The sequence below is a fragment of the Gottfriedia acidiceleris genome (assembly GCF_036421055.1).
Lineage (GTDB): Bacteria > Bacillota > Bacilli > Bacillales > Bacillaceae_G > Gottfriedia > Gottfriedia acidiceleris_C.
Window position 1 is genome coordinate 57,672 of sequence record NZ_JAZGQS010000013.1, and the last position, 57,671, is coordinate 115,342.

General features: G+C 32.9%; 47 protein-coding genes and 1 pseudogene (2 of these 48 cut by a window edge). 15 read left to right on the plus strand and 33 right to left on the minus strand.

The window, feature by feature from the left end; all coding sequences use genetic code 11:
* On the minus strand, window positions 1–3,371 hold the 5' portion of the coding sequence (locus RAH41_RS18155) for a S8 family serine peptidase (RefSeq protein ID WP_331224482.1). The gene continues 136 nt to the left of window position 1, outside the view; 3,371 of the gene's 3,507 nt are visible here — the first part of the coding sequence; it begins with the start codon at window positions 3,369–3,371; the stop codon falls past the left edge of the window.
* Between the two features lie 865 nt (window positions 3,372–4,236).
* Here RAH41_RS18155 and RAH41_RS18160 point away from each other — a divergent pair.
* The 4 genes from RAH41_RS18160 to RAH41_RS18175 all read left to right on the plus strand — a co-directional run bounded on the left by RAH41_RS18160 (window position 4,237) and on the right by RAH41_RS18175 (window position 8,582).
* The gene (locus tag RAH41_RS18160) at window positions 4,237–4,659 is read left to right on the plus strand and encodes a VOC family protein (protein WP_331224485.1); all 423 of its coding nucleotides are present in this window, start codon (window positions 4,237–4,239) and stop codon (window positions 4,657–4,659) included.
* Window positions 4,660–4,848: 189 nt separating this feature from the next.
* Entirely contained in the window at window positions 4,849–5,619 is a 771-nt protein-coding gene (locus RAH41_RS18165; protein ID WP_331224487.1) for a MurR/RpiR family transcriptional regulator, read from the plus strand.
* Window positions 5,620–5,808: 189 nt separating this feature from the next.
* Window positions 5,809–7,371 carry a maltose/glucose-specific PTS transporter subunit IIBC gene (malX, locus tag RAH41_RS18170; protein ID WP_331224489.1) on the plus strand — a complete coding sequence of 521 codons (1,563 nt, stop codon included), beginning with the start codon at window positions 5,809–5,811 and terminating at the stop codon, window positions 7,369–7,371.
* A gap of 20 nt (window positions 7,372–7,391) precedes the next feature.
* Window positions 7,392–8,582, plus strand: coding sequence for a MalY/PatB family protein (locus RAH41_RS18175; protein ID WP_331224490.1), 1,191 nt, complete (start codon window positions 7,392–7,394; stop codon window positions 8,580–8,582).
* Window positions 8,583–8,794: 212 nt separating this feature from the next.
* On the opposite strand, the gene truA is transcribed toward RAH41_RS18175, so the two are convergent.
* The gene (truA, locus tag RAH41_RS18180; protein WP_331224492.1) at window positions 8,795–9,538 is read right to left on the minus strand and encodes a tRNA pseudouridine(38-40) synthase TruA; all 744 of its coding nucleotides are present in this window, start codon (window positions 9,536–9,538) and stop codon (window positions 8,795–8,797) included.
* A 218-nt stretch (window positions 9,539–9,756) separates the two neighbouring features.
* On the opposite strand from truA, the gene RAH41_RS18185 reads away from it, so the two are divergent.
* The 3 genes from RAH41_RS18185 to RAH41_RS18195 all read left to right on the plus strand — a co-directional run bounded on the left by RAH41_RS18185 (window position 9,757) and on the right by RAH41_RS18195 (window position 13,705).
* Entirely contained in the window at window positions 9,757–10,875 is a 1,119-nt protein-coding gene (locus tag RAH41_RS18185) for a CdaR family transcriptional regulator (RefSeq protein WP_331224493.1), read from the plus strand.
* 86 nt (window positions 10,876–10,961) lie between these two features.
* Window positions 10,962–12,374 (plus strand): glycolate oxidase subunit GlcD, encoded by a 1,413-nt coding sequence (gene glcD / locus RAH41_RS18190; protein ID WP_331224494.1) that lies wholly within the window; start codon window positions 10,962–10,964, stop codon window positions 12,372–12,374.
* On the plus strand, window positions 12,371–13,705 hold the full coding sequence (locus RAH41_RS18195; RefSeq protein ID WP_331224496.1) for a (Fe-S)-binding protein: 1,335 nt from the start codon (window positions 12,371–12,373) through the stop codon (window positions 13,703–13,705). The genes glcD and RAH41_RS18195 overlap by 4 nt, the downstream gene beginning before the upstream one ends.
* A 138-nt stretch (window positions 13,706–13,843) precedes the next feature.
* Here the strand turns inward: RAH41_RS18195 and RAH41_RS18200 are convergent, their stop codons facing one another.
* From RAH41_RS18200 to anmK, 11 genes are all read right to left on the minus strand, one after another.
* Entirely contained in the window at window positions 13,844–15,442 is a 1,599-nt protein-coding gene (locus RAH41_RS18200; protein ID WP_331224499.1) for an Ig-like domain-containing protein, read from the minus strand.
* Between the two features lie 584 nt (window positions 15,443–16,026).
* Window positions 16,027–16,401, minus strand: coding sequence for a cysteine-rich CWC family protein (locus RAH41_RS18205; RefSeq protein WP_331224500.1), 375 nt, complete (start codon window positions 16,399–16,401; stop codon window positions 16,027–16,029).
* A gap of 209 nt (window positions 16,402–16,610) precedes the next feature.
* The gene (locus RAH41_RS18210; protein WP_331224502.1) at window positions 16,611–17,465 is read right to left on the minus strand and encodes a MurR/RpiR family transcriptional regulator; all 855 of its coding nucleotides are present in this window, start codon (window positions 17,463–17,465) and stop codon (window positions 16,611–16,613) included.
* A gap of 195 nt (window positions 17,466–17,660) precedes the next feature.
* Entirely contained in the window at window positions 17,661–18,551 is an 891-nt protein-coding gene (murQ, locus tag RAH41_RS18215) for an N-acetylmuramic acid 6-phosphate etherase (RefSeq protein ID WP_331224504.1), read from the minus strand.
* A 74-nt stretch (window positions 18,552–18,625) separates the two neighbouring features.
* A complete protein-coding gene (locus RAH41_RS18220; protein ID WP_331224506.1) occupies window positions 18,626–19,534 on the minus strand; it encodes an N-acetylglucosamine kinase in 909 nt (302 codons plus the stop codon).
* Between the two features lie 50 nt (window positions 19,535–19,584).
* Window positions 19,585–19,902, minus strand: a complete 318-nt coding sequence (locus tag RAH41_RS18225; RefSeq protein ID WP_056468190.1) for a PTS lactose/cellobiose transporter subunit IIA — start codon at window positions 19,900–19,902, stop codon at window positions 19,585–19,587.
* Window positions 19,903–19,937: 35 nt separating this feature from the next.
* Window positions 19,938–21,275 carry a 6-phospho-beta-glucosidase gene (locus RAH41_RS18230; RefSeq protein ID WP_331224508.1) on the minus strand — a complete coding sequence of 446 codons (1,338 nt, stop codon included), beginning with the start codon at window positions 21,273–21,275 and terminating at the stop codon, window positions 19,938–19,940.
* A 407-nt stretch (window positions 21,276–21,682) separates the two neighbouring features.
* Window positions 21,683–22,972, minus strand: coding sequence for a PTS sugar transporter subunit IIC (locus RAH41_RS18235; protein ID WP_331224510.1), 1,290 nt, complete (start codon window positions 22,970–22,972; stop codon window positions 21,683–21,685).
* 37 nt (window positions 22,973–23,009) lie between these two features.
* Entirely contained in the window at window positions 23,010–23,318 is a 309-nt protein-coding gene (locus RAH41_RS18240) for a PTS sugar transporter subunit IIB (RefSeq protein ID WP_331224512.1), read from the minus strand.
* Window positions 23,319–23,496: 178 nt separating this feature from the next.
* A complete protein-coding gene (locus tag RAH41_RS18245) occupies window positions 23,497–24,591 on the minus strand; it encodes a DUF871 domain-containing protein (protein ID WP_331224514.1) in 1,095 nt (364 codons plus the stop codon).
* A gap of 11 nt (window positions 24,592–24,602) precedes the next feature.
* On the minus strand, window positions 24,603–25,751 hold the full coding sequence (gene anmK / locus RAH41_RS18250; protein WP_331224515.1) for an anhydro-N-acetylmuramic acid kinase AnmK: 1,149 nt from the start codon (window positions 25,749–25,751) through the stop codon (window positions 24,603–24,605).
* Window positions 25,752–26,176: 425 nt separating this feature from the next.
* Here anmK and RAH41_RS18255 point away from each other — a divergent pair, with 425 nt between their 5' ends.
* Both RAH41_RS18255 and RAH41_RS18260 read left to right on the plus strand, forming a co-directional pair.
* Window positions 26,177–27,370 carry an amidohydrolase gene (locus tag RAH41_RS18255; RefSeq protein WP_331224517.1) on the plus strand — a complete coding sequence of 398 codons (1,194 nt, stop codon included), beginning with the start codon at window positions 26,177–26,179 and terminating at the stop codon, window positions 27,368–27,370.
* A 494-nt stretch (window positions 27,371–27,864) separates the two neighbouring features.
* Window positions 27,865–28,629, plus strand: a complete 765-nt coding sequence (locus RAH41_RS18260; protein ID WP_331224519.1) for a DUF2935 domain-containing protein — start codon at window positions 27,865–27,867, stop codon at window positions 28,627–28,629.
* Between the two features lie 76 nt (window positions 28,630–28,705).
* On the opposite strand, the gene RAH41_RS18265 is transcribed toward RAH41_RS18260, so the two are convergent.
* Entirely contained in the window at window positions 28,706–29,392 is a 687-nt protein-coding gene (locus RAH41_RS18265) for a response regulator transcription factor (RefSeq protein ID WP_331224521.1), read from the minus strand.
* A 528-nt stretch (window positions 29,393–29,920) separates the two neighbouring features.
* On the opposite strand from RAH41_RS18265, the gene RAH41_RS18270 reads away from it, so the two are divergent.
* The 3 genes from RAH41_RS18270 to RAH41_RS18280 all read left to right on the plus strand — a co-directional run bounded on the left by RAH41_RS18270 (window position 29,921) and on the right by RAH41_RS18280 (window position 32,178).
* On the plus strand, window positions 29,921–30,823 hold the full coding sequence (locus tag RAH41_RS18270) for a LysR family transcriptional regulator (protein WP_331224523.1): 903 nt from the start codon (window positions 29,921–29,923) through the stop codon (window positions 30,821–30,823).
* A gap of 305 nt (window positions 30,824–31,128) precedes the next feature.
* Complete coding sequence (locus RAH41_RS18275; protein WP_331224525.1) at window positions 31,129–31,392, plus strand: CD3324 family protein; 264 nt, start codon at window positions 31,129–31,131, stop codon at window positions 31,390–31,392.
* Window positions 31,393–31,542: 150 nt separating this feature from the next.
* Window positions 31,543–32,178: a FusB/FusC family EF-G-binding protein gene (locus tag RAH41_RS18280; protein ID WP_331224526.1), complete on the plus strand. Its 636-nt coding sequence runs from the start codon at window positions 31,543–31,545 to the stop codon at window positions 32,176–32,178.
* Between the two features lie 55 nt (window positions 32,179–32,233).
* On the opposite strand, the gene RAH41_RS18285 is transcribed toward RAH41_RS18280, so the two are convergent.
* The gene (locus RAH41_RS18285) at window positions 32,234–32,980 is read right to left on the minus strand and encodes a TerC family protein (protein WP_331224527.1); all 747 of its coding nucleotides are present in this window, start codon (window positions 32,978–32,980) and stop codon (window positions 32,234–32,236) included.
* 213 nt (window positions 32,981–33,193) lie between these two features.
* Here RAH41_RS18285 and RAH41_RS18290 point away from each other — a divergent pair, with 213 nt between their 5' ends.
* Entirely contained in the window at window positions 33,194–34,105 is a 912-nt protein-coding gene (locus tag RAH41_RS18290; RefSeq protein ID WP_331224529.1) for a helix-turn-helix domain-containing GNAT family N-acetyltransferase, read from the plus strand.
* Window positions 34,106–34,166: 61 nt separating this feature from the next.
* Window positions 34,167–34,565: a hypothetical protein gene (locus RAH41_RS18295; RefSeq protein ID WP_331224531.1), complete on the plus strand. Its 399-nt coding sequence runs from the start codon at window positions 34,167–34,169 to the stop codon at window positions 34,563–34,565.
* 336 nt (window positions 34,566–34,901) lie between these two features.
* Here the strand turns inward: RAH41_RS18295 and RAH41_RS18300 are convergent, their stop codons facing one another.
* Window positions 34,902–36,614 carry an ABC transporter ATP-binding protein gene (locus tag RAH41_RS18300; RefSeq protein ID WP_331224532.1) on the minus strand — a complete coding sequence of 571 codons (1,713 nt, stop codon included), beginning with the start codon at window positions 36,612–36,614 and terminating at the stop codon, window positions 34,902–34,904.
* A gap of 327 nt (window positions 36,615–36,941) precedes the next feature.
* On the opposite strand from RAH41_RS18300, the gene RAH41_RS18305 reads away from it, so the two are divergent.
* Complete coding sequence (locus tag RAH41_RS18305; protein WP_331224533.1) at window positions 36,942–39,968, plus strand: efflux RND transporter permease subunit; 3,027 nt, start codon at window positions 36,942–36,944, stop codon at window positions 39,966–39,968.
* A gap of 46 nt (window positions 39,969–40,014) precedes the next feature.
* On the opposite strand, the gene RAH41_RS18310 is transcribed toward RAH41_RS18305, so the two are convergent.
* The 17 genes and pseudogenes from RAH41_RS18310 to RAH41_RS18390 form a co-directional block, all read right to left on the minus strand.
* Window positions 40,015–40,167 (minus strand): hypothetical protein, encoded by a 153-nt coding sequence (locus RAH41_RS18310; RefSeq protein WP_331224535.1) that lies wholly within the window; start codon window positions 40,165–40,167, stop codon window positions 40,015–40,017.
* The gene (locus RAH41_RS18315; protein WP_331224537.1) at window positions 40,164–41,423 is read right to left on the minus strand and encodes a helix-turn-helix domain-containing protein; all 1,260 of its coding nucleotides are present in this window, start codon (window positions 41,421–41,423) and stop codon (window positions 40,164–40,166) included. Before RAH41_RS18315 ends, RAH41_RS18310 begins: the two co-directional genes overlap by 4 nt.
* 236 nt (window positions 41,424–41,659) lie before the next feature.
* Window positions 41,660–42,367 carry a chitin disaccharide deacetylase gene (gene chbG, locus RAH41_RS18320; protein ID WP_331224539.1) on the minus strand — a complete coding sequence of 236 codons (708 nt, stop codon included), beginning with the start codon at window positions 42,365–42,367 and terminating at the stop codon, window positions 41,660–41,662.
* Window positions 42,364–43,695 (minus strand): 6-phospho-beta-glucosidase, encoded by a 1,332-nt coding sequence (locus RAH41_RS18325; protein ID WP_331224540.1) that lies wholly within the window; start codon window positions 43,693–43,695, stop codon window positions 42,364–42,366. Before RAH41_RS18325 ends, chbG begins: the two co-directional genes overlap by 4 nt.
* Before the next feature lie 15 nt (window positions 43,696–43,710).
* Window positions 43,711–44,031 (minus strand): PTS lactose/cellobiose transporter subunit IIA, encoded by a 321-nt coding sequence (locus tag RAH41_RS18330; RefSeq protein ID WP_331224541.1) that lies wholly within the window; start codon window positions 44,029–44,031, stop codon window positions 43,711–43,713.
* 159 nt (window positions 44,032–44,190) lie between these two features.
* Entirely contained in the window at window positions 44,191–45,507 is a 1,317-nt protein-coding gene (gene celB / locus RAH41_RS18335) for a PTS cellobiose transporter subunit IIC (protein WP_331224543.1), read from the minus strand.
* Window positions 45,508–45,529: 22 nt separating this feature from the next.
* Window positions 45,530–45,835: a PTS sugar transporter subunit IIB gene (locus RAH41_RS18340; protein ID WP_331224544.1), complete on the minus strand. Its 306-nt coding sequence runs from the start codon at window positions 45,833–45,835 to the stop codon at window positions 45,530–45,532.
* Between the two features lie 457 nt (window positions 45,836–46,292).
* The gene (gene ypeB, locus RAH41_RS18345) at window positions 46,293–47,633 is read right to left on the minus strand and encodes a germination protein YpeB (protein ID WP_331224545.1); all 1,341 of its coding nucleotides are present in this window, start codon (window positions 47,631–47,633) and stop codon (window positions 46,293–46,295) included.
* A gap of 16 nt (window positions 47,634–47,649) precedes the next feature.
* Window positions 47,650–48,363 carry a spore cortex-lytic enzyme gene (gene sleB, locus RAH41_RS18350; RefSeq protein ID WP_331224547.1) on the minus strand — a complete coding sequence of 238 codons (714 nt, stop codon included), beginning with the start codon at window positions 48,361–48,363 and terminating at the stop codon, window positions 47,650–47,652.
* Window positions 48,364–48,516: 153 nt separating this feature from the next.
* The gene (locus RAH41_RS18355; RefSeq protein ID WP_331224548.1) at window positions 48,517–50,283 is read right to left on the minus strand and encodes an LTA synthase family protein; all 1,767 of its coding nucleotides are present in this window, start codon (window positions 50,281–50,283) and stop codon (window positions 48,517–48,519) included.
* Window positions 50,284–50,336: 53 nt separating this feature from the next.
* The gene (locus RAH41_RS18360) at window positions 50,337–52,589 is read right to left on the minus strand and encodes a glycosyltransferase (protein ID WP_331224549.1); all 2,253 of its coding nucleotides are present in this window, start codon (window positions 52,587–52,589) and stop codon (window positions 50,337–50,339) included.
* Between the two features lie 7 nt (window positions 52,590–52,596).
* On the minus strand, window positions 52,597–52,935 hold the full coding sequence (locus RAH41_RS18365; RefSeq protein WP_331224551.1) for a hypothetical protein: 339 nt from the start codon (window positions 52,933–52,935) through the stop codon (window positions 52,597–52,599).
* Between the two features lie 157 nt (window positions 52,936–53,092).
* Entirely contained in the window at window positions 53,093–54,013 is a 921-nt protein-coding gene (locus RAH41_RS18370; protein WP_331224552.1) for a DMT family transporter, read from the minus strand.
* Between the two features lie 230 nt (window positions 54,014–54,243).
* Entirely contained in the window at window positions 54,244–55,722 is a 1,479-nt protein-coding gene (locus RAH41_RS18375; protein WP_331224553.1) for a protein adenylyltransferase SelO, read from the minus strand.
* Between the two features lie 257 nt (window positions 55,723–55,979).
* Window positions 55,980–56,531, minus strand: a complete 552-nt coding sequence (locus RAH41_RS18380; RefSeq protein WP_331224555.1) for a VanZ family protein — start codon at window positions 56,529–56,531, stop codon at window positions 55,980–55,982.
* Entirely contained in the window at window positions 56,528–57,442 is a 915-nt protein-coding gene (gene vanY / locus RAH41_RS18385; RefSeq protein ID WP_331224558.1) for a VanY-A/VanY-F/VanY-M family D-Ala-D-Ala carboxypeptidase, read from the minus strand. Before vanY ends, RAH41_RS18380 begins: the two co-directional genes overlap by 4 nt.
* 102 nt (window positions 57,443–57,544) lie before the next feature.
* Window positions 57,545–57,671 (minus strand): annotated as a pseudogene (locus RAH41_RS18390) (sensor histidine kinase) (it continues 987 nt past the right edge of the window).

Below are 57,671 nucleotides of genomic sequence, written 5' to 3' on the forward strand. Positions count from 1 at the left end.
TCTTGAACGTCCATTGAATCAATTACATTACCATTTGAATCTTTAACATAAATTTTCCAATTTACATTGTTATTTGCAAATGCATTGATTCCTGCAGGTGTTTTTGCGTTTACATTTTTATTCGGAGACACACTGAAGTAGCTAACAAGCATTCCTTCGTTAATATAAGAAGGGTCTCCCCAAACCGTATAACTTTGGTTTAATGCATAATCTGCTCCTAATACTACAACACTCTTAGGTTCTTCCTTTACTAGAGTAGATGTTACACCTTGAGCTAATGGCTTATATTTGCCGTTATACCAAACGATCGCACCATTAAAGCCACTTCCAGCATCATCCGCTTTGAACGAGATTTCGTACTGTCCATTCTTAGGTGTTACTTTTATATCTGAAACAACAGGAGCAACTGAGTCAATATGTAATGGAAGTTTTACGATTTGTGGCTTCGCACCATCATAATCAAGTGTTGTTTTGATTACATAGTTATAAACGCCATCCTTCACTACTTGCCCATTTTGATCTTTTAAATCCCAACCATATCCAGTATTCATATAGTCTCTGAAAGACATAATGTTTTTTCGGAATTTCCACGGCTTACCAGTATATTCACTAAAATCACCTAAGTATTGAAGTAATTCACCTTTTTCGTTTTCTACGTACATTTCAGTTTTAGCTAAGTTACGTAGCACTGTAAATGATGGATATACTTCTTTCAATGGCGTATTAGGAGACATTACAATTCGATCCATATTAAAACTTCCTGTTCTTGGATCATAACCTAATGGGAATACCCCTTCTGCTCCTATTTCATCATTCCATAGAGTTGTATAGCCTAAGAATGCATCTTTCTCATATGCTGCTGGATCAATATTTTTTGGTTGATCCCATATGCCATAATACCCCATGTAAGGAACTGATAATGGTACTGCTGAATCGCTATTATTTCCAGAAGGAACTAAACGTACGTAACCTTCGACAAATGAACCATCTTTTAAGCTTGATGGAAGTTGAATCTGAACATCAAGATTTTTTTCTTGTCCTGGTTTAATTTTTAATGTCTTTCCTTCTGTACTTGTAACTGTTTCACCATTTACAGTTGCCGTAGCACCTTGTACACACTCACTTTTTAATGTTAAATATTCTTTTGAATCTAACTTTCCATCATTGTCTAGGTCAAATTCTTTTGTTTCTCTGCCATCTGTATATACATCTACATACACTTGATACTCTAAATCTTTTACATTTAGATTTTGAAGCGCTTCTGCATTTAATTTGAAGTGAATATTATTGTTAACTTCTTTAAGTGCAACTGCTCCTGCTTGCTCAAGTGGCGTTTTCTCTCTTGTCACAAGTACAGGCGTTTTAATTGCGTTTTGAATTTGCATTAGTCCAGAACCTTGTACACGAGGTGAATAGAGTACTTCATTATTTGTACTAGGATCCTGAATTAGTTTAGAAGTATTCATTAAAGCTATTTTTGCTTTTAACGCTGTACTCTCTGAATGTTTTAATCCTTTTTCATATAGTGATTGTAAAACTAATGCTGAACCACCAGCAACATGTGGAGATGCCATTGATGTACCACTCATAACCTCATAGCTATTACCTGGTATCGTTGAGTAAATATTACCTCCTGGTGCAGATATTTCAGGTTTAAAGTCTAATGTATGTGGTGCACCATATGAAGAAAAATAGGACATCTTATTTTTATCTGGGTTATCAACATATAGCCCTTTAGACGGTTTCATTTTTACAACATAACCGCTTTTTAACTTAGTAATTAATTCATTCCCTATCGCTTTACTTGTTGTAGCTGCCTGAACATTGAAATAAGGACTCAAATAAACTAATGGATAGTCGACATCTACATCAGCTGGAACAAGAATGATTGCTTTTGCGTTCTTTTTCTTCGCTTCAGATTGAATATAATTGTAAGTAGCATATCTATCCTTTGGTTTTGCTACAACAATCTTTCCTGTTAAGTCAGGAAGATTTTTGAAGTCAGCTGTTTTGCCTTCTCCAACATATACCATTTCATATGTTTCTAATGGTGATAATACTTTTGATAGGTTAAAGTTATATTGTGATTGGTCTTGGTATGGAAGCTGTATTCCATTTTCTTCTTTTAGTGTATTCATATGTATACTTGTATTTTCATATGAAGCAACCGATAATGCGAATGGACTTACACCAGGTTCTCCTACAGTACCAATATCAGGATTTTCAGCATATGGTTTTAAAGAAGATTGCAGCAAATTATTTCGTGTACTATAAGCAGAGTTTCCACCAGATACTACGACAAGCGTACCTTGCTCAGTCGCTTCACGGATCACTTTTTGAATCGGATCATCAACTTCACTAACAAATCCTGCATCAGTTCCTAAACTCATATTTATGACATCTGCTCCCATTTTTACCGCATGCTCAATTCCTGCAATAATGTCATCTTCATATGCCCCATTACCTGTATCAGAGAATACTTTTTCTGCTAGTAATTGTACGCCTGGAGCAATACCTTCTACCCCATCATTTGCATCATCACCGTTTGCACCAATTGTACCTGCTACGTGCATGCCATGTTCATTACCTGAACCATGTGGAATGACATCTGTATCATGATCTGCCCAGTCATATCCAGTTGGAACTTTGTCACTATACCAAACTTCTCCTACACTTGTTTCAGCTAGTTTACTTTTAATATTTTCTTGATTCCATTTTTCTTTTGCTTTTCCTTTTTCAGTGATTGTCATGTCTTTATGCGTATAATCAATACCAGTATCAACTACCGCTACTAACAATCCCTCACCTTGATATCCATAACTTTGCCAAACTTTTTGAGCTTGTACTAATTCTTTACTTGCTCCCATTGAAGGTTGGAACTTTCTTGCAATATGTACATTCGTTACGCCTGGTGTTTCTTGAATTTCTTTTAAGTTACGATATTCTGTCTCCATACTAAATCCATTAAAACCTTCATAAAAACGTTGATTAATTTTAGGTACGGATCTTTCCTTTGAAATCTTTGAGATGACTTGATCTTGCTTCTCTTTAAAACGTACTTTTTTAGTTTGAGTAGAATCATCCGAAGTTGTAGGCTGTTCAACCTCAACGATTACACGTACTTTTTCATTTGGTTTATAAGCCTGTGCATCTTTTAAATCTTTATAGCCAAATGGGTCTACAGCTTGCTCCCCAGTTTGTTTTTGTTCTTCAGCAAAAATCTTTTGGCCTTGCTTTGCAATCTCATCTAACCTTGGAGCTGGCACTTGATTTTCATTTGTTCCCTCAGCAAACCCAGTTGAAGTAAACAACATTGAAGCTAAAGTTGTCGTTGCAAGAACTTTGTAAGGAAAGCTTTTTCTCTTCTTCATTTCTAATCTCCTCTACAGTAAACTTTAATGTTCTTAATCTATTAAAATACAAATAGATTCAATCCAAACAGATCCAATGAATTGCTAAAACTTTACTAAGAAATTTGATACTATATTAAGTTTAAATACGTTGCTCGTATAATCATATTGGGTTATTCAACCGGACTTTTGGCTTATTCAATTTGGAGACAACTTAAAGAATTCAAATAGAAAAAAAGTGGAATTTGACATATTTAGTCGAGGATGTTCGAAAAAAATTATTAACTCGGGAAAATTGTATTAATTAGGTTGAGACAATTTAAGGTTATATTAGGTTGTATTAAATAAATGAAGCATTTTGCCATTTTCATCTGAGGTCTATTAATTTATGAATAGGTAAAAATATGCTATTAGCAGAAGTCAGAACAATCAGTTTTTACCATCTTTACGACAAACTTCTACTTATTTTCCACCCGAACATTTGCAGTGTTGGTTAGTTAGGCTTTTTTAGCTTATTAATGAAGTAGTTTACAAAAAAACACTTCAATTTGGGAAGTATCTTAATGGCATCTAACAAAATTTGATTGTTTTGATGTATTTATTGGTTATGTTTTGTTTTAAGTGGGGTTTAGCTATTTTAATTGCGATTCCTGCGTTTTTAATTGCCATTTCCCTTTTTTATTTGCGATTCCACGTTTTTAATTGCCATTTCCCTTTTTTATTTGCGTTTTCATGGCTTTAACCTCCACTATTATTTCACCCCACCTAAAAAATCAGATTTTTTTATACAATTCACAATTCTTAGTTTGTTAAATTACCTTTTTTTGGATAGAATGGGTTTGTAGGCTTTTAAAGTCTTAATACATAACATTAGGAGTGAAAAAAAATGCCAATCGATGTTTATTTAAATTTTAATGGTAATACACGTGAAGCAGTTGAATTCTATGCGGCTGTATTTAACACAGAAACACCAAAAATTATGACGTTTGGTGAAGCACCCCCAAATCCAGAATATCCACTACCTGAAGAAGCAAAAAATTTAGTTATGCACACTAGACTGAACATTAGCGGTAGTAATGTTATGTTCTCTGATACTTTCCCTGGCTTCCCTTTTAACCAAGGAAATAATATTTATTTATCTTTTTTAAGTGAGGACATTGAAGAACTTAGATCTGTCTTTTCTAAATTAAGTGATGGCGGTAAAGTAGAAATGGAGCTTCAAGAAACATTTTGGAGTAAAGCTTATGGTAGCCTAACAGATAAATTCGGCATTCATTGGATGTTTAATCACGGTACTGGGGAATTTTAATTTATAAATAAAAAAAGGAAATGAACACTTTATTCATAGGATTCATTTCCTTTTATTTACATATTTCTACTACACTTCCTCACTTGAGATATCTCTCATCTTGCTCTTCAACCTAAATTTCTTTTCATTCAGAATATTTACTATATAATAAGATATATTTCTAGTTCTCTAAAAAGTAGGTGAAATTTTATGCAAATACTATTAAAACGATTATCACAAAATAGAGAAAAATTAAGCCAACTTGAAAAACAAGTATTGGATTATATTCTGCAAAATACGGATTATATTACAAAGCTGAATCTTGATGAATTATCAAAAGAGCTTTATGTCTCTACAGCAACAATTAGTAGAACATGCCAGCAATTAGGCTTTCGTGGGTTTCAAGATTTAAAATATACTCTTTCAATGGAAACAAATAAGGTTCAAAGTCCAGGTTCTTCTACCTCCTATCTCTTTAATACACATATTGAGAGAATGAAAGAAGAAATGGAAAAGACATTGGAATATATTGATGAAGAAAAAATTAAGCTAGCTGCTAGTTATCTAAACGAAAGTACACATGTTGAAATATTCGGGGTTGGTAACTCACTTCCTGCTTGTGTCGACGCTTCTAGAAAGCTAATGTTTGCAGGAAAGTTATGTAATGCTCGAACTGATTGGGACGAGCTACGAAGTGCTGCAAATAGTTTAACAGAAAATGATTTAGCCATACTAGTTTCATATAGTGGTGAGACTTTACATATGTTAGAATTTGCCCATATTTTAAAGAATAGGAACGTTAAAACGATTGCCATAACTGGAAGCCACTCAAATCGGTTACAAAAAGAAGTGACTTTATCTCTTCAAGCTTATATTACAAACACATACTTTGGTGAGCTTGATATGACTTCAAGATTTCCATTAAGTATGGTACTAGATTTTATTATTATTGCTTATTTAAACGAAATGAAAATATGTTAGATAATCAAAAGAGACAGAAGTCGTCTATTTCGGACCACTAATGACTCTTTTTATTTATGTTCTTATTAATCTATTTAAAGTAAGCAGTATACAAAAAATGTACACGCTTACATAAATACCTCAAACGGTTGTTAAACGATTATGCCGTGAGTATTCTTAAGACATAATAAAAACGAAGGAGCTAAAAACATGGCAAAGAAGAAGTCCGTTAAATCACAACTTTGGGAATTTTTCCAAGGGCTAGGTAAGACCTTTATGGTGCCTGTAGCATTATTAGCCTTTATGGGTCTTATATTAGGGATCGGAAGCTCATTTACTAGTCCGACAACAATTGAGACTTTCCCATTCTTAGGAAACTCTGTACTTCAAGTTATTTTTAGCTTTATGTCCACTATTGGTGGATTCGCCTTTTCATACTTACCCGTATTATTTGCAATGGCAATTCCATTTGGACTTGTACGATATGAAAAAGGTGTTGCTGCTTTCTCCGGATTTGTTGGCTACGTCATCATGCACTTATCAATTAATTTTTATTTAACAGAAACAAATCAATTAGTAGCGGCAGATAAAATGCGCCAAACTGGTCAAGGTATGGTTATGGGGATACAAACAATTGAAATGGGTGTATTGGGTGGAATCATCGCCGGGATAGTTGTTTATTTGCTACACAACCGCTTTTATAGTATTAAACTTCCAGATGCATTTGCATTTTTTGGTGGTGCCCGTTTTGTTCCAATCATAACGACACTTGCATTATCAGTTGTTGGGATCATCATTCCGATGATCTGGCCAATTTTCGCAATTGCCATTACAGGTATCGGAAGTTTAATTCAAAAATCTGGCGTTTTCGGACCATTTTTATTTGGTGCTGGTGAGCGTTTACTATTACCATTCGGTCTTCACCATATTTTAGTTGCAATGATTCGTTTCACGGAAGCTGGTGGTACAGAAGTTGTTAACGGTCAAACGGTTTCTGGAGCTCTAAATATTTTCTATGCACAATTAAAAGCTGGTGCCCCAATCAGTCCATCAGCGACAGCTTTCTTATCTCAAGGAAAAATGCCTACATTCATGTTTGGTTTACCTGCAGTTGCGCTTGCGATTTATCATACTGCCCGACCAGAAAATCGCAATAAAATTAAGGGGCTATTAATTTCTGGCGTGATTGCAACTTTTGTAACCGGTATCACTGAGCCAATTGAATTCTTATTCTTATTCGTTTCTCCACCTTTGTATTTCATTCACGTTATTTTAACGGGACTAGGTTTTATGGTTATGGCTCTATTACATTTAACAATTGGTAATACAGATGGTGGAATATTAGACTTTATTATCTTTGGCGTTTTACAAGGAGTAAAAACAAAATGGTATCTTGTACCTGTAATAGGAGCAATTTGGTTTACCGTATACTATTCAGTTTTCAGATATGCAATCTTGAAATATAATTTAAAAACTCCTGGTAGAGAAGAAAAAATTGATGATCAACAAAGTGAGGCACCATTGGTAAAAGGCACAAATGCCCAAGCATTAAAAATTCTTACTGCTTTAGGTGGCAAAGAAAACATTCAATCACTAGATAACTGCATTACAAGATTAAGACTTGTTGTAGATAATATGAATATCGTTAATGAAAAAGTTCTAAAGGATTGTGGTGCACTCGGTGTTGTAAAATTAGACGAACACAATTTACAAGTCGTTATTGGTCCACAAGTTGGTATTCTTAAAACACAATTAGAAAAATTATCATCTTAAATAAATTGGGGTTGTACGAAATGAAATACAAATTTGATCAGATCGTTGATCGGACCGGTACTTATTGTACACAATGGGACTATATTGAAGATCGATTTGGAGTGCCGAATTTACTACCATTCTCTATTTCAGATACTGACTTTCAAAGTCCTGATGAAATCATACATGCGTTAGAAAAGCGAATGAAACATGGTATTTTCGGCTATACGCGATGGAATCACGCTGAATTTAAAGAATCAATAATCGATTGGTTTCATAAGAGATTCTCCTGTGAAATTAAACAAGATTGGATTGTTTATAGTCCTAGTGTCATTTATTCAATTTCAAAAGTAATGGAATACTTGACAAATGTTGGGGATCATGTCGTTATCCAAACTCCTGCATATGATGCCTTCTTTAAAGTAATACAAGATAACAATCGTTTCATTTCTGACAATCAATTAATCTACGAAAATGGAGAATATCGAATCGATTTTGACGATTTAGAACAAAAACTTTCTCACGAGCGTGCCAAGATTCTTTTACTATGTAGTCCGCATAACCCTTCAGGACGTGTTTGGACAAAACATGAATTGGAAAGGATTATAGGTTTATGTAATAAACATAATGTATTTATCATTTCTGATGAAATTCATATGGATATCGTATATGAACCTAATATCCATATCCCGATTATAAAAACTAGCATCAATTTGGAGAATGTATGTATTTGTACTTCTGCAAGTAAAACGTTTAACACTCCAGGGCTAGTTGGATCATATATGATTTTACCAAGCCAAAAGATCAAAAATGAATTTCTTCTATCTTTAAAAAATCGAGATGGTCTTTCATCTGCAAGCATTTTTGGGACACTATCGACAATTGAAGCCTACAAAAACTGTGAGGACTGGGTTGATGAACTAGTCGAATATACTAATGATAATTTAAAAACAGTAGAAAATTATCTAAACACTCATCTTCCAAAACTTAAATTTACATTACCAGAATCAACATACTTAGCATGGATTGATATTTCAGGGCTACCATTTTCCAGTGAGCAATTACAACATGCACTTGTTCATCATGCAAAAGTAGCCATCATGCCCGGTGAGACCTATGGTGAGGCTGGGAAAGGATTTATCCGCTTGAATATTGGATGTCCCAAATCTAAGATTATTGAAGGATTAAATCGGCTAAAAAAAGCTATAGATTACTTAGAAAGTAAGAAATAATTAATTTAATAACCCTCTAAAGGTAGAAAATCAGAAAACTACTTCTTTTAGAGGGTTATTCATTTGAGAAAATAGTTAAATATTGCATATTGGATTTTTCCTTATGATTTTATTTAAAGAAAGCGCTTGTTTCGGAGTTGCTAGCAAGAAAAATAATTATGAACAAACGTAAAAAAAGCATTGGAATCCATAAATTCCAATGCTTTTTAGTATTATGACTTAAATTCTATCTTCTCCAAGTATAAGCCGCCTGGATCTGCAAGATTACTCACTTGAGCACGATCTTTTAATTCAATTATTTTCGATATATTTTCAGCTTGTAATCTACCTGCTCCAACTTCAATTAGTGTTCCTACGATTTTTCTTACCATATTGTATAGGAAACCATTTCCGCTTATTCTTATTTGAATAAATCCGTCTATCTTTTCAAAATCAATCGAGTAAATTTCTCGTACCATCGATTTCTTTTTAGATTTAGCATTTGAAAAGGCTGTAAAATCATGTTCACCTAAAAAGTACTTGGCTGCAGCTTTCATTTTTTTAAGATCTAGTTTCTCTTCTACATGCATACTATATTTGCGCATAAATGGATTCGTATATTCCTCATTCCAAATTTTGTATATATACGTTTTTGCACTAGTATTATATCTAGAATGGAAACGGTCAGATTCAATCGATACTTCCTTTATACTAATATCTTTAGGTAAATAACGATTTAAATAACTTTTAATTTCTATTTCAGGCATGTTCTCTTTTATTTTGAAATTAGCAACCTGTTCAAATGCGTGTACACCTGCATCAGTTCGACTGCTTCCAATAATTTCAACTTCTCTTCCTACCATTTCTGAAATTACATTCTCGATTTTACCTTGAATTGTATTTTCACCATTACCAAGCCTTTGCCAGCCTTTATATCGGCCACCATCGTATTGTATGACTAATTTATAATTGTTCATCTCTTGCTCCTTTATCCAACGCTATGTATGTACTACTTACCTTCTTCCTGCTCTTAACACTTTACCACTTTTTTATGACATATCCTATTTTTAGCCTATTGGCTCTAATTTCATAACTTGTTTCACTTTTTCACAAACTACTTTAAGACTATATAGTAGAAATGTTACATGATACATTTTACATTATACTAATAGTAACAATTTTAAGGGAGTTTGACATGGTACTTGATGAGTTGGCATTAAAGATTATTAATGAAGTTAGAAAGTTAATACAAGAAGATATCATTATTATTAATAAAGATGGCATCATTATAGCAAGTACAGACCCAGCACGAACAGGCACATTTCATGAAGGCTCATTAATTGCAATTAATGAACGAAAAACGTTCACAATTACATCTGATGATGAAAATCGTTTAAGCGGTGTGAAGGCTGGAATTAATCTACCTATTTATTTCCAAAATGAAATAGTCGGAGTAATAGGCATTACAGGAAATCCCGAGCAAATATCGCCTTTTGGAGAAATGCTACGTAGGATGACAGAATTAATAATTAGAGAAAACTATTATACAGATCAAATTGATTTGCAACAAAGAACGTTAGAAGCATTTGTATTTGATTGGATTCAGAATATTGAGTGGGATGATTATTTTTATGAACGTGCCACTATGCTAAATATTGATTTAAATTATAATAGGCAGGTTATCATTTTTGAATGGGAAAATACGAATAAAGTCCCGATTGATACAAGACAATTAATCATTGATTTGGCGAATCGAAATAAAGATGACGTATTTGTTCGTTGGGGCAATAATCGAATTGTATTTTTAGCGAAAGTTGACGATACGAATAAAGATATTCATACACTACAAAGAATAGATGATTTATATGAAATGATAAAAGCTCGATTAAACTCACCCATTGCTGCAGGCGTTGGGCAACAAATTACTCCAAAACAATTACATCATTCATATCATCAAGCGGATCGCGCATTAAAAGTTGCGTTAAAAACTAGTTCAATTATTTTTGATGAAGATTTAACAATTGATTTAATTCTGCAGGAACTTTCACAAGAGATTAAGAAAACATTTATAGAGCGGACAATTGCACCTTTATTAAATGAAGAGGATTTATTTATTACAATTAAAGAGTATTTAAATCAAAATCAATCTCTTAAAAATACCGCTCAATCGTTACATATTCATATAAATACACTTCTGTATCGCCTAGGTAAAATTACTGAATTAACGAAATTGAATCCGAAAGATATCCAAGATTTAGTAAAATTGTATATCGGAACATACCTACTAGATGATTCTACAAAAAAACACCGTTAAATGGTGTTTTTTCTGTATGTTCCTCTATAGTAAATTCATCTACTAACTCTTTATACTTGAGTTAAGAAAATGGGGGGAATATATTTATGATTACAAATGACATTGCACAAAGTTTTATAGCAATTGTTGGTAAAGAAAATTATGATGATTCAAAAGTGGAGAGACTCGTTTATTCTTACGATGCTACACCAAATTTGCAATCTCTTCCGGATGCAATCATTAGTCCTCGTTCTACTAAAGAAGTATCCGAAATCGTTAAAATCTGTAACAAAAACCATATTCCGATTGTTCCTAGAGGCTCTGGAACGAATTTATGCGGTGGTACTTGTCCAACCGATGGCGGTATCGTTATCTTATTTAAACATTTAAACAATATTCTTGAGATCGATGAAGAAAACTTAACAATTACAGTTCAGCCCGGTGTAGTGACTCTTGATATGATCAATACAATCGAAGAAAAAGGTTTATTTTATCCACCAGATCCAAGCTCAATGAAAATTTCTACAATTGGCGGCAATATTAATGAAAATTCAGGTGGCTTACGTGGACTAAAATATGGTGTAACACGTGATTATGTCATCGCACTTGAAATCGTATTAGCAAACGGAGACATTATTCGAACTGGTGGAAAGCTAGCAAAAGATGTTGCAGGATATGATTTTACTCGTCTATTCGTTGGTTCTGAAGGAACTTTAGGTATTATTACTGAGGCTACATTAAAGCTTATTCCAATGCCAGAAACGAAAAAAACAATGCTTGCATTATATGATAGCTTGGAAGATGCAGCCAGAACGGTTTCTAAAATTATCGCTAATAAAATTATTCCTACTTCCCTTGAATTTATGGATCAACCTACTTTAGAAGTAGTTGAAAACTTTGCGCAGATTGGACTACCGACTGATGTTAAAGCTGTCCTATTAATTGAGCAAGATGGTCCAAGTGAAGTTGTAAACAGAGATATCGAATTAATCAAATCAATTTGTCAGCAAGAAAAATGTATTTCAGTTAGCGTAGCCAAGTCAGAAGAAGAAGCAGTAGCATTACGTACGGCTAGACGCTCTGCTCTTTCAGCTCTTGCACAATTAAGACCAACAACAATTTTAGAGGATGCAACTGTTCCCCGTTCTAAAATTGCTGAGATGGTATCTGCAATTAATGTGATTGCTGAAAAACATAATGTTAAAATTTGTACATTCGGCCATGCAGGTGATGGAAATCTACACCCTACTTGTCCTACCGACGCTCGTGATCACGAAGAAATGGAACGCGTAGAAATGGCATTTGCAGAGATATTTGAAAAAGCAATTGAACTAGGTGGCACGATAACAGGTGAACACGGTGTTGGTATTGTAAAAGCTCCTTACCTTGAATTAAAGCTTGGTAAAGAAGGCATTAACGCAATGCTTGCTGTCAAATCAGCTTTAGATCCAAATCATATTATGAATCCAGGTAAGGTCTTTGCAAAAGACAGTCGTAAAAGAATGGTGGTATCAAAATGACAACACTTCAAGAACAACAAGCTATCGGTCAACAATTTAAAGAGCGTATGAACGAAGATGAGCTTTTAAACTGTATGCGATGCGGTTTTTGTTTACCGAGCTGTCCAACTTATATTGAATCAGGTCAAAAAGAATCACACTCACCACGTGGTCGTATCGCTTTAATGAAAGCAGTAACGGATGGATTAATTGAACCGGATGAAGATGTGGAACGTACACTTGAGCTTTGTCTTGGATGTCGTGCATGTGAGCCTGTTTGCCCTTCTGGTGTGAAATATGGTCATCTACTAGAAGAAGCTAGAGATATTATTGCTCAACACAAAAAACATTCACTTCCAGCACGTGCTGTTCGTAAAGTTGTATTTAAAGAACTTTTCCCGCATCAAAAACGTATGAGACTTGCAGTTGGTTTATTAGGTTTATATCAACGAACAGGCCTTCAAGTCGTTGCAAGAAAAGCTGGAATTATGAAGTTGATCCCAAACAATTTATCGGCAATGGAAAAGGTTTTACCAAAGGTCCCGACTATGAAAGAAATGAAGTCACGCCCTGACTATTTGCCACCATTAAAAGAAAAAGTAAAGAAAGTTGCATTTTTCTCTGGTTGTTTAATGGATACAATGTTTTTAGAAACAAACAATGCAACGATGAAGCTTTTACAATTAGCTGGTTGTGAAATTGTCATTCCAAAAGACCAAGCTTGTTGTGGTGCATTACATGGTCATAGTGGTGAAAAGTCGATTGCAAAAGATATGGCAAAGAAAAACATTGAGGCCTTCGAAAATCTCGGAGTAGATTATATCATTACAAATGCAGGAGGCTGTGGTGGTTTTCTAATTGACTATGATCATCTTCTAAAAGACGATCCAAATTGGAAAGAGCGAGCTCTTGCTTTTAAAAATAAACTAAAAGATATATCAGAAATTTTAGTAGAAGTTGAGTTTCATAAGAAAGTAAAATTAAGTTTACCAGAACAAATTATTACGTATCAGGATTCATGCCATTTAAGAAATGTCATGAGAACTGCTTCTGCTCCAAGAACCTTATTGAAGTCAATTCAAAATGTACACTATCACGAAATGAAAGATGCAGATCGTTGCTGTGGTTCAGCTGGTATTTATAATATCGTCGAATCCGAAATGTCCATGCAAATACTAGATTACAAGATGAAGCAAGCAACAAAAACACAAGCAACTACAATTGTAACAGCTAACCCTGGGTGCTTATTACAAATGAAGTTAGGTGTAGATCGAGAGAATCAATCTGATCATGTGGAAGTAGTACACATAGTTGATTTACTTTTAAAAGCAGCTGAATATAAAGCAAACTAATAAAAAACACAAGGAATTTAATTTTCCTTGTGTTTTTTACTGCCCTACTATTCACATGACTTTATGCAATAAAATGCTATGGAATGAATCCTTGGCTCCATATTAATATTAATATTAATATTAATATTAATATTAATATTAATGTTGTACAACTGTGTATGTTGCAGCAGCACTTGTATTACCTGCTTTATCTTTTGCAGTTACAGAAATAACTGTTCCTTTTTTCTGTGCTTTGATACTAACTGAATAAACTCCACTAGTGTTAGTTGTTGCAGATCCTAGTACTGTAGTACCTTTTTTAACCGTCACAATTGAACCTTTTTCAGCTTTTCCAGTAACTTTTAAATCATTGTCATCTACACGATTAATCGTTGGTTTAGATGGTGGGATTACGTCCACAACCACTACACTTGTACCTGCACTTACATTTCCTGCAGCATCTTTAGCCGTTACAGTTAATGTTGTACCTGCATATTGAACAGGGATTGTCACTGAGAAAGTACCAGTAGATGTTGCTTTTACAGTTCCTAGGATTGTTGTTCCTTTTTTAACTGTTACAGTCGAATTGGCTTCCGCTTTACCTGTTACAACTTTATCGTTGTTATCAACTCTGTTTACAGTTGGTTTAGATGGAGCAATAACATCAACGACCTTTGTCGTTCCAGCCACACTAGTATTACCAGCAGCGTCTTTAGCATAAACACTTAAAGTTACTCCTGCTTTTTGGACTGGAATCTTTACTGAATAAGTTCCAGTAGATGTCGCTTTTGTAGGAGTTCCTAATACCGTACTACCGTTTTTAACTGTCACAGTAGAATTCGCTTCAGCTTTACCTGTTACAACTACATCGTTATTATCAACTCTGTTAACAATTGGTTTTGCAGGCGCAATTACGTCAACAACTTTTGTTGTAGCAGCTACACTAGTATTACCAGTTGAATCTTTAGCGTAAACACTTAAAGTTACTCCTGCTTTTTGAACTGGAATCTTAACTGAATACGTTCCAGTAGATGTCGCTTTTGCACTTCCTAGTACCGTACTACCGTTTTTAACCGTTACAGTAGAATTCGCTTCAGCCTTTCCGGTTACAACTACATCATTATTATCAACTTTGTTTACAGTTGGTTTAGTCGGTGCTACATTGTCATAGAATTCTGTGTAAACTGAGTATTCGTCATCCTCTGTGTTGTTATTAAGTTTATCGCCATCCCAAACACCAACATAGTATGTACCAGCTTTTATTTGAACAATATAATATTCGCCAAAATCATCATAATCGTTCTCTAACAATTTGATTTTACCAGTGTTTGCGCGGTCTTTTTCAAAAATATTAAATTTCAGATCAATATTATCAGAATAGTTCGAACCAGAAATATAAACTAATCCATCGCTAGGTACAACGACTTTATGATAATCTATGTCACTGTTCGGAAGTAACTGGCCAAACATGTCTATTTCAAATGGTAATTTGTCTGCTGAGTCAAATGTATCATTAGACTCTATTTCATCTAAATAATCATAATCATCCTCTGCTGCAGCACTATAGTTTGCTACACCGAAAGTTTGACTTTTATTATATGGATTAAAGTTTGGTTTAACACTTAAGTTATTAAACTGTCTATCTCTAAACATATTTTTTGCTTCAGAGTTGTTTCCTTCTGCATGTGCAGTTGTGAAGGATAATGGTGAAGCTAATAAACCTAACGTTGCTAAAGATAAAATTCCCTTTTTCATCATAATATTCTTTCCCCTCTTTATTTCGTTCATTAAAGTGAACCTCTTTTTAGTATCCGTTAATAACTACCCAAGTGCAATAAAAATTTTGCCTTAAACTAATAAAACTTTTTGATTGCCGAACAATGCTTAATGTCGATTTAATTTAATCACAAATTACCCTACAAAGTAGTATCAAAACTTGGTGTGATTGAACAACCACTTCATTTCTGATATCACCTCCCCTAATGAATGGATTAAACCAACAAACTATCACTATGCGTTTTTTCTGCCTTCCTGAACAGCTCCCCAATCCTCCTTTAAACTTTTGATGATAATTATATTTTACCTACATACCCTTTCATTTTTTTGAGTACCCAACATTCATCATTTCAACTCTTTTAAAAATAGTCTCTGTTAAACTAAAATGTTGATTTTTACTTCTAAAAAAGACTGATTAACAGAAAATATTCTCTTAAAGATACACGAAAAAACCTATCCCTTATAATGGATAGGTATTCTACAAATAATGATTCCAATAAAAATATTGGTACTAATAGTTGATATATCTTCCAATGAACTTTATTTAAGTTGTTCAAATTTTATTATTAACATTTCCTATTATTACGTTCTTCTGTGTTTCTTAGATAATTAGCACATTTCTCTTTGAAACACTTAGTTACTGTTCCTGGTTTAAGCTGATCTTTAAACTTCTCATAACAATAACATACTTCATCGTCCTGTTTAGGCGCATTTTTACGACTAAACACCATTGGTCCGATTTCAGCAGGCTTTAAATCTACTATTCTGTTATCTTCTTTGTACTTATCTAAACATGACTTACATATACAAGATCTTCTTACCTCATCTGTTGATATCTGATTAAAAATCTCTCTTGGGAAATACTCATCATTACACCAACAATTCTTCCCACTTGAGCACTTATTCTCATTACCGCACATGGGACAGAGTTTAATTGCCATTAAATACCCTCCTCAATAACTGGTTAACAAAAGCAATTACCTTTTATTCTATTCGTTTTCTAAATTTATTCATTTAATTATATCATTCCTTATTAATCTAAACTGCCATATTATTGAATAGGAATTTTAGCAATCTACTTTAATAGTGCTTAAAAATAAAAACACAAGGAACTTTAATTTCCTTGTGCTTTTCCTTAACTCTGAACGATTTACTTTTTTAATGAAGAAATGGCTGTTCTTGTTTGATCGATATATTGAATAGTTTGATCGTATTCTTGTGTCGCGACAGCCATAAATAAAATATCGATGACATGAAGTTGTGCCATCCTAGATGAGGTTGCCCCACTTCGAAATGTTGCTTCCCTATGTGGAGAATTAAATAATTTTATATCCGCTAGGTTTGATACAGAATTGGAACCGAAGCCCGTTATACTAATGGTGTTCACACCGTTTTCCTTTGCAATTTGAAAAGCTTTTTGAACCTCCAACGTTTCGCCAGAAAATGAAATTCCTACTAGGACGTCATTCTCTTCATGATTTGCTATTTGAACAGCTAACAAATGCAAATCAGTAAATGCTGAGGTATATTTTTTTATACGTAAGAACTTTTGCTGTGCGTCTAAGGCGACTACCATTGACCCACCTACACCGAAGAAATAGATATTTCTAGCTTTTGTTAAAGCTTGAACAGCTTCCTCTAAATCACTTACATTAATAATATCGCTAGTATCTTTGATGGCCTGGATATTGTTATTCATCATCTTTTTAATAATGGAAGTAGTTGATTCCCCTAAATTGATATCTCTTGACCCTACTTCTGTTGTCGTAATGATATCACCTGCAATTCGTAGCTTAAGCTCTTGAAAACCTTTTAGACCAAGTGAACGACATAATCTAATAATTGCAGAGTTGCTTGTTTGGCTTTTTTCTGCAAGTTCAAACACTGTATATTGAATCGACTTTTCTGGGTTTTCAATGATATATTTAGCTGCTCTTCTTTCAGATGGTGGAAGTTTATACAGCATTTCGTTTAACATGATTAAACCGCCATTTAATGCATTCATTTAATCTACTCAACTCTCTCTATATTTGTATAAGACGAAGAATTTGGAAATTCCTAACCGACATTTTCCCCTATTTTAATCGGATTCGAAATCTAACTATAAACAAATTATAAAATATTAAGTATAAAATCTGAATTATATTTTTAATAAGAAATAAAAAGCGACAGTCTAGTAGTACTAGTTGCCGCCCTCTAATTAATTTTTTACTACCTTGCTAATAAAACCACTAGCTTTTTTCAAACTGATCATTGCTTCATCGTAATTCATTCCGGTTAAAATCATAACGATTGCTACTTTCGTTTGATTATTGGCTTTCAGTAAGTAATTACTTGCCGTTTCATAATCACAGCCAGTAGCTTCAACTATTATTCTTTTTGCTCGATCAACTAGTTTACTATTTGTTAATTGCAGGTCTACCATTAGATTTTTATATACTTTTCCAATTCCAATCATTGAAGCCGTCGAAATCATATTACAAATTAGCTTTTGAGATGTTCCAGCTTTTAATCTGGTAGAACCTGTTAACACCTCTGGTCCATTATCTACTTCGATTTTTTGGAAGGCAACCTCTCCAATTTTTGACCCTTTATTACAAGCTACCGCTACAGTTTTTGCACCAATCTCGTTTGCATACTTTAAAGCACCTATTACATAAGGCGTTCTTCCTGATGCTGCAATACCGATCACGATATCATTTTTTGTAAGGGATATTCGTAATAAGTCTTCCTTACCTAGCTCTTCGCTATCTTCAGCACCTTCAACAGCTTTAATAAAGGCCCTCTCTCCTCCTGCAATTAACCCAATTACTTCACTCGGATTCGTTCCAAATGTAGGTGGACATTCAACTGCATCAAGCAGACCAAGTCGTCCGCTTGTACCAGCACCTGTATAAATTAAACGTCCTCCGTTTTGAAATGCTTCAACAACTAGCTGAACTACATTCGAAATCATCGGAATCTGTTCCCTAACTGCTAGAGCCACCTTTTGGTCTTCTTCATTCATTATATTTAAAAACTCATCGACGCTTAATTGATCTAAATTACTCGTACGATTGTTTCTAATTTCAGTTGTTAAGTTTTCTAACACAATTACACCTCAATCATATGGCAGGATTTTTACTCTTTTGTAATTCCTGCTCTTCCTGTTTTTACTATACTTAATTATTTTTGACGTGAATTAACTTCTTTCATAGCTAATAAATATCCTCCGTATGTCGAAGAGACTTCGTCCGTGTAAAATGTTACTGTTGGATAGTGCTCATGAATTGTTTGAATAAACGTTTTCTGAACAATTGGTATTCGATTTAGAATACTTCCTTTTATTGCAACTCGTGGCTCTTCTCGATGATTTAATTTCTTTATGGCTTGGATGGTCATTTTTCCAAGAAGTTGACCAGCTCTTTCTAGAACTGATAAGGCCATTAAATCACCTATATTGGCCATTTCAACTATAAATGGAACGTGTGAAGCAATCTCAGCTTTTGTATTGTGATAAATATATTTTTTAAGTTCTTCTACTTCTTTTAACTGCAATTTTTCCAGCATTTTCAGAGATAAATAACTTAATGGAACACCTTCATCAAATTCCTGTGTAATTTTTTTAAAGATATCCATGCAAATCCAATATCCGCTTCCTTCATCCCCTAGAAGATGTCCCCATCCGCCTGCCGTTATAGTCCGTTCTTTATGCATTCCGATACAAATTGAACCTGTACCAGCGATTGTTAATACACCACTTTGTCCATTTAGTAATGCTGCATGTGCAATTTGTGCATCATTAACAATTTTAAATGGGATATGAAAAGCATCATTTAGTGCCTTTTCTAACGGACCTCGATCTTTCACTCCACCAATTCCAGCAATTCCTAAAAATAAGAACAGGCAATTCTCTTTTGATAAAGGGCTCAGGCAATTTTCAATTGCTGCTATAATGTGATTAATTCCATCTTCTTCATTGATTAGTAAATTACTGAACCCAGAATAACCATGACTAATAATTTCACCTTCTAAATTATAAGCAATAGCCTCTGACTTAGTTCCTCCACCATCAAGACCTATAACATATTTCACTAAAACTGCCCCCTACCATCTTTCGTCTATTCTATGACTATATGAATCGATTATTTCTCGGCTAATTTTTTATGTAAACGAATAATATGCTCGATAAGCTTTTGTTCACTCATTGCAGTCATTAAATGATCTTGGGCATGAATCATTAATAGAGACTTTTCACATGGCTGACCATTTAATTCAGCTTGAATTAAAGTCGTTTGTGTTTTATGTGCATGACCAATTTCTTGGTGGGACTCTTCAATTAAGCGATCTGCTGTTTCAAAATCATTTTTTTCTGCAGCCTCTAATGCCTCGTAAGCAAGTGATCTTGCATTCCCACCGTGTGATATAATTTCAAAAATTTCTTGTTCGTTAGTCATCATCATATTCATACTCCTTAATTTTTGTTTTTTATTTAACCTTATCGAACTAACAATTCTTCTTTATGAAATAATGGTAAGTATTCTTTATGAGCATCTAAAAGTGCATCTAGTACTTCCTTTGCAACTTCATCACTTGGAACTAAAGGATTAATCGTTAGTGCTAATAATGCTTTATCATAAGATCCAGTAACAGCCGCCTCAGCTCCAACTCGTTCAAATGATTTAATCTGCTGAACTAATCCATTTATTTGAGGTGGCAATTCACCTACTGATATCGGAATTGGTCCTTGCTTAGTAACGATACAATTTACCTCTACAGCTGATTCATTCGGAATCCCTTGGATAGAACCATTATTTTGAACGTTTAATACTTGGATATCCTTTTTATCATTATAAATAGATGTAATTAAGCTACATGCAGCATCACTGTAATAAGCTCCACCTCGTTTTTCAAGCTGGGGCGGTTTAATTGCTAAATTCTCATCTTTATATAATTCAAATAAATCATCTTCCAGCTTCTTAACGACCTCTGCTCGTGTAGTACCAGTTTTAAAAGATTCTAATTCTTCATCTAATATGTGTTTCGTTTTGTAATAGTAACGATGATATGGGTTAGGAAGTACACCTAATGACAAAAGAAATTCTTTTTGCCATGGCAATGGTGCGATATTTTTCATTGTCATTTGTATTTCCGGATTCGCTAATAGCTCTAATACATGTTCAGTCACTTCTTTACCATCAACATAAACATGTAGTCCATAAACCATGTGGTTTAATCCAGCAAAATCAATATGGACACGACTTTGATCTACTTCTAACAATTTAGCAATCGTCATAGTCATATTAATTGGTACATTACAAACCCCAATTACCTTTTTATGTTTACTATATCGAAGTAACGCTTCTGTAACCATGCCAGCAGGATTTGTGAAGTTAATCAACCATGCTTCAGGGCATAGTTGCTGCATTTCTTCAGCAATTTCAAGTAATACAGGTATTGTTCTTAGACCTTTAAACAGACCACCTGCACCATTGGTTTCTTGACCAATCATACCGAATTGTAAAGGTATGCGTTCATCTTTAATTCGTGCCTCTAATAAGCCTACTCGCATTTGAGTCGTTACAAAATCAGCATCTTTTAGCGCTAATTTTCGATCTAACGTTAAATGGATATCCATTGGAACTCCAGCTTCTTTTACCATTCGTTTAGCTAAATTACCAACAATCTCTAACTTTTCCTTCCCTGCTTCTATATCTACTAGCCATAATTCACATACAGGTAGCTCGTCATATCTTTTAATAAAACCTTCCACTAATTCTGGAGTATAACTAGATCCTCCACCAATTGTTACGATTTTAATTCCTTCTTTACTCATAATTGTCTCACCTCAAAATAGTTTAAGAACCGAATTTAGCATTCATTTTTATAGTGGGAATAACAGAAAATAACTCATTAATGTGCAAACAGCGGTAGAAATTATAATAAACTTTAGTGCTTGGCTTCTATTCTTGTATTTCCCTTCCAGCTTTAAGATGACAAAAGGTAAACCTATGCTACAAGCAATACTATTTGCAATAAATAATGATGTTTGGTAGGCAAAGCCTATTTGTTGAAACAGAGGACAAAGTAATAAATTGATGATTATTACGAAGGAGAAAAATATAATTGCACTTTTATAATTAAACTTTATAAACCAACTAGATTCTTTCAATCTGATCACCCTTCAAATAATTAATAAAGAAAGGTCGAACTGTTCTATAAAACAGTCCAACCTTTTCATTTTTATAATGTAAGACTTTTTTCTTCTGTTACAGACGTTACATTTTCTTCTTGTGCAAGTTTATTATCATAAACCTTAAAGAATGGTAAATACACAAAGAATGAAATTGCGATGTTAATAAACACTAGTACAATCGCTCTCCAGTCTCCGCCAGTAGATAAATAAGCCCCAATTGGTGCAGGTAAAGTCCAAGGTACCATGATATATGTAGGTCTAACAAAACCTGCAACTGTAGCAAAATATGATAATGTTGCTGTAATAAATGGTGTTAATACAAATGGAATAATTAAAATTGGATTTAACACAATTGGTGCACCGAAAATAACTGGTTCATTAATATTGAAGATACCAGGAATAATTGATGATCTACCAACAGCTTTTGTATATTGTGATTTTGAGAAAAATAACATTGCTAATACTAATCCAATTGTTGCTCCAGAGCCGCCAATCCAAATAAACCATTGAAAGAAAGTTTCAGGTGCTACGTGAGGAATAGTTTGTCCAGCTGCAACAGCTTCAGCATTTTTTGCTAAATATACTTCCCAAAGTGGTCTTGCCACTGTACCAACAATCGAGTCACCATGAATACCAAAAATCCAGAAAAATGTAATAAAGAATACCGGTACTAATACTCCTCCAAGACTGTCTCCAGCACTAACTAAAGGAGAAATTGCTTTATCAACTAAAGTATGTAAATCAATTTTAAAAACAACTGTTACTAAAGTTAAAACGAATACAACAAAAGCAACAGGAATTAATGATTCAAATGAACGTGCCACTGATGGTGGAACCGAATCTGGCATTTTAATTGTAATTTTCTTCTCTTTAAAAAATCGTAAAGATTCTACAGAAAATATAGATGTACACATTGCTACGAATAATCCATGACCACCCATATTGCCCATTGGTAAAACCATTCCAACTTTATCAACTAGTTGAGGTGTTAAAGTTAAAAGGAATGCTGCAGCCGATAATTGAGCACCTGATAATGGATCCATCTTGTAGTTTTTTGATAAGTTATATCCAATACCATAGGCTATATAGAGCGACATAATATACATAGTTAAACGATATGGAATTAAAATTTCAAAAATATGTTTTTTTGCCCAAAGTGAGATTGCCCACTTTTCTGGTAATGGAGGAAAGGCAATTATTAAGAATAAAGAACCAATAATAATAAAAGGTAGTGCAGAAATAACTCCATCACGAATTGAGCGTAAATGTTTTTGCTCAGAAATCTTTGCCATTGGGCCAGAAAGCTTATTTTCCATAAAGTTAATAAAACTGTTCATAATTCTCCCCCTTTTTCATTTTTGATAATTACTAAAATTATTTTTTAGTAATCTCTTGTACCATTGTTAATAGTTTTGGTCCACCAAGTGGTGTATAAGCCATAGGCGGTATTACTTCACATGGAACATTTGCTGCATCTGCTTCAGCTTTAAAGCTATCAAAACGGTGACGAACTTGTGGTGCTACCATGGCTACGTCCCAACCGTTTTTAACTTCCTCACCAAACTCTTGAGTTCCTACTGCTTGTACTTCCATTTCGATGCCGTTTTTTTCCGCTTCTTTTCTTAATGCATTCACAACAATCGCACTTGACATCCCGCCTGCACATACAAATAATACCTTCATACTCTTATCCTCCTAATCCAATTTGATAATATAAAAGATTCCAAAAACTGAAAACGTTTTCTATGAAGCTATTATATTCTTAATAAAATTAAATTTCAATTATTTGTTTAAAAAAATGAAATAAAATTTTAAGAAGATGTAAAAAAATTTTTCACATCTTCTTTAGGATCATCATTATTTAGTTTTCTTTAAACTGAAACTTACTCCAAGGATGTAAGAAATCTAGCAGAAAGATTTCTTCCTCTGCAATGCGTCCAACTACATTCGTTTTCCCTGAATTCTCCATATCCAGCAGTGCTATTTGCAATTCACCTTTATACTGTCCATATAATTCATTTTCTATTAAAATATCCCCTCTACGAATATGTGGAGTATAAGTAGGTTTAAACTCTTCATCTCTATATTTAACACGAGACTGTGTTGAACGAATTAAATAATCTGATACGTCCCCGCGGTAAAAATGAAACTCATCTAAAACAATCTTTTTCTCTAATTCTGTAATAGAATCATGTAAGTCAATATTTAGTGTAAATAAGTCTTTACCGTTCTGATTTAGCTCCGCAAGTTGTTTGAACTCTTCTTCAGATGCATAAGCATTTGCAATAATTACATCATCAATTAAGTCTGAATAAAATAAATGTTTTGCTTGAGTTACGACTGATAAATTACGGTGCATCTCTAAAGTACAAAGACCTTCTGATACAGGCCACGGGCCGTACGTCGCGGCCTGTGAATTAATAAATGCTGCTGTACTTATACCATGCTTTTTAAACTCTTCACTACATTTAACAAAATGTGAATAGCTTAAACCTGCATAACGATGAGGATAAAAATTATGAGATCCGATTAAATTTGATTGATTTGGTTTATAGGCTAAAATATTTTCTAGATATTTTGTAGCATTACTCATGTTAATTTCAATTTTCAACCCATATGGATTATAAGTCATAATGGACTCTTCATTCCCAGTAAACCCCATATCTAGTCTAATCCCATAAGCTCCTAAATCAGCAAAAAATGATAAATCATTATATGAAATATTTAATGTGCCAAATATCCGAGGGGCAATATCAACAATGACTTCCATCTCCAAACTATTTGCATAATCGATTATTTCTTTAAACTCTTTTATAATCTGTTCCTTGTCACCATTAACTGATAATAAACACGTAAAAATTCGTTTAAATCCATATTGATGAGCCAATTTAATATAAGCCTTATCTTTTTCAACAGTTGAGTGCTCTGGATAAATTGAAATTCCTAATTTTTTCACGATGAATCCTCCTAGTATGGTATTGGTGTAATATTTCCTAAAACAACTAAACGATTTGCTTTTGTCGCTCCAGGTACATTACTTGGTAAACCATTTAAGGTTTCATTTGCTAAAATCGCAAAGGCAATTGCTTCTTTTGCGTCTGAAGAAAAACCAATATCTTCTTGAACTAATACTTTTGAATCCACACCTAATAATTCTTGGAGCATGCGTAGTAGCGTTTTATTATGACTACCCCCGCCCCCTACAATTACCTCATCAATTGGATGATCTGGTAAAATAAACATTTTATAATTTTCAGCAATCGATTTTGCAGTAAACATCGTCATAGTAGTCACTAAATCAATCGGTGAAAGATGACTAAACTCTTTCAATATTTCATCAACAAATTGTGTACCAAATAACTCTCTTCCTGTTGTTTTAGGTATAGGTGATAAAATATAAGGAATGCTCATGCATCTTTCTAGTAATCTATCATCTACATTACCTTTAGCCGCTAAATCGCCATTAGCATCATATGGTACATTGAAATAGCGCTTACAAATTTCATCAATTATCATATTACCTGGACCAGTATCAAAGGCTACCAAATCATCGATTGTAGCATTCCTTGGTATAATCGTAACATTACCAATTCCACCAATATTTTGTAGTAAACGAGTTTTAGTTTTACTTTTATAAAGTAATAACTCAGAATGTGGAACTAAAGGTGCTCCATACCCGCCAGCTGCCATATCCATCACTCTAAAATTAGAAACAACTTTTGTCTTTGTTTCATATGCAATAACCGCTGGCTCTCCTAACTGCAATGTAGATTGAATGAAATTCCCATGAGCTTCAGGCTGGTGATAAATCGTTTGACCATGAGATCCGATAAACTCAAGTTGATCTAATGAAAATTCGTTTTTACTACAAATTTTCCTTACTGCATCTGCAAATGCATAACCAAGCTTAAAGTTTAAACTGCATAGATGCTGAGCGTTTGAAGAAACAAGTGTAATCGCATCTTGAATTTCTTTTAATAAACCTTCCTCAAGAGGAACTGTCATAAAATCAATTAATCTAACCTCTGTTTCAGGTCCACATCCAGTAATTTCTACTAAAGCTGCATCGATTCCATCTAAAGATGTACCCGACATTAGCCCAACTGCATATCCCAATTTTAGTCACTCCTTCATCTTTTTATTAATAATACCTTAAAACAGAATTTCAAATTTGTAAAAGAAAAGGGTGAAAGTTTATTTAGAATTTTTCAATAAGTAATGGATGATGTTTTTGAGAAATCAAGGAATAGAAAGAGATTTTAAAAGGCTGATTTAGTCGCTACATATCTACCATATTTCACTTCATATCTAATACATCATAATGAATTATTACTCATTTTACTCTCTCTCACAAAAATAATACTTAATAAGAAATTCAAATATACTATTTCCAAAAACGCATTCATCACTTTGAAAAATAGGTATAATTAACTTATACAAATCAGTAACTAGTAAAAAAGGATTGAATGAACATCGGAATAATTATACAATTCTTTACATATCCAAACAAAAACCCTACCTAACAATAAGGAGAATCTAAGATGAAGCATTTAGAAACACAAATAGATGAATTAGCAGAACAATATTTTACGAGACTAATAGAGATCCGTAGACATTTGCATATGTATCCTGAACTAAGTAATCAAGAATTTCAAACGACGAATTTTATCAATCAAGAATTAAAAAAAGCTAATATCAAAAAAGTACAGTTGAATAGTCCAACTGGAACTGCAGCCGAGATTAGTGGCAATTCAGGGCCAATTGTTGCACTTCGAGCTGATATTGACGCACTTCCAATTCAAGAAGAATCTGATTTACCATTTCGTTCAGTTGTTGATGGAATCGCTCATATGTGTGGACATGATGTTCATACGACTATTACACTCGGAGTTGGATTTATTTTACAGGAATTAAAACACCTAATTCCTGGTACAGTTCGATTAATCTTTCAACCTGCTGAGGAATCTGAAGGTGGCGCAGAGCAAATGATCGCTGAAGGTTTACTTAATGATGTTAAAGCAATTATTGGACTTCACAATATGCCGGACCTTCCAGTTGGTACGATTGGGATTAAAGAAGGCTTCCTAATGGCAAGTGTAGATGATTTTGACATTAAGATTAAAGGGAAAGGCGGTCACGCAGCACTTCCTGAAAAAGCAATCGATCCGATTGTGATTGGCAGTGCAGTTGTCAACCTTTTACAAACTCTAGTGAGCAGGACAATATCTCCAAAAGATTCTGCTGTCATAACTGTTGGATCGTTTCAGGCTGGGAACACAAATAACGTAATCCCTGAATTCGCAGTATTAAAAGGCACAGTTCGAACTTCAAATGAAACAATTCGAAAGCAAATTCAAGAAAACTTTCAAACACTAGTTCAAAATCTCGTATACTCACTTGGAGGAGAAGTAGAAATCGATTATCAAGTTTTACTACCACCTGTAATTAATCATTCGAAAATAACATCAGTTGTACGAGAAGCAGCAATCTCAACAGTTGGTGCAGAAAATATTTTGACTGCAGAATCAACAATGGGTGGAGAAGATTTTTCATTCTATCAACAAAAAGTGCCTGGTTCGTATATTTGGTTAGGCTCTGGAAATAAAGAAAAAGATATAACGTATGGATGGCATCATCCAAAATTTATGGTCGATGAAGACGCAATAAAAATAGGAGTCAAACTAATGACTCGATCAGTTTTTAAACTATTAACGGATACAAGTCTAGATAACTAATAGAAAAAAGTGAGATCATTGATTGAACAATGGTTTTACTTTTTTGTTTTTAATCTATTGGCTTAAATGTGTTGTATAAAAACTATTAGGTAGGTCTAACAGTTTAATTATCATTCCTTACTATAAGTTTAGCGAGCATAAATCCCAAAAGTATAACTAAACCACCAAAAAGACCGAAAATAGATCGATTATGAAAATAATCCTCGAATATTGTAGTTATAATTGCATAAAAAGCGGAGGCAAATATTATTTGAGAAATATTCATTTTCCCTATTTTTTTCATTAATTTTTCTCCCTCTTTAAATTGATATTTATTTATTCTATTTAATTGATGGATAAACCTTTATTAATGAAAACTATAGCGCCTTTTAGACCATTGAAAATTAAAAACCAATTACATACTATTTTTTCTATATACTTCGTGCTTCTTTTAAATTAATATTTTAGGACATTCATTAATATAATTACCATGTAGAGTTTATAGGGGGGATTATATGCCGGATTATGTACAAACTGCCCATTTTGAGCACTCGTTTTGGTTGCATGTGTTAAGAGACCATTCTCAATTTATATTGGATGCTTTACCGTCTAAGCAAGAGGAAGAAATTAAGATTGCAAAATCATTTTACGTAATTTTTAATAATTTATTTACTAGGGTAAATAACAATGAAAATATGAACGAAATTACAATTCAAGCAGAAAAAAGCGCTTTAGCACTACGCGATTTTAAACTTTCATTGCTAACGAAACATATTACTGACCCTAATTTTACGATTTACTTAACACCTACATTTTTAAACCATATGGTTAATGAATTAGAAGAATATTTATTAGTACTATCCTACTTAAAACAAAATCAAACCCCACCTATCTTCAATGAACTTCATCATCATTTATTATGGGTGCTAGATGCGGCAGGTCATGCGGATGCCATTTATACGAATCTCGATGGTACAGAAAAAATGCTTAGAAAGAAAAGTCATGAATTCACAAAGCATTTTGAACACTTTTATCTTAAAGCAGTAGAACTCACAGGATATTTACGTACTAAACTGAGTACATTTCCTGCATTAAAAAGAATGAATCAAGACGTAAAATTAGAAATTCAGCTATTTCAAATATTTCTAAAAGAAATTGAAGAATTAGATATTTCTAGCCAAATGTTGAGTAACTTTTCCGCTTTAATGGCAGATCATATGTACAGAGAAGAAATGTATTTCTTAAAAAAATTAGAAGAATCTTCATCCATTAATAATTAATTTTATGAAAAATAAAGCACTCTATTTAACACGTAATACGATGTGTTAAATAGAGTGCTCTTTTACTTTAATTAAATTATTGTTTTATTGAAATCCAGTTATTTTTAATTACTTTTATAACTGCATTTAAACGATCTGGAACGTCTAATTTCATTAAAATATTGGCAACGTGGTTTTTAACTGTTTTATTCGAAATAAATAATTCCTTACCAATTTGGATATTCGAAAATCCCTTTACTAAAAGGTGAAGAATTTCGTACTCCCTATTTGTAAGAAGCTGTTTTATATATGAATCATTGGGCGGCATAAAATGGATTGAATTATCCTTAAGAAACTTGTATTCTTTTATCAATTCATTCGTAAAACGGTTATCTACCATAAATTGTCCACCTTGTACTAGCTTAACAGTATTTACTAAATATGCCTCGTCAACATCTGTTAAACAAATACCTTTTACACCTACATTCAATAAACGATCTATTTCATAAAAGTCTAAAGAGTTTTTAATGGTAATAATTTTCGTAGAATCATCATGTAACATAATACTTCTTGCATACTTTACCATTTCTTCTCCGGAAACTTGAGTTATAAGAATTGAATTACTTACTTCCTGGAACGAAAAACTATCTTCTAAATTAATTTTAATAGCATTTATGTGATTAAATTCTAATATTGTACGAATACCCGCAACGAAAAGAGAATTTTCAACAAAAATAACAGTATTATTATTTCTTGGATGATTTGGAACTAATTTTGCTAACATTACTGCCACCTCCAATTTGCAAATTTTTTATAGCAACATTTGTATTGTACATATTTGAATTGATTAAATAAATTTAATATTTTTGAAATTAAAGTTAAGTACTTCTTAAACATAAGATTATTGTTATGAAAATTTAAACGAAATCGTTAAAATAAAGGATTTAAAAACTTACGGTCTTATATTATGATATCTATGTACACATATTTTTTTATTACTATAACTTTCCCAAGGAAATATTTTACTTTACAACGTTTCAACTTCTTGCTTTTTTTAATAAAAAGAGATTACGAACAAAATTTAAGAATTATTTTAATAATATAAATTTAACTATGCAGAAGATTTTCCAATAGAAAAGGTGTATCATTAAATTGTTTTCTTATCTTAAGTGTTCCTTCATACCTTATCCACAGTATAATTTTATTAGCTCCTCAAAATTAATGAAATGACTAAATTTTAACCAACGATGTCCACTATCTTTAAGTTTAAATAACTACATGTATTAGAATTTTTTATTATTAGGAGATTACTATGAATTTCGAACAATTAGAGTATATTGTTTATGTAGCAAGCGAAAAATCAATATCTAAAGCTGCCGAAAAGTTATATATCTCTACATCAGCGATAAGCCAATCGATTTCACAACTAGAAAGAGAATTAAATATAACAATATTTAATCGCTCTAGGATAGGAACTACTCCTACACCTGAAGGAAATATTGTCATAATGAAAGCAATAAATATATTATCGAATATTAAGCAATTAAACGAGGAACTTTTTAACTTAAATATTAAAAAAGAAAAACAGTTAAAAATCGTTGCAGCAACAGCGTTTTTTGATATTTTTCAGGAAGCAGTAACAAACTTCAATTTAGAAAACCCTCAAATCTCAATCGACGTTGAGGAAATGCTTCAAGAACAGTTACTAAAAAGTTTTCATCCAGATCGTTATGATGTTGGTTTCCTTCCAATAGAGAAAGAAGAATTAGATAAGTATCCAAAATTGGGTAGAAAGTTAATTAATAGAGCAAGAGTAGGTATTGTAGTTGGAAAGAATTCTAAATTATACAATTATGAATATGTAACACCCGCAGATTTAAATAATGAGAAAATAGTAATATTAAAAAATACAAAAAATGGCATAGTAAAAAAGTTTTCAAAATGTATTACTAATCATGTTATCTTAACTACAAATAATCCTAGACTACTATTAAACGTCGTTAAGGAAAGTGCTGGTTTTTCTTTTATTCATGAGTTTACAGTAAAAAACTACCCAACATTTCGTAGTGATGAACTCAAGGTAATACCGATTACATATACTGATGAAACGAATTACATCTATCAGGATATATGGGCTATTTATTCGCGAGAACATGGACTATCAAGTTCATCCAGTGAGTTTATTAAACACATATTATTTCAGTTAAATAAATAATGAAAAGGAATAGGAACAATCCATCTAAAAGGCTTTCTATTCCTTTTTTATATTATTCATGAGTAACAAATGCAATCTGAACAGATATAATTTATAATAAATAAAAAGTTTTCATGATTTCTTTAGGAGGTGATCTATTATGACAAATACTGTTAGTTTGTCAGATAAATCAACATCCCATGCAAAGCCTAGATTTAGAAAGGCGATACTTTGCATGGGTAGGTTTTACTAATCGCCCAAGTAAGCAGTTCTGATTCAACGGCTTTGCACCTTATTTACTAAATAAGAATAAGGGGCTGGCAAAGATGGCATATATAAAAGCAACTGCTATTTTACCTGAAAAATTATTATTGGAAATTCAAAAATACGTACAGGGAGAAACACTTTATATACCAAAATCTGAAAAAGTTCACAAAAAATGGGGCTCACGTTCAGGTACAAGAAAGCTAATTGATAATCGAAACCAAGCCATTAAAAAAGCATTTAAAAGCGGTCAATCAATTGAGCAATTAGCGAAAGAATATTTTCTCTCAATCGAAACAATAAAAAAAATTGTATATACTAAATAAATTAAAAAACACTGATTAACATCATCAGTGTTTTTTTATGGCAACTTTGTTTCTTACATAAACTCTACATATATAATTTCTCTTTTTTGATGTAAATTAAAGATGTTAAGTTATAAATCGAACTTTCCTCTCAAATTAGGAGTGATATAAATGAATCCTTTTATTCGAACAGAACAATATAATTTTATTAAACATCAGCTTCAAGTCTTAACAAATGGACATTCTACAGTAAATGATAAAACTGTTTTAAATGCTTTACATTCACTAGTTAATGATAGAATACTAAGTTTATTTCCTGAACTACCTGAAGATCAACTTATACTCTTCAGTCCAATTAGCACAATTAAAAATTCTGATCAAGCAGATGCTTTACTAACCCAATTAAAGCCTTTTATAATCCCATTTAAAGCAGTTTCAGAACAATCAATCAAAAAGCTATTTCCTAAAGCAAAAAAGTTAAAGATTCCTTCATTGGAAAATATTGATTTAGTTGAGACAACATATATTGGATGGGATGACTTAGGCTCTAATTCAAAATTTATTGTCACTTATTTAAATGACAAACTAATTGGTTTACAAGGTACTTTTAATCCTATGAAAAAAAGAGGTAACTGTACAATATGTAATAAATACGGTGACTTAGGATTATTCATGACAAAAACAAAAGGAAAAATTGAAGGTACTTTTACACAAAGAGGAAATTATATTTGCAAGGATAGCCAAGTCTGTAATCAAAATATTATGTCACTAGATAAGCTACATGATTTTATTATGTTGGTTAAGTAGTGAAACTAAAAAATCGCTTAGTGCTACAAACCTAAGCGATTTTTCTATTTATTATTTATTCTACGTTAGGATCTGTTGATTTCTTTTTAGAAAGAAACCAACCACCTAAAGCGATCAATAGCATGACTGACCAGAAAATCGTATTCCAGATTGGTCCTTCAACGAAATGATGTGAAATAATGTGTAGAGAAGGATGTGCCAAAGTATGCATCAGTAGTTTAACCCCTACCCATCCAACTAAAAGCATAGCTGCTGTTTCTAAACTTGGACGTGTTGTCAGCAATTTAACAAATATACCTGCCGCAAAGCGAATAACGATCAAACCTGCAATTGCTCCAATAACGATGACGATAAATTTAGCTCCATCCATGCCACCTATATTACCTATTTTTGTATTAGGTAGATCAATTACTAGCGCAACTGCAGCTAAAATAGAATCAATCGCAAAGGCAATATCTGCTAATGATATTTGAGCAACTGTCATACCAAAACTTTTTTCTTTTTTTCCTTTATCATCATCATGCTTTTTAAATAAATGCTTTAATGCTATGAAAATTAAATACGCTGCTCCGATTGCTTGAACCTGCCATACATTAAAAAGAAATGAAATAATAAAAATGGCACCGATTCGAAAAATAAAAGCTAAAAGTAAACCAATATTGATCGCTTTCTTTTGTTGTTCCTCTGGTAAATGTTTTGCCATAACAGCAAGCACTAGTGCATTATCGGCCGATAATAACCCCTCTAATAAAATTAGAATAATTAATACCCAACCGTACTCTAATAACAAAGATGGTTCCATGTTTTCCCCCTATTTAATTTACTTTTAACCTATCTTTAACTACTTTTTAAGTATATTCCCTTTTTTATAAATTCCTTATCCAAATTTTTGAATATTCTAGTACAGATTTCACCATTTATACTATTATCACCTTCAAGATAGTTGACTTAGTCAACTTTTTTAGTTTATATTATTAGTAATCTAAAATTTCAGAATATTGGAGTTAATAAAAATATGAATTATGTTGAAAAAATACGCAAATTTAACAGACATTATGCTAATGTTTTGGGAAAAATTGATCAAGAAATCTATAATCACCCTTTTCCATTAACCGAAGCGAGAATCATTACAGAAATCAAGGAAAACTACGGATGTACTGCCACAGATATTATTGAAAAACTCGGCATTGATCGTGGTTATTTAAGTCGCATTATTCAACGATTCGATGACGAAAACATCATTTCAAAAACTCAATCTCCTGAAGATAAACGTCAATATACTCTTCAATTAACAGCAAGAGGAAATGAATTTTACAATAAATTGGTTAATGATGCAAACATTGGAGTAGAAAGGATGATCCAAAGTCTTTCTACTCCAGAAATAAAAGAGCTAGTAAAATCAATGGAAACAATCGAATCAATTTTCTCACTAAATCAGACACCTATACCTGAAATATCTATTCGAACATTTAAACCTGGCCATGTTGGGTATGTCGCTTATATTCATGGAAAGATTTATAGTACAACCTTCCAATTTGGACGTGTATTTGAATATTATGTAATGAAAGGGTTAAGTGAATTTTTATTGAATTCCAACGGAGGCGAACTTTGGGTTGCAGAAGTAAATGGAGAGATCGTTGGATCAATTGCTATTACCAAGGCAAATGAGTCAGTAGCACAACTTAGATGGTTTGTATTAGATGAAAAATATCAAGGATTAGGTATCGGGAAAAAGCTAATCGAAACTGCACTCAACTTCTGTAAGAAAAATCAATTCCAACATGTATTTTTATGGACTGTAAGCACATTAGAAACCGCGCGCTATCTTTATAAAAAATATAACTTTACTTTAACAGAAGAGAAACCTAACTTTGAATGGACTGAATCTGAGTTAATTGAGGAAAGATGGGATTTACGACTTTCATAAATAAGGAATCAATATAGAAGATTTTAAGGGATACCTTTTAGATATAAAGATGGAGAAAATAATGAAAAATAAAATGATAAAGATTATAAAAATATTTTCAATCATTGCGGGAGTTATAACAGTTATTACTTTAGCTGGTTATTATACTTTAGATTATTTATTTGGAAATATGTGCGGAAACGACATTACCTATAAAGAAGTTTCTCCTAAAGGTGATAAGGTAGCTTATATTTTCGAAAGAAACTGTGGTGCTACAACTGGATATTCGTATCATCTATCTATAATGGATTCAGATCAGAAGCTAACGAATAAATCAGGTAATACATTTGTTTCAGACGATTTATTTAGAATAAATTGGATAAATAATAAGAAAATACTAGTTAATTATCCAAAGTCTACTGAGACATATGAAATGGATCGACACGTGAACGGAACTAAAATTGTATATTTGGGTAAATAAACAACACTATTTTGACCTTCCATAACAAAAAAGTAGAGGCTCTCAAAAGTCAGGTAAACTGACACGGAGGCGCCTCTTTTTTCAATCGTTAAATAGTGGATTTTAATTCAAATAGTAGGTATTTCAAAATACATCTCATCTGAGTTAATAAAATCTTTCATTTTTTATGCCTATTCTTTCTATCTACACAAATCCAAAATAACTTTTTGTAAGATATGCACTCTCTTTTAGGTTCCGTTTGCATTCTAAACGGAATTTATCTTTATTAAACCAATGAAATGCTTGCGCTACTGTTATGAAATCAACAATATTATTTTTTTAAAAATGGTTTTTAGTTTAAATTTGATGAGCATGAAGTCTAGCAAAAATCCCATCTTCCTGTGATAGTAGTTCTGTATGCGTACCATCTTCAGCAATTCCTTCTTCAGTAATGACTAAAATTCGGTCCGCTTTTTTAATTGTACCTAATCGATGGGCAATAACTAATGTTGTACGATCTTTTGATAAATCATTCAATGCCTCTTGAATAATTGCTTCTGTCTCTGTATCTAATGCTGAGGTAGCCTCATCTAATATTAGGATTGGTGGATTTTTCAAAAACATTCTAGCAATTGCTAATCGTTGTTTTTGTCCTCCAGAAAGCTTTAATCCTCTTTCACCAATTTGAGTTTCATAACCATCAGGCAATGAAGCAATTAAATCAGTTAAGTGGGCTTTTCTAGCTGCTTCTTCTATTTCTTCATCAGTTGCATTTAACTTACCGTAAGCTATATTTTCTTTTAATGTACCTGTAAATAAAAAGACATCTTGTTGAACGATGCCGATATTTGATCGCAATGATTCTTTCGTCATGTTTCGAATATCAATTCCATCAATTGTGATCGCACCGTCTAAAACATCATAAAATCTTGGAATTAATGAGCAGATTGTTGTTTTCCCTGCTCCTGAAGGACCTACGAAGGCAATTGTTTTACCAGCCTCAATAGAGAAGGAAAGATCATTTAAGATTCTACGTTTGTTTTCGTAACCAAACGAAACATTTTTGAACCGAATATCCCCTCTTAAATTAATTACTTCAATTGCATCGGGAGTATTTACAATGTCTGGCTCATTATCAATCAATTCAGTAAAACGTTTAAAGCCCGCCATACCCTTTGGATATAATTCAAGTAATGCACTGATCTTATCGATTGGTTTAAATAAAATGTTTAAATATAAAATAAACGCTACTAATTCTCCATACGATAAAATTTTCGTAAAACTTAACCAAGCTCCAAAAACTAGTATAACAAGTGTCATTAATCGAGTAGATACATAGATTCCTAGTAAATTCACACTCATAACTTTATAAGCTTTTAGTTTTGTTTTACGGAAGTATTGGTTATTTTTATTAAATCGTTTCATTTCATATTGTTCATTCGTAAAAGATTGAACTACCCTTACGCCTGAAACACTATCTTCGACTTGCGCATTTACATTCGCAATATTTCCATACATTTTACTCCATGATTTATTCATTTTCATGTTTGAGTAGGAAATCAACCAAACTAAAAATGGAACGATTATGATTGCTACTAAAGCAAGCTTCACATTAATGGTTAGCATAATCCAAAATGCACCGATGAAGGTCATTATTGCAATAAATAAATCCTCTGGACCATGGTGTGCTAATTCACCAATATCCATTAAATCATTTGTAATACGGCTCATTATATGACCAGTCTTCGTATTATCAAAGAAACGAAAAGATTGACGTTGAACATGATTAAATAACTCGCGTCGCATATCAGTCTCAATATTAATACCAAGTTTATGGCCCCAATAATTTACAACAAATTGCATACCAGAACTTACTAAATAAAGTACTAAAAGTCCTACACTAATCGAGATAATTTTACTCCAGTTCCCTTCCGGCAGCAGTTTATCAATAAACCAAGATACTGCTAAAGGAAATCCAAGCTCCATTAACCCTACTAAAATTGCACAGAAAAAGTCTATATAGAATAGCTTTTTGTGCGGGCGATAATAACTAAAAAAACGTTTAATCAATATCCAGCACCTCGAGTTCTATTGAATTTCTAGTTTGTTAGATGTTAATACCTTACCACATGTGAATAAAGTGTGCTATTATTTCAGAATCTTCCGACTACCAAACTAAAATATCGCAACATTGAATTTCATTAAGCAAGTATAAAAGACAAATTGTCTCATATTTTAATAAAGTATGTACTAATACGTTTAACTGTTCAAATGTCGAATTGTGCTTTTTAATATTTTGTAAATTCTAAATAAAATGTATTTTATTTTCAACATTAGTGTGTTACGATTCAACTTGTGTGTTACTGGATATTTTTACCATAAAGGAGGATAACTTTAATGTCGTGGTTTACAAAATGGGCCTTTAATAATAAAGCCGCCATTACCTTTTTATCAGTTCTCATTTTATTAATTGGAGTACTAAGTTACAAAAAGCTTCCAATGGAATTCCTACCAGCTGCAGACCAACCAATTGTTTCTGTCATTGTTATGGGCCAAGGTACTGATTCGAAAACAATGGAGGATCAAGTAACTACTCCGATTGAAAGTGCTGTTTCTGGTGTGAAAGGTAAAAGTCATATTTATTCAAGCACAAGCAATGGTTTTTCAAAAATTGATGTATATTATGAATCAGGAACAAATATGAAAGACGCTAAACAAGAAGTCCAAGAATCTTTAAATAAAGTCACACTACCTCAAAATGTTAGTAAACCTACAATTGTTCAATTAAATACTTCTATGATCCCTATCGCAGATGTTGCAATCACTTTCGAGGATGGATTAAGTCCGAATAATATTGATTTTGCCAACAAAAAAGTTCTTCCATATTTTAAAGACATAAAAGGCGTAGCTGACGTTCAAACATACGGTACAGAAAAATCTTTTATTTCTGTAAAAATCGATAATGCGAAGCTCACGCAAAATAAAGTATCACTAGAAACTGTCATGGGTATTATTCGCGGCCAAAATTCTGCTGTTTCAGTAGGCGAAGGTATTATAAATGATAAAACTAGTAATATTAAAGTTGTTGGGAATTTAGACAATATAGAAAAATTAAAGGGTCTTATGGTCGCTGATCATGTTAAATTAGCTGATATTGCAACTGTTGAAGTGAAAAAGCCAGCAAACAATTTAACAAGAATCAACGGTAAAGACGGATTATTATTAATTGTCACAAAGGATAGTAATTCTAATGCAGTAAGTATTACAAAGGATGTAAGAGAAGCTACTAAACACTTAAATAAAAAATATAAAAATATGAATTCAGATGTCATGGTTGCAACATCAGATATGGTTAAAACTTCTGTCCATGCAATGATTAAGGAAGTTTTACTTGGTGCATTATTTGCTACGATTGTCATCATGTTATTCTTAAGAAATGTACGATCAACACTAATTACCATCGTTTCAATTCCACTATCGCTATGTTTAACATTATTTTTACTTGCGGAGTCTGGCATTACACTGAATGTTTTAACACTCGGTGGAGTAGCTGTAGCAGTTGGACGATTAGTTGATGATAGTATTGTCGTTATTGAGAATATTTTTAGAAAAACGCAATCAGAGAAATTTTCAGTTCAAATGATTATTGATGCTACAAAAGAAGTCGGTAGCGCAATCACAGCCTCTACTTTAACGACTGTTGCTGTATTTTTACCAATAGGAATTATTAGCACAGGGCTTAAAGATTTCATGCTTCCATTTGCTTTAACGATTACTTACTCTTTATTAGCTTCCTTATTCGTCGCATTGACCGTCGTTCCATTATTAAGTGCATTCTTCCTTAAAAAGGCTAAGTTAAAAGCTCATAATCCTTCAGTACGATATAAAAAAGTACTTACTTGGTCATTAAATCATAAATGGGTAATTTTAGTCGTTTCATTTTTATTATTTGTCGGCTCAATTGGTACTTATTTCGCTATGCCAAAAGGTGCAACAGATAATTCTTCTTCAGACTTTGTTCAAACAACTTTAACGTATCCGAGTGATACACCGGTTGAAAAAGTAAAAGAAAATACACTTAAATTAGAAAAGTATATTCTTGAACAAAAAGGTATAAAAGGAGTTTACACTCAATTAGGCAGTACAGCTGATGCTGCTAAATATGGGGATGTCCGCTCTTCTACCCAAGCAGTCTATTTAATTACATTAGATGATAAAAAACTTACTGATCAAGTCGTAAAAAAAATCAATACGCAAAAATCTAACTATGTGGATGCAGAATTAAGTACAATGGCATCTAGTTTATTTGGAGGTTCTAAAACTCAAATTACGATCGATGTTGTCGGAAATAATTTAAATGATTTAGAGAATACCGCAAGTGAAATTAAAAATAAGATTAAAAATATTGATGGAGTTAAGAAAGTAACAACAAATGAGGAAGATAAAAAAACTGTTTATTCATTAGAGGTTGACCCTTCAAAGGGTAATACAGAGCAGATATCGCAACAATTATTTGTTACGTTGAATCGAACTCCACTTGGAACAGTTACAATTGATCAACAACCAACTGATGTATATCTTGAACCAATATTAGAACCTAAAACTCCAGAGGATATTAAATCAGTACCGATTATGACTAAAACCGGAATGATTCCAGTATCATCAGTCGCTACACTAAAAGTAGAGGAAAAGTCTAGTAATCTATTTCATAAAGATGGCGATCCGTATTTAAGTATATCGGCCGAAGTAAAACCAGATAAACTTTCAAAAATTAATGCGGATTTAAATAAAGTTATTTTTGGAGATAAAAAATCAAAAGGCATGAAAATTGCCGATGGTGTAAATGTATATATTGGTGGAGCTCTTGCACAACAATCAAAAGATTTCTCAGATCTATATATGATCATGCTTGTCTCAATCGGATTAGTTTTCCTAATCATGATTATTACATTTAAAACATTCCGTGCACCAATTGCTATACTATGTTCTTTACCTTTAGCTGCGATTGGAGCTGTGCTTGGATTAATTATAAGTCGTATTTCCGTTGAACCAACAGCACTATTAGGAGCATTGATGCTTATCGGAATTGTGGTGACAAACGCAATTGTATTACTAGATCGAGTAAAACAAAAAGAAAAACAAATGATTCTTCGTGAAGCAATTATCGATGCTGCAGTAACTCGTATTCGACCAATTCTCATGACAGCCGTTGCTACAATTTGCGCAATGCTACCATTACTTTTCAAAAAAGCCGAAACCGGTAGCCTAGTATCCCAAAGCCTTGCAGTTGTAGTAATTGGCGGTTTAACTGTTTCAACATTATTAACACTAATTGTCATTCCTGTTATTTATGAATTACTTTATTTTAGAAAATCTAGGAAGCAACGTAGACAGCAAGATACTAATAAGCCAGTAAGTTTGTAAATAAAAAGGGATATCTCAATAATTTTGAGATATCCCTTTTTTTCCATCAACTCCCTGGAGGTTTTGGATCATCTTCCTTCTTATTAGATGCGTAAATTTCATTGTTTGGCAAATGATGACTTTGAAACGTATTTATTCCTACACTCGCTAGCACAGTAATAATTAGGGAAAGAGCGATAAGTTTAATCTTCTTTTTCATCTGATAACTCCTGTATTATGTGTCTTCTTCATTTGATGTAAACTGATTTGTAAATACTTATTAGCTAAAAGTGGATCGCCTTGTCTTTGATAATATTCTGCAATTCGTTCACTGTATTCATAAACCTTCATTCGATTACCTTGTTTCTCCATAATTGGTAAGCCTTCTTCCTTTAAATAACGGATTAGTGCCTTCTCTTCATTTTTTGCTTCAAAATATAATACGCGTAACTTCACATATTCTAATTTTGTTGTATCTTCAAATGATTCTAGTTCATTTTCTAGCATATTCACAACCTGTTCATTTTTTTGTAGCTTTAGCAAATGAGTAGCTATATTTCCTAATGTAAGGTAATAACTCTCAGTATATTTCTCTATTAATGCAAGTGATTTATAATAACACTCTAACGCTTTTTCTGAAAAATTTTGAGTACCATATAAAAAACCTAAATTATGCCATGCCATTTCCTCAATTTTTGTGTTTTGGATTAATTCTGCATCATCTAGTATTTCTTTTAATAAATTTTCTGCACTTTCATATTCACCTGTTTCAGTTAAATGGATTGATAAAATTGTTTTCACATCTAACATTCTAATAATATTATTCCTTTTTTTAAAAACTTCTAGAGCTTTATTACCGAAATAGATTGCTAATGCAGATTGGCCTAATCTACAATGCATTAAGGATTTTAAATAATAATATTCGGTTATGTCATCTCGATATAATTTCCTTAAATCTTTTACTTCTTCTAATAAGTCTAAAGATTTAATAAAATTATTCCTTTTATGATTAAAAATTGCATTTAATACATTCCAAACAAATCGTTCAAACTCAGAAAACATCTTCGTATTTTGTCCTATTTTTTCGATCAATTGCTCTGCCAAATCGATCTGATTTAAAAACAAAGTATACCTTAACATGTATAATTGATATACATAAAGCAATTCCGTATATTGGACAAACTCCTTATATTCTTTGAGGTCTAGATAGAGTGCATTTGCTTTTTTGTGATGTAGTCGTTCAATTGCGTCATAGAACTTCTGTAGTTTTATTTTAATCTGATTCACTTTATTTTTTTCATCTTCAACTGATATACCTAACTTCTTACACAATAAGTTTAAAGTTTCGATATTAACCTCTTTTGAGTTGTTCTCAATCTTACTTAAATGAGAAATTGAACAAATTCCATCACATAGTTGCTCTTGTGTCATCTGTTGTTTTTTTCGATGGTAATTAATAATTTTTCCAATTTTCATAGGTATTTTCCTTAAATATTATTTTAATATTGTTAATATTCATTATAGTGTAAAACTACTCCTATTTCATCTTACATTTTTTCCCATGATTATAAAACTCTAATTATATATATATAACCAAAAAAGCATAGAGCCTAATTCAGACTCTATGCTAAACGCTGTAAAAAAAAGAAGTTGTCTATGAAATAGATAGGCTGGTAGTCGAATTCAGGCTGTATGCTAGTAAATAAAATTACCTATAATAAATTTATCTCTTTTGGTAGTTTAACAGCAGATAAAATGAGCGTCTCCTTTACTCGATCTTTGGCGTAAGATGAATTGTTTAGTATCTCGTGATCAAGATAACCAGGATGACACATGACCTCAACGGATTGACCGTCTTGAACCCGTGTTACGATCATTTCAAAATAGTCTTCTGTCACGCCTTCCCCATAGAAATCATGAAGAAAAACATCCGTAAAGGGAGCGACTCCTTGTAAAGCATTTTCGGAAATGCGTCTAGCAGTTAAATGATATTTTTGAGCTAACCTCTGTACGACTGGTAAAAACGCAGGTACGGTATGAACATGGTGGTGGCTATCAAAATGGTTTGGTTTTAGTCCCGATTCTAAAAATTTTTCTATTTGTGCAGTCCATTCTCTTTCCAATTCATCTAGTGATATATTTTTATCTTCAAAGAATTCATGTCTACTTTTAAACTTTCCATTTTCATTAACAAGTGTTGGAACATCATTTAAAAGTGGCTTCCCACAAGTTAAAACTAGATGGATTCCTACTTGAAGATTAGGATTTTCTTTCGCTAGTTCTACTGCATGACTTACGCCAGGCATATTCATCATCATCGTAGTTGAGTTAACAACTCCATTTTTATGTGCATCAATTATGCCATAATTAATTCCCCTCGAATAACCAAAATCGTCTGCATTCACAATTAATTTAATCATTTCACTTTCGCCTCTTTAAAAAATTGAGGTAAATATTTTTTATGTGCTTCTAGCATTTCATCAACAATTTCCTTAGCTACTTTATCTGATGCAACTAATGGGTTAATCGTTAACGCTAGAATGGCCAAATCATAATTACCTGTTACCGCTGCTTCACAAGCTACTCTTTCAAATGATTTGATTTGTTGAACGAGCCCTCTTACAGATATCGGTAGATCGCCCATTACGATTGGTTTTGGTCCATCCTTTGTGATGACACAGCTAACCTCTACAGCTGAGTCATTAGGAATACTAGCAATCGAACCATTATTCATCGTATTAACTGGCTGAATATCACCTTTATCATTATAAATAGAAGAAATTAAGCGAACCGCCGCATCACTATAATAGGCTCCCCCTCGTTTTTCGAGCTGAGGTGGTTTGATTGATAGATTTGGATCTTTATAAAGTTCAAAAAGATCATCCTCTAATTTTTTAACAACTTCAGCACGAGTCCCTACAGTTTCGGCATTTTTAATATCTTTTTCAACCATTTCACGCGTTTTATAATAATAGTTATGATATGGACAAGGTAGCGCGTTTAGAGCACGTAAAAACTCAGGTTCCCATCCATATCCTTGAATATTCTTAACAAAACTAGAGTTTTCTGGGTTCGTTAGTAATTCAATGACTTGATTTTTTACACTTTCTCCGTCAACAAATACATCTAACCCATAAACCATATGATTTAATCCAGCAAAATCAATCCGTACTCGAGAATGCTCAACCTTTAATAATTTGGCAATTCCCATTTCCATTCCAATTGGGACATTACATAAACCAACTACTTTTCGATGGTCAGTGTAACGAAGTACAGCCTCAGTAACCATACCAGCGGGATTTGTAAAATTAACTAACCACGCATTTGGACATAAATCCCTCATATCTTTTACAATATCTAAAATGACTGGAATTGTTCGCAAACCTTTAAATAATCCTCCTGGTCCATTTGTTTCTTGACCAAGTACACCATATTTTAAAGGTATTCTTTCATCCTTTGCCCTCGCATCTAACAAACCAACTCGGAATTGCGTTGTAACAAAGTCAGCATCTTTAAGTGCCTCTTTTCGATCAAGTGTCAAATGAACTTCTACAGGAAGACCTGCCTTTTGAAACATTCGCTTTGCTAACTGACCAACAATCTCTAATTTCTGTTTGCCTTCTTCAACATCAACAAGCCATAGCTCTCGTATTGGAAGCTCATTGTATCGTTTAATAAAACCTTCTACTAACTCTGGGGTATAACTTGATCCTCCACCAATTGTTGCAATTTTGATTGTTTTACTCACTATGTAATCCCCCTTTTATTGGTTGTTTACCTCTTGCCGCAGTTCAATAATCTCTCTTGCTAAATCTTTAAGCGTCATTGCTGTCATTAAATGATCCTGTGCATGAATTAATAGAATTGGTATATCAAAATCTTCTCCACCAGCCTCTGCCTGAATCAATTGCGTTTGAAAGCGATGTGCTTGACTAAACTCGCAATCTGCCTCGGCAAGCTTCTCAAAAGCTAGCTCAAAATTTTTTTCTTTTGCTGCATAGATTCCCTCCATGGAAAGACTTCTAGCATTTCCACTATGCAAGATTAACTGAAAGGAAAGGTTGTACAATTCTTCTTTTGTCACTAGAATCACACCCTTTACTAGAATTTAAGAAAACAATACCAAGAGCCTGCCTATAGGCAAGCTTCCGGTGTGTTTACGTAGAGTCAATAATCTGGGTACCCAGACTGATTGAAAGCGTGCGCTAAGTGGACAGTCTGGGCAAGCTCTTTTATGCATTCCTTATTTTGGTGAGCCTTGTTCCGTTTGTAAATTTTGTTTATCCCACATTCTAAAGAATGGGAAGTAAATTAAGAACGCTACAACAAGATTAATCAATTGCATTGCAGAGCCTCTCCAGTTACCTCCAGTTGCTAGCCAACCGCCAATAATTGGTGGAGTCGTCCAAGGAATAGCAATACCATGTGTTTTTGGAGCAAATCCTGTTTTCATTCCTATATATGTGGTTACAACAAGTACTAATGGCGTTAGAATAAATGGAACTAAAAGTAATGGATTCATTACGACAGGTGCACCGAATGTAATTGGTTCATTAATATTGAAAATACCAGGTCCAATCGATAGCCTTCCTAGTTGTTTTGCATGCTGACTCTTTGCAAATAATAGCATCATAAGTGCAAAACAAATTGTTGCACCAGAACCACCCATGTAGATGAAGATATCAAAGAATTGTTGTGTAACGACATTTGGCATTGCATGATGAGCCTGTAGAGCTAATCGGTTTGCATCAGTTGCTGCTAGCCATACTGGACCCATTACTCCACCAACAATTGCCGCACCGTGTAAACCAACTGACCATAATAATTGAATTAAGAGTACAGCAATTAAAGCGCCAGCTAATGAACCACCAAGTCTACTAAGTGGATCTTGTAATAGATCTCCAACGACATTGTGTAAAGTTTCATAGTGTGTATGTTCTATTAATAAACGAATAATCCAAACTAAGAAGATAACTAGAAATGCAGGGAATAATGCAACGAATGATTTGCTTACACTAGGTGGTACACCATCCGGCATCTTAATAACAAAATTCCTTTGAATTACCCATCGATAAATTTCAGTTGAGAATAACGCAATTATAATAGCAACAAACAGACCTTTACTTCCTAAAAACGCCATAGGCAGTACTCCGCTTACTTTAATAGCAGCAGTTGCTCCATCTGGCGTAAACATTGTGAAGTATGGTGTTGATAAAATAAATGAAGCAATTGAAATTGCACCAGCATTTAATGCATCTACTTTGTAATGTTCAGCGAGTCGATAGGCAATACCAAATCCTGCAATGAGCGCCATTATATCAAATGAAGCACTTACTGGGTAAAGGAGCTTGGTTTGCCAAGCGGCACCGAATGTTTTTGCCATAAAATCAGGATATCCGTCAAATGGTAAGAAGCCTAAGATTAAGAAAATAGAACCGACAATTATAAGAGGCAGTGTTAAAATAATTCCATCACGTAATGCTTGCAAATGTCTTTGACCTGCAATTTTTCCAGCAATAGGCATTACTTTCTCTTCTAACATTTGAGTAAAGTTGGCCATCACAAATCACCCCTATATGAAATTATGAACCTATTAAATCGATTGCAAATTTCAGGACCTCTGCTCCTTTACACATCCCGTAATGAACCGGATTGATGGCATCAACTGGTATTCCTTTTTGTAAACCTTCTTTTTTTAATTGTGGGAGTAGATACCTTACTTGGGGACCTACAAGTAATACATCTGCTTGATCAAGATGATTTTTAACATCATTAGCACTCACTGCCCAAATCCTTGCAACGATTCCTTCAGATTTTGCAGCAGCTTCCATTTTTGTAACTAATAAACTTGTAGACATACCAGCAGCACAACATAATAATATGTTCATTTAATCCCCCTTTCTCTCTAAAGGAAACGCTTACAATACAATTAAACTTCTACTAACATGCAGAATCTACCCCTTACCTCTCTCCCTCTAGAATTTTAATCTCAAGAAATATATATTCACCATTTTGGACATTAGGACAAATATAAATAATATTTTTTTTACGATAAATTCCTATTCCTAAAGTCGCTTAAAATATAGCTTTGTACAAGCCTAAAGTATGATAACTTGCCAGACTTAACTAAAAGGATTTTGCATTTAAACGATCTGAAAAAAGTCTCGTATTTGTAATAAATAATGCCTATATTTTGAACTAAAATGCTAGATTGAAATTCCTTCCAATTTTAAATCTAGTAAAAATGAAAAAGGACATGCTATTGTCATTATCTATAGGAGATCTTTAAAATTAAAAGAGGACTTAAGATATACTTAAGTCCTCATCATTAATAAAGGATGGACTTCAGTCGTAGTTTTCGACTAAGACGTTCAATTTTTTAATCTGTTCTTCTACACCAGTATCCGCATTCACGAAAATTTGATATGTGTCGTTACCTCTTGTTCCTACAAATTCATAGCAAAGTACTTCTTGATTCAATTTATTTAAAATGATCGCTTGTCTTTCTTCCATTATTTTCAGGTTTGAACTAATACTATTTCTCGCTTCTTCCACTGATATTTTTGGCTTTGGAATCGTTCGTTTTGTATATGCTGACAAGTAATTTTTTGAAGAAAATCCTACAATGCTTCCGTCATCAAGAGCAATCTTCATCATTACAGATTCAGGATAGATTCTTACCCCGTCCTGCTTTGTTACGTATGTAAATACACCAACCGTATCATATTGTGAGCTTTCTGTTAGTTCCATATTCGAGAATTTATTACGTTCCAAAAATTTTAGTCCGTTAATTGAAGCCTGATTTAAATCGATTTTTTGTGTTTTAATATTTCGACTATCAATCACCCAAACTGGATACCCTCCTTTTTCGGTAATATCCATATAAATTTCGCTATTCGTTTTTGGTTCCTTAATTTCTAAACTATAATACCGATCTGCTAATTTTTCACCTGTAAGATCAACTTTTATTTGTGCTGTATTATTTAATTCAAGAAACTTTTTCGCAATGTCCTTCGCTTGCTCTGTCGTTATTTTTTTGCCTTTTACATTCGAAAGGTTAGCACGATTTACTTTATAATTTGTCAGGGAAGGATCTGCATTTGCATCGGAATATGTCATTACATTCCTTTCCACTGTTTTAAATCCATCAATAATTGCATTATTTTTCGGATTTTGATCTTTTGCATAAGCAAGTTCTACATCCATCCAACGTAATTTATTTTCAAATACCATATGTTGAACTTTTCGAATCTCTCCTTGAATTTCAGCAGAGTTATCATATAACTTTTGCAATGTTGCGTATTCATTTTGGGTCAATGGTTCTTTATCTAAATCTCTTACCGCTGTTCGATAACTAAAATCACCAATATTTGTTAGAAATTCTTCTGTTTTATTAACTGGTAATAGTCTCAAAGGAAGTTGCCCTACGTTGGACCTAGCTTGAGAAGTTAGTCCCCATACTTCAACTAGTGCTGGAGAAAGGGATGACTTTGATTTCATTGCTAAAGTATCGCCAATTTTATCATGCAATACATCTATTTCATATGTTAGTTCATGAAATGCTCGTTGGTAGTTGTTTTCTGCCTGGATATTGATTTCGTTTTTAGCCTTATGCTCTGTATAACCCCAATATGATGTTCCGATTAGCCCAATTGCTAACACGCCTATTGCAGCTTCCTTAATCATTTAAAACACTCCTTTCTTATCGGCAAAATATATGTCTACCAATTTGTTTTATTTGTGGTCTGCTCCAAATCCAAGCACTTGTCGCTGTGTCTGGATTAAAATAATAAAGTGCACTTTCACTCGGATCCCAACCATTTACAGCGTCTAAAACAGCTTTTTTGGCCGTCTCATTTGGTGTTAAGTAAATTTGTCCATCAGACACAGCGGTAAATGCACCCGGTTCAAAAATTACACCAGATACTGTGTTTGGAAACGATGGATTGCTAACGCGATTCAGAATTACTGCAGCTACTGCTACTTGTCCGATATACGGTTCACCACGCGACTCACCATAGACTGCATTAGCCATTAGCTGAATATCATTTTGCGAATAACCATTCGGAACATTCGATCCAGCACCTGCATTTTCACCTTTCACATATTTTGTAGCTTTTACGAGCATAGCTTTTGTTTTAGCTCCAACAATCCCATCGACAGGCATTCCGAAATTATTTTGGAAATTTCTAACCGCCCAATATGTGTTGTATCCAAATACCCCATCGACCTTACTAGTGTAATAACCGTTGTATTTTAAACGAGATTGTAATTCAATTACATCTTCTCCTGTAGCACCCATTTGAAGTACTTGGCTTGTAAAAGCATTTACATTTTTAAGTTGAACATTACAAAAGAAACTAAAAAATACGATTAGTAATATTAAAGGACCTTTTAAGAAAACTAGTTTTCTCATCTCAAACCTCCTAAAGTATAATTATCCCTATTTGTATTTTTTTCAAGAACCACCAAATTATGTAAATACTTTTGACATGCAATAAGATTTTCCAAAGTCCTAATAAAAGTCAGTTTTTTATCCAATAAAAAAAGGGACCTTTTGGCCCCTTTTTTACTTTCTATTAAAGGTAATTCCATCACCATACACTCGATCATAGATTACCCAATTCCAAATATCATTTGAATGATTTTTAAGTACCCAATCATACCATGAATGTTCAATTTGTCCGTTTGTTAGAACTTTCATTAAAAGAGGTGCAATTTCGTAGGATTCTAATTTAAGATTTCCTTTTTCAAAAAATGGCTTTGAATAGTTTCTAATCTTGTCCATTGTATGTTTGTCATTACTCCAAATCCACATCGGTGTTTCATTATACCAATCTTCTCCTTCACTCTTCTCCACTGGTGCTCCCCATTGCTCGTATGTTGCCTTTTTATCGCCAAATGTTGGTCGATGGTCACCATAAAAAAGGATAATTGTAGGATTCTTACGTTTTTTAACTTCTTGCCATACTGAAACAAGAGAATTGCCACTTTTATAAATACCACTTGCATAACTCTCCACTTTTCCTTTTAAATCTTCATTAAGTGGCACTCCACTAACTTTCATGTTTTCTTCGGGAAAACGGCCTTTATGCCAATCAAAATGATTTTGCATTGTCACAAAAAATACAAATTGACTCCCTTTTTTATTAATTAATGATAATGCTTTTTTCGAGCTACATTCGTCAGATAGATAGGAACCGAATTTTTCACAAGAAGTTAAATCTGATTCTGACAAGAACTTATTAAATCCGATGTTAGGATAAACTTCTTTTCGTTTGAAAAATGATGTTTTAAATGGATGAAGGGCTATTGTATCCATACCAAATTGTCTAACATCTTGAATGACACTAGGTGAAAGTCTATTTCCCATTTTTCCTTCTTGGTATGGTGTCCGATTTTCGAATTTACGTTTTAATTTTAGGCTAGTTAATACTTCAAATTCCTCGTTAGCCGTCCGTCCTCCAAATGTATTACTAATAAGCGTTCCATGAATACCTTCATTTATAGAGCGAAGAGGTCCATTTGGATCAGTATCCCATTTTAATTTCATGTCATCTAGCATACTGTATGCCTCACTTTGAATCACTAAAATATCTGGTAATTGTTTAGGTTTAGAAAGTGGTTTTAAAGAATTGATTTCTTTAATGACCCCATTTTTCACTTTATTAGATACTTTAGGTTCTTCACGTTTGCTATTAACATAAGTTACTAAAAATGCTGGGTACATACCATATCTTTCAACACTAGTCTCGTAATTCCAAGGTATATATTTTACATTTGAGTTTTTTACAAAATAGGCATAGCCTTCTTTAGAACCAAATGTAAAAAAGACACCAAGTAATACGATTAGTAAAAAACGTAGACTATTTCTCCTTGCAGAAGCATTTCTCCATTTTTTATAGGCAAAGAAAGTTCCTAAAAAAAGAAATGTGATGATACCAATTAAACCTCCCCATTTGACAAGAAATGGAAGCTTTGAAAATTGTAAAAAAACGATTGGATCACGTAGGAAAATTAAATCACTTGGATGAAACGGCTCTCCAGTATATTTTATTTTCTCTGATAATGCATATGAGAAAATTCCAATTGAACCTACAATTGTAATTAAAATCCACCAAACATTATAGCCTAGAACAAGTAGTCCGATGATTAATAATGAAACAATAACTGATACAATCATAAAGTTCCACTTAAAAAAATCCGTGATGATCCAATTCTGATATAGATTTACATTGTTCTTCCACAAATAATTATGAGACCAAATAACAAGTAAATAGCTACAGACCAATCCGATTAGAATTGGTCCTAACAAATGAAAACTCTTTTTAATCATGAAGAATCTACCCTTTACGAAATTATTAACATTATCTTTGTTTATTTTCGTTTTTACATTAATTTTTCATTCGCTAATTCTTCATCAAGTTGATTGAATTGTTGAATTAACTTTTCTGTAACTAATGATTCAAACACTTTAGTAGCACCTTCAATATCGCCAATTTCTGATTTGTATTTCGTTTCAAATCTACTGAGAATACTGCCTTCTTCAAAAATTCCCCATATATTATTCCCACTACCTTTGTAATCGCTCAACTTAGAAGGTAAGTATGGATTAATATTTTTATAATCCTTCGTAAACGCATCATTAACAATTAGACAATCGAATTTTGTTGTAAAATTTAAAAACTCTAAAAAGTTAACATATGGGTTTACTTTTACATGTTTTTCAATTACATCTCCCGAAAGTTCATTTGCAAGTGATTTTGGATCTGAAGTGAAAACATGAAGTTTAATTTTATCCCTTAATTCAGGCTTCGTTAACTTAAGTCCTTCAATTATCTCATTTAATTTCCTCGTTTGATAAAACGTTCCAAAGTACCCTAGGTTTACTTTATTTTCATCAATTCTATATTTGCTTGCTTTAACGTGATAATATTGCTTCGGTAAAGTCGGTTGATTACAAATTCTAGCCTTATTTAAAATGACTTCTTTCATTTCTTTCATTGGGAACATTTCTGACATGTATTTCAACTGATTTTCATTAGTAAAAACAATTTCATCTGCAAATGCATAAGCAATGTATTCACACCAAAAAAACATATTGTTATTTAATGCTAGTGGGAAGTTCTTTTTCTTTAAAAGTGCATTTACTTTTTTATAAAATCCTAAATCAATAATTGCTGACTTCCGCTCATTTCCATGAATATCTAATAGGATCGGATCAGAGAATTCTGCAACCCATCTTGCCTTTGGATTTTTCATTTTATATTCAAATGCTAAAAAGTGAGAAGCAGGCCATAGTGCTCGGCTATAAATTTTATGGTATGCACCATTTTTTCTTTCTTTCAATTTAATTTCCTTAAGAGATTTTTTAATAAAGTCTTTCATTGATTTCCATTGTTTAAAACTACTAGCAGATGATATTTCCATCCGATTATTAATATAACCATCCACCATTGCATTTTGACGATAATCAGTTTCCCTTACCTTCGACATATTATTATAAATTACGTCCACCACTTCATTATTTTCAATAATACGCTTAGCCATTACAGTTCCACTCGTATCAACATATGGTGGAAAACAATAAGAAATAATTAAAGAACGCGTCTCTCCATTGTATAACTTAAAATAAGGGAAATAGACGAAACTATGATTATTTACTTCTTCAATTACTTTTTCTCTCAATTCATTGCTATTGTTTATATACCGATCTATAAATCCGTACTGAGCGTGTATTTTTCCTTTAATGAATTGTTGGATAGTAGGACTATTCGATTCTCCTAGTAATACATCAAGATGTTTCATTACTTCCAACCGCTCTTTTACATTAAACTCAAATGAATTTTTACGTCTAGAAACAGAGTTATCTCTTAAAACTCGATAATAAATTGCTTGCTCTTCTAATGGAACAATCTTTAAATGAAAATGATGCAAAGCAAATAATTTAGTAAAAAACACTACATCTTCTCCACTTTTTAAACCTAGTTCGTAACTTTGGGTTTTTACTTTCTTTGTTGGTATTAATTTACAAGCATTCATTGTTAGAACACTATTTAAATCTGTATATGTATAAAATTTAGTATCTAACGCTGTTTTTATTTGGGAGTTAACAGGATTATTAGCATTACTGTTACCTTCTAGATCAACGTCCACAACTTGTGAAATGACAACAGATTCTTCATCAGCATGATCGAATAGTTTTTCAAGAAAGTTTGGTGAAATATAGTCATCATCATCCAAAAATGTAATGTATTTTTTGGATGCTTGTTGAATCCCCATATTTCTTGCAGCTGAAACACTAGCTTCTTCTGAATGAAGAATATTGAAGTGATTTAAATTATGTTCCTTAATGAAATTCTTCAATATCTCTTCGGTCAGATCTTTTTCTCCATTAATAATAAAAATCACTTCAAAATATTTTGGTGATAAAGTTTGATTTTTTAATGATTCAATACATTTTTTTATCACTTTTTCACCTTTGTATGTTGGAATGATTACGCTAATACCGTTTATTAATTTTTTAAAATGATATTTTGAAAAGATTAAGTCTTCCGGGATTTCCTTATTCATTCGTTGGTAAATTTCAATTTTTATTCTTTCAATTTCTTCTAATCTTTGCTGAATTTCAAACTTGTTCAAAACTTACTCACCAACCTCTTATCTTTCTAAAAAGCCATCTTTTAGCTTTCCAATAAAACTGAATTAATCTGCCCAGCTTTGAGTGCATTACTTTTCGATACCGTTCTTCCATTATTTGAATTTCATTTTCTAGCTTTTCAATATACTTTATATTTTTATAATGCAGCTCTAACGCTGTTTCTTCATTAATTAATAAGGTTAAGAACTGTTCATAAAACTGAGACTCTATGTCCAAATTACTTAAATTAGATTTAAACTTGTTTAATTTTATAAACCAACTAGGTATTTCTAATTCATTCTCTATTGTTTCTGCGTTTATTGAATGAGTTCTTGGGTCGATTGTCATCTTGATGAGTCCTTCCTAATAGCTTGAATACTTATTAATATGCCCTAAATAAGCAGTTTTTTTTCATAAAATGAAAAATTAGAAATCATTTCTTAAGATAAAAAAAAGACAATCACCTTATCGGTAAATTGTCTTATGATACATCTGATTTTTTAAATTAGATTTGAATTTGATTATCCCTTTTAAATTTGCGAGATACATCTTCATATATTCCTGAACCAAACAATACACCTATTAAAATTAAAATAAAGCCGACTACTTGAGTTAAAACTATTTTTTCACCTAAAAATAATACCGCACCAATAAGTGAAAAGAATGGATTTAAATTTAAAAATATAGCTGCCTCTGTTGTGCCAACCTTACCAAGTGCAAAATTATAAAGCATATGCCCCATAGCTGTTGCAACAACTGCTGATGCTAAAAATACTGCCCAAATTCCTACAGAATGATGCACCATACTAGCCATTCCACCTGGTTCAATTAGTTGGCTTATTCCGAATAAAATAATCGAACCCATAACTAGCATATATCCAGTCATTAATCTTGGATCTAAAGTTTTCGAAACTTTTTTTATTAATACAAAGCTAGATGCTTGGGCTAAGATTGCTAAAAATACATAAAAATCTCCATGCGACACGCCATGAAAACCTCCACCACTCTGAAAAACAATAAAAGCAACACCTGCAAAACCAAATAAAACGCCTAAAATTCTAACAAAGTTCATTACGCTACCTAAAAAGAAAACCGACAATAATGCTGTTAATAAAGGTCCCATCCCTAAAATTAGGCCCCCGTTTGATGCAGAAGTTTGGGAAAGACCGATTGATAAAAAATAATGATGTGCCACTACATTCAATAACATCGCAAAAAACACATACCCAAACTCTCTTTTTGTGAGCAAACGAACTTTTTTTATTAAAAATAAAATAATAAAAACACTTACTCCAGCAGTGAAAACACGGATAGCTGTCATCGTAACTGGCATAAAGTTCTCTACTAGAACTTTTGTGGCTATTACATTAAATCCCCATACCACCATAATACAAAATAAAATGATATATATTTGTTGCTTCTTCAACTTCCCCACTTCTTTCTAATGGCCTAAATATTAAAAGAGGGGTAATTACCCCTCTTATTTTATTTCAGAAACTTCTAATTTACTTTTTCTAATATAGTAAATTTTTGAGATATATTCAAAGTGTATGCTCAGATTCACTAAAAATATGTACTTCGTTTTACATAAAAATAAAATAAAATACTACCCTTGAAAAAGGTAGTTTTCGTACTACGAAAAATATAAGAGTATAATTAAGTACCACAGAACGTCTGATAAGGACGATCCGGATCAGGAGGTAGTGTACAATAATTTATCTGTTCTTTCGATTCAATAAAAGGATTAGAAAGTACTTTAAGCAATTTCTCCATCACGCTATAATCTCCGTTCTCTACCGCTGCTTCTAAAGCTTCTTCTACGCGATGATTTCTTGGGATTACGGTCGGGTTGTTGTCTCGCATTAATTGAAGAGATGCTTCTTTTGATTCTGGTTGTCTACTTAGTCTTTCCTGCCACTGCTTCTCCCATTGTTTAAATTCAGATGATGTAAACAATAGTAGCTCATCTTGATTACCATATGATAATGCTCTAAACGTATTGGTATAGTCTGCTTTATACTTTTCCATTATGTCTAGTAACTCATCAATTAATGACTTATCCTGTTCTTCTTCATTAAATATTCCTAATTTTCTCCTCATGCCAGCGATCCAATTATCAACATAAATAATAGGATATTCTGAAATTGCATTCTGTGCTATTTCTAATGCTTTTTCCTGATCATCATGTAATAAAGGTAATAATGTTTCAGCAAATCTTGCAAGATTCCATCCAGCCATTTTTGGTTGGTTTCCGTATGCATAACGACCGCGGAGATCAATTGAGCTAAATACAGTTGCTGGATCGTACGCATCCATGAATGCACATGGACCATAGTCAATTGTTTCACCACTAATTGTCATATTATCAGTATTCATTACACCATGTATAAAACCAACTAATTGCCATTTGATAATTAAGGAAGCTTGGCGCTTAATGACCCCTTGTAATAATGAAAGATATCGATTTGGATCATTTAATTCAATTTCAGGATAATGCCTTTTGATTGTATAATCAGCAAGTTCTTGAAGTTCATTCACACTACCCCATCTTGAAACATACTGAAACGTGCCAACCCGAATATGACTAGCAGCAATACGGGTCATAACAGCCCCAGGTAATCGAGTTTCACGCTGGATTTGTTCACCTGTCGTTACAACAGCAAGACTTCGTGTAGTTGGTATCTTTAGTGCATGCATTGCCTCACTAATAATGTATTCACGAAGCATTGGGCCAAGTGCTGCACGACCATCTCCTCCTCGTGAATAAGGTGTTCTACCTGAACCTTTAAGTTGTACATCAAATCGCTCTTTTTTTGGAGTGATCTGTTCACCGAGTAATAAAGCTCTTCCATCCCCTAGCATATTAAAGTGTGCAAACTGATGCCCTGCATATGCTTGGGCTAGTGGTAACCCACCTTCTGGCACTTGATTCCCGGCAAAAACATTGACACTTTCTTCGCTTTGAAGTGATTGAACATCTAGACCAAGTGATAATGCTACTGGTTTATTTAGAACAACCAATTTCGGTGAACTTACCGGATTTAAGTCTTGAATAGCAAAAAAGAATTCCGGTAATTTTGAATAACTATTATCAAAATTCCATCCTGCATCACTTTTTACATTTCCCTGAGTCATCTTATCCCCCTTTTCCACTTTTTTCTTTTTTACTATTTACTCTCTACATATAACAAAAAAACCATAAATTTACTATGATTTTGTTTTCACAATCCATTCCTCCGGTTAGTGTCTACTCCACAACTTCAATCTATTCTCACATTGAGTGAAAAAGGCATAACTTCATTTAGCTTATCTAGCCAAAATAACGGCTACCCTACAGCAGCCGTTTCTAGTATCATTTCTGTTATAAAGTATGGTTCAACTTCATCGAAATTTTAAAATTCCTGTTTATCAACAATTTCTCTATCTTTTACACTGCTTGAAGTATTTACGATCAGTTTATTATAAACTTTATCACAAAGCTTGATCGCACTATAGCCAAGCAATCCTCCAGAGGAATTTAGTATTAGATCATCTACATCAAAAATCCCTAGAGAAAAAATAACCTGTAAGCTTTCTATGCATAAACTAAAACCCAAAGAACTAATGAATACCCCTATGGATGACATCCCTCTATTTTTAGATAAAAATACAAGAAACATTCCAAATGGGATGAATGCTATAATATTCCCAACCAAATTACTAAAATCAGGCCAAGATGATAGACTATGAATATTAATGAATATTGTTTTAAATGGGATAAGATTTCCCATTTTCAATTCGTTAATGAGATTAGCAGGATTCTGGAGATTAGTCTGAAGTTGATACAAAAGGAAGGATAGATCTCTCCAACGGAATTTAAATAAAATGACTCTAATTAATGCATACATATAAAGGACAAATAGTACTGAAACAAAAATTTTGTTCACTAATTTTATTATTTTCATTCTGCTAAGCTTCCCTCCTTAGTATGTATTGAGCTATTAGATACCGTCACAATCACACCATCCATATTGTTGCCCGATATTTCATAACGAAGATTGGTAGGCACATGAATGGTCGTATTACTAGTAACAGGGTAATAAGATATCTCATATTTTTGGCCATTTATAGTAGTAGAAATAGACTTTTGTTTTTTTAAGAAATCCAAATACTCTTCTAAAGAAAAATTCTTTTCCATCATAATCACACTATGTGGCAATCCAACATAGCGAATATGCCAAGGTTCATACTGAATCCCTGTAATTGCCGTTTTATCCTTTGGATAGCGTATTATAAAGCCGTATTTCCAAGCATTTTTTTCTAGCCACTTTCCTTCCGGTGCCTCGTTCATTTTCATTTTGGTAGATCCTACATCAAGTGATAAACCCAAATTATGTTCACTACGGCCTGCAGGCAAGGCATAGTCTGATCCCATTTCATGATAAAGTGCATTTTGCTCATCAAAGTCACGAAAACCACTATTAATTGTAAAATGGCGAACCCCTTCTTTTTGAGCAGCAACGATCATCTTCGAAAATTTACGGGCAACACCCTCTGACAATTCAATTTTCGTATCTAGTATTTCGTATCCCTTTATCAATTCTTTGTGAGTGAATAAATTTACAACATCTGATTTTATACTTTTCTGGTGCACAGGGTATTTTTTATTTATTAAGAGTAAGTTTCCTTTATAGACCCGTTCTTTTGTAATTCCCATCGTTTGGAAACGATCAGAAGTCTCTTTATTATCTAATAGTTCATTGTTAATTTTTTTATATGTTTGAATCTCTACTTTATCTTGAAACGACGTCTCTTTCTTAACGAATGTAAAAATCAGGAAAATTACTATAGCAACTAAAAATCCCCACTTCTTCATTTTTACGTTCCTCCTCATTCTGATTGATTCTAGAATAGAAAAAACTTTTTAAATAAAAAGTGGGGTAAACTTTAAATTTTTCTTAAATTCTTTATGAAACTTTTAAACTTGGTCAATTGGGATACTTTCCTGCGGTAATCGAACTTCAAATACAGTGCGGATTATACTACTTTCGGCCATAATTGTGCCATTATGTTGTTCCACAATATTCTTTGCAATGAATAAACCA

Excerpts from the sequence above, each read along its gene's own strand:
- vanY (WP_331224558.1), bottom strand. The coding sequence starts at position 57,442 with ATGAAGAAGTGGGGATTTTTAGTTGCTATAGTAATTTTCCTGATTTTT.
- ypeB (WP_331224545.1), bottom strand. The coding sequence starts at position 47,633 with ATGATTAAGGAAGCTGCAATAGGCGTGTTAGCAATTGGGCTAATCGGA.
- truA (WP_331224492.1), bottom strand. The coding sequence starts at position 9,538 with ATGAACAATTATAAATTAGTCATACAATACGATGGTGGCCGATATAAA.
- RAH41_RS18175 (WP_331224490.1), top strand. The coding sequence starts at position 7,392 with ATGAAATACAAATTTGATCAGATCGTTGATCGGACCGGTACTTATTGT.
- malX (WP_331224489.1), top strand. The coding sequence starts at position 5,809 with ATGGCAAAGAAGAAGTCCGTTAAATCACAACTTTGGGAATTTTTCCAA.
- RAH41_RS18355 (WP_331224548.1), bottom strand. The coding sequence starts at position 50,283 with ATGATTAAAAAGAGTTTTCATTTGTTAGGACCAATTCTAATCGGATTG.
- RAH41_RS18365 (WP_331224551.1), bottom strand. The coding sequence starts at position 52,935 with ATGACAATCGACCCAAGAACTCATTCAATAAACGCAGAAACAATAGAG.
- RAH41_RS18265 (WP_331224521.1), bottom strand. The coding sequence starts at position 29,392 with ATGTTAGCAAAATTAGTTCCAAATCATCCAAGAAATAATAATACTGTT.
- RAH41_RS18225 (WP_056468190.1), bottom strand. The coding sequence starts at position 19,902 with ATGATGATGACTAACGAACAAGAAATTTTTGAAATTATATCACACGGT.
- RAH41_RS18230 (WP_331224508.1), bottom strand. The coding sequence starts at position 21,275 with ATGAGTAAAGAAGGAATTAAAATCGTAACAATTGGTGGAGGATCTAGT.
- RAH41_RS18375 (WP_331224553.1), bottom strand. The coding sequence starts at position 55,722 with ATGACTCAGGGAAATGTAAAAAGTGATGCAGGATGGAATTTTGATAAT.
- RAH41_RS18310 (WP_331224535.1), bottom strand. The coding sequence starts at position 40,167 with ATGAAAAAGAAGATTAAACTTATCGCTCTTTCCCTAATTATTACTGTG.
- RAH41_RS18255 (WP_331224517.1), top strand. The coding sequence starts at position 26,177 with ATGAAGCATTTAGAAACACAAATAGATGAATTAGCAGAACAATATTTT.
- RAH41_RS18200 (WP_331224499.1), bottom strand. The coding sequence starts at position 15,442 with ATGATGAAAAAGGGAATTTTATCTTTAGCAACGTTAGGTTTATTAGCT.
- RAH41_RS18185 (WP_331224493.1), top strand. The coding sequence starts at position 9,757 with ATGGTACTTGATGAGTTGGCATTAAAGATTATTAATGAAGTTAGAAAG.
- RAH41_RS18275 (WP_331224525.1), top strand. The coding sequence starts at position 31,129 with ATGGCATATATAAAAGCAACTGCTATTTTACCTGAAAAATTATTATTG.
- chbG (WP_331224539.1), bottom strand. The coding sequence starts at position 42,367 with ATGATTAAATTAATTGTGAATGCAGACGATTTTGGTTATTCGAGGGGA.
- RAH41_RS18195 (WP_331224496.1), top strand. The coding sequence starts at position 12,371 with ATGACAACACTTCAAGAACAACAAGCTATCGGTCAACAATTTAAAGAG.
- RAH41_RS18240 (WP_331224512.1), bottom strand. The coding sequence starts at position 23,318 with ATGAAGGTATTATTTGTATGTGCAGGCGGGATGTCAAGTGCGATTGTT.
- sleB (WP_331224547.1), bottom strand. The coding sequence starts at position 48,363 with ATGAGAAAACTAGTTTTCTTAAAAGGTCCTTTAATATTACTAATCGTA.
- celB (WP_331224543.1), bottom strand. The coding sequence starts at position 45,507 with ATGGCCAACTTTACTCAAATGTTAGAAGAGAAAGTAATGCCTATTGCT.
- RAH41_RS18285 (WP_331224527.1), bottom strand. The coding sequence starts at position 32,980 with ATGGAACCATCTTTGTTATTAGAGTACGGTTGGGTATTAATTATTCTA.
- RAH41_RS18260 (WP_331224519.1), top strand. The coding sequence starts at position 27,865 with ATGCCGGATTATGTACAAACTGCCCATTTTGAGCACTCGTTTTGGTTG.
- RAH41_RS18205 (WP_331224500.1), bottom strand. The coding sequence starts at position 16,401 with ATGGCAATTAAACTCTGTCCCATGTGCGGTAATGAGAATAAGTGCTCA.
- RAH41_RS18270 (WP_331224523.1), top strand. The coding sequence starts at position 29,921 with ATGAATTTCGAACAATTAGAGTATATTGTTTATGTAGCAAGCGAAAAA.
- RAH41_RS18305 (WP_331224533.1), top strand. The coding sequence starts at position 36,942 with ATGTCGTGGTTTACAAAATGGGCCTTTAATAATAAAGCCGCCATTACC.
- RAH41_RS18295 (WP_331224531.1), top strand. The coding sequence starts at position 34,167 with ATGAAAAATAAAATGATAAAGATTATAAAAATATTTTCAATCATTGCG.
- RAH41_RS18380 (WP_331224555.1), bottom strand. The coding sequence starts at position 56,531 with ATGAAAATAATAAAATTAGTGAACAAAATTTTTGTTTCAGTACTATTT.
- RAH41_RS18210 (WP_331224502.1), bottom strand. The coding sequence starts at position 17,465 with ATGAATGCATTAAATGGCGGTTTAATCATGTTAAACGAAATGCTGTAT.
- glcD (WP_331224494.1), top strand. The coding sequence starts at position 10,962 with ATGATTACAAATGACATTGCACAAAGTTTTATAGCAATTGTTGGTAAA.
- RAH41_RS18315 (WP_331224537.1), bottom strand. The coding sequence starts at position 41,423 with ATGAAAATTGGAAAAATTATTAATTACCATCGAAAAAAACAACAGATG.
- RAH41_RS18290 (WP_331224529.1), top strand. The coding sequence starts at position 33,194 with ATGAATTATGTTGAAAAAATACGCAAATTTAACAGACATTATGCTAAT.
- RAH41_RS18235 (WP_331224510.1), bottom strand. The coding sequence starts at position 22,972 with ATGAACAGTTTTATTAACTTTATGGAAAATAAGCTTTCTGGCCCAATG.
- RAH41_RS18165 (WP_331224487.1), top strand. The coding sequence starts at position 4,849 with ATGCAAATACTATTAAAACGATTATCACAAAATAGAGAAAAATTAAGC.
- RAH41_RS18160 (WP_331224485.1), top strand. The coding sequence starts at position 4,237 with ATGCCAATCGATGTTTATTTAAATTTTAATGGTAATACACGTGAAGCA.
- RAH41_RS18340 (WP_331224544.1), bottom strand. The coding sequence starts at position 45,835 with ATGAACATATTATTATGTTGTGCTGCTGGTATGTCTACAAGTTTATTA.
- RAH41_RS18280 (WP_331224526.1), top strand. The coding sequence starts at position 31,543 with ATGAATCCTTTTATTCGAACAGAACAATATAATTTTATTAAACATCAG.